Raw genomic sequence first — 57,671 nt, forward strand, 5'->3', positions numbered from 1 at the left:
CGTCCCGCTCGACGGATCGTCGGGTACCGCGTCGACGGAGACCATCGTGGCCGTGTGCACCCACGGCAGGCACGACCGCTGTTGCGCCGTCCGCGGTCGCACGATCCTCGCCCCGGCCGTGTCGGCGTACCCCGGCGAGGTGTGGGAGTGCTCGCACCTCGGTGGCGACCGGTTCGCCGGCACGATGATCGTCCTGCCGCACGGTCTCTACTACGGCAACGTCGACGACGCGGACGTCGTCCGCATCCTGCGCCGCCACCACGACGGACTCGTCACCCCGGAGTTCCTGCGCGGCCGCAGTGCGCTCTCGGGGGCCGTGCAGGTGGCCCAGCACGCCGCACGAACCGTCCTGCAGGACTTCGCCATCGACACCCTGCATCCCCTGTCGGAGGCTCCCGGCCCGGACGGTCGGCGACACGTCCTCCTCGACCACCACGGGGACACCGTCGAGGTGGTCCTCCAGGAGTCTCGGTCGGCGCCGATCCTCACCACGTGCCACGCCCGCGTCGCCGGGCCGGTGCGCACCCACGAGGTGGTGTCCGTCCGCCCGTCTCGGCCCCGCTGAGCGACCACTACTCTGGACCGGAGGCCGGTCGTACATCCGGAAGGGACACGTGTGGAACTCGTAGTACTGCTCGATGAGGACGGCCGTGCCATCGGCACCCACGACAAGGCCACTGTGCATCACGACGCCACACCGCTGCACCTGGCGTTCTCGAGCTACGTGATCAACCGCGAGCGCGAGGTCCTGGTGACACAGCGGGCGCACGACAAGCGCACCTGGCCCGGAATCTGGACCAACACGTGCTGCGGACACCCCGCGCCGGGTGAGCGTCTCGACTCCGCGGTTCTGCGGCGCCTCGATCACGAACTGGGTATCGGTGCGGACAGCGCGGCTCCGGTGCTCCCGTCGTTCCGGTACCGCGCCGTGATGGACAACGGCGTGGTCGAGTACGAGATCTGCCCGGTGTTCCTCGTCCTGCACGACGACAGGACCGTCGATCCGCGACCGGACGAGGTGGCCGACTACCGCTGGGAACCGTGGAACGAGTTCGTCGCGACCGTGTTGGCGGGCGAGAGCGATCTGTCGCCGTGGTGTCAGGACCAGGTCCGTCAGCTGCACGCCCTGGGTTCCGACCCTCTGGCGTGGCCCACCGGCGGCACCGAGTCCCTCCCACCCGCGGCACGCGTCGCGTGACGCACGGGTCGGGACGACGCGCGGTCGAGACGGGTGCACCACCGCGCGCCAACGTGCTGATGACGGCGGTCGACCGCATCTCGAACGCTCTGGGTCGGTCGTCGATCTTCGCCGACATCGACTTCGACGACGAGACGCATCCCTGGTTCCTGTCCGCGGAGGAGCGCGCCAACCCGGACACTCGCATCCGCGCCTGGACGGAGGGCAACCGTTGCGTCGCTCTCGTGCACGGCGACACCTACTTCCGCGTGCTGAACGAGCACCTGGCCGACGCGAAACCGGACGATCTGGTGTTGTTCACCGATTGGCGCGGCGACCCGGAGCAGGTGCTCACCGACCGCGGTCCGACGGTCGAGGACGCGCTGACCGGTGCCGCTTCGCGCGGTGTCGTCGTCCGAGGTCTGCTGTGGCGCTCGCACGCGGAGGGCCTCGGATACACCGGCGGCAAGAACAGTGCCCTCGCGACCGCGCTCGAGGACGCGGGCGGTGAGTGCGTTCTCGATCAGCGCGTTCTGGCCTTCGGGTCCCATCATCAGAAGCTCGTGGTGATGCGCTCCGCGTCGCGGCCCGGCGGCAACGTCGCCTTCGTGGGCGGGATCGATCTGGCCCGGTCGCGACGCGACGATGCGCACCATCACGGCGATGCCCTGAGCCGACCGTTTCCGCCGGAGTACGGGGAGACCCCCGCCTGGCACGACCTGCAACTCGAGATGCGCGGTCCGGCCGTGCGCGACGTCGAGGACACCTTCCGGGAGCGCTGGGAGGATCCGGCGGCGCTGTCGCGGCTGCCGTGGCACGTGGTGAGCGACGTCGTCCGCCGGCACCGGCGCGAGCCGTCCGAGCTGCCCGCTGCCCTCCCCGACCCGGAGGCGACGGGAACGTGCTCGGTGCAGTTGCTCCGCACCTACCCGCGTCGCCGACCGTCCTACCCGTTCGCGCAGGACGGCGAGCGCAGCGCCGCCCGTGCGTACGCCAAAGCCCTCGGTCGCGCCGAGCGCCTGATCTACATCGAGGACCAGTACCTGTGGTCCGTGGACGTCGCGCGGGTCTTCGCGCGTGCGCTGCGGCGCTCGCCCCGGCTCCGCATGATCATCGTGGTACCCCGGCACCTCGACGACGACAGTGCGATGACCATCCCGCCGTCGCTCCTGGGTCACGCCGCCGCGTTGGACCTACTACGCGACGCGGGCGCCGACCGGGTGCTCGTCCTCGACGTGGAAAACGACGACAGCGTGCCGGTCTACGTGCACTCCAAGGTCTGCATCGTCGACGACGTGTGGGCGGCCGTCGGTAGCGACAACTTCAATCGCCGCTCCTGGACGCACGATTCGGAGCTCACGGCGGCCGTGGTCGACGAGGAGCGGGATGCGCGCGAGCCCGTCGATCCCGGTGGCCTGGGTGACGGTGCGCGGGTGTTCGCCCGAGATCTCCGCCTCGAGCTCCTCGCCGAACACCTGTCCCGTGGGAGCGGCGCGGACGCCGACGTCGCCGACCTCCTCGACCCGGACGACTGCTTCGACGCGGTCGCCGAGCAGGTCAGCGAGCTCGACGCGTGGCACGACGGGGGCCGCGACGGTGATCGCCCGCGGGGACGGTTGCGCATGCATGCCATCGAGGTGCCGCCGCTGTGGAAGCAGCGGGTGTTCTCGCTCCTCTACCGGCTGGTGGTCGACCCCGACGGCCGACCACTGCGGCTGCGGTTGACGCGCCGCTTCTGACGGTGCGGCCGCGCAGGATTCGCACGCCCACTCGCGGGTACCTGGGCGTTCGTGAGCCCCGACACCGTCCCACCGCCCGACATCGATGCGGCCGCGCGGGCGCTCGGTCATGCCGAACTGCATCCGCGACAACGTGACTCGATCGATGCCGTCGTGTCCGGACGAGACGTGCTGGCACTGCTGGCGAGCGGTTTCGGCAAGTCGGCCATCTATCAGGTCGCCGCGTCGCTGCTCGACGGGCCGACCGTCGTCCTGAGCCCGCTCATCGCGTTGCAACGCGATCAGGTGGACGGTCTGCGTCGTCGGTCGACACACGTGCGGGCGGTCGCGGTGCACTCCGAGCAGAGCGACACCGAGAACGAGCGTTCGTGGGAGTCCCTCGCTCGCGGTGAGGCGACCATCGTCTACCTGACGCCGGAATCAGCCTCGCGGGATGAGGTGCAGGATCGGCTGCGCGCACTCGGCGTCGCGTGCGTCGCCGTCGACGAGGCCCACTGCATCGCTGCCTGGGGCCACGATTTCCGTCCGGCCTACCTTCGTCTCGGTCACGTGGCCGAGGCGATCGGACGCCCGCCGATCATCGCCGTCACCGCGACGGCTCCCCCGCCGATCCGTGACGAGATCACGACGCGCCTCGGCATGCTCGATCCGTTGACGGTGGTCGGCTCCTTCGATCGGCCCGAGATCCGGCTGTCCGTCGTCCGGCACCACGACGCGGACATGGCACTCCGGGCGGCCGTGGACGATGTCGTCCAGCGCTCGGAGTCGGGCGGGCAGGCCGGAGGCCGGTCGGAGTCCGGCGGGCAGGCCGGAGGCCGGTCGGAATCAGGCGGGCAGGCCGGAGGCCGGTCGGAATCAGGCGGGAAGGCCGGAGGCCGGTCGGAATCAAACGGGCAGGCCGGAACCGGTCTCGTGTACACCGCCACTCGCGCGCAGGCGGAGGAGTTCGCGGCTCTGCTGGCGGAGCGCGGCCTCCGAGCGCTCGCGTACCACGCCGGTCTCGCACGGTCCGCGCGCGACGAGGCGCACGAGGCGTTCGCGGCCGGGACGGTCGACGTCGTCGCGGCCACGTCGGCGTTCGGGATGGGCATCGACAAGCCCGATGTCCGGTTCGTCGTCCACACTGCACCGCCCGATTCGCTGGAGCGGTACTACCAGGAGTTCGGCCGCGCCGGTCGCGACGGTGCGGACGCCGCTGCCGTCCTGCACTTTCGCGCCGAGGACCTGGGGCTGCCGTCGTTCTTCGCCACTCGCCGACCGCGCCGAGATGCGCTCGAGGCGGTGCAGGGGGCGCTGCGGTCCGCCACGGAACCGATGTCGACCGAGTCGCTCACGGGATTGCCCGACCTGTCACCGCGCGCTGTGGAGACCGCCCTGGAGCTGCTCGATCACGTCGACGCCGTGCACCACACGGACGCCGGGTGGGTGCCCGGCAGCCTCTCGACGACCGAGGCCGTCGAGCGCGCACTGGAGGCGGCTCGCCGGCAGGAGACGGCGGCGCGATCGCGGGTGGAGATGGTGCGGACCTACGCCGAGACGCGGCGATGCCGACGACAGGTGCTCCTCGAGTACCTCGGCGAGGTGACGGAGCAACTCTGCGGTCGGTGCGACACTTGCGAGTCCGGCACCGCGGCCGAGTCCGACGTCAACGGCGGTGACACGAGCTACCAGCCCGGCGACACGCTGCATCACCGCGACTGGGGCGCGGGGAACGTGGTGTCGGCCGAGGCGGACCGCGTCACCGTGCACTTTCCCGAACACGGTTACCGCACCCTGGCGACCACGATCCTGGAGGAGCGCGACATCGCCGAGTGACAGCCTCGAAACGGACCTTCGACGACCTGCGGGAGCCGAGAACCGGGACCGACCACGACGGACGCGCGAGACTCGGACCGCAGGTTCGTTTAGCCCGTCGACCTGGCGGTTCCGAGCGCGGATCGACTGGGAAGACCGTAGATTCGCGCATGACAGACATCCCCCGGGGGAGGGTGTGCCGTCGCTCCTTCCTGCCCGTCGAGTGTGAGGTTGCTAGACCACATGACAGACCTGAAGCCCTTCTTCAAGAACGTTCAGTCGCACTACGACCTGTCCGACGACTTCTTCGCGCTCTTCCTCGACCCCACGTGGACGTACAGCTGTGCGTACTTCGAGCGCGAGGACATGACGCTCGAGGAGGCACAGCTCGCGAAGATCGATCTGGCCCTGGACAAGTTGGGCCTCGAGTCGGGCATGCGCCTGCTCGACGTCGGCTGCGGATGGGGAACCGCGATGATCCGCGCCCGCGAGCGGTTCGATGTGGACGTGGTCGGCCTGACGCTCAGCGAGCACCAGTTCGGACGCGTCCAGTCCCGTCTGGACGACCTCACGGGCGACCGCAAGGCCGAGGTACGCCTGCAGGGCTGGGAGGAGTTCGACGAGCCGGTCGATCGAATCGTCAGCATCGGCGCCTTCGAGCACTTCCGTCGCGCGCGCCACGTCCCGTTCTTCGAGAAGGCGCACTCGCTGCTCCCCTCCGACGGAGTCATGTTGCTGCACACCATCGTCGGCTACGGACTGGACGATCTGGAGGAGAAGGGTGTCGCCGTCGACAAGCGCGACGCCGTCTTCATGCGCTTCATCCTCCGGGAGATCTTCCCCGGCGGGGAGCTCGAGCGCCCGGGCACCATCCAGGAACGCGCGACGTCCGTCGGGTTCTCGGTCGACCGGGTGCACTCGTTGCAGCAGCACTACGCCCGCACGCTGGAGATCTGGACGGAGAACCTCGAGGCCCGCAAGGACGAGGCCATCGCGATCGCCGGCGACGAGGTCTACGAGCGCTACATCAAGTACCTCGGCGGATGTGCGAAGCAGTTCCGCCGCGGAACCATCGACATCATGCAGTTCACGCTGTCCAAGTAGAACCAGGTCGTTTGGGACCATGTCGGCAGGGAAGCCGCCGGCATGGTCTCCCACGGCAGCTACACGTTCATCGGTAACGCGACCGGGTTGGTGAGCTACGGCGATATCACGCTGCTCACCGATCCGAACTTCCTGCACGCCGGCGAGCGTGCCTATCTCGGTCACGGTCTGTTCTCCACACGCCGTCTCGATCCGGCCGTCTCGATCGACGAGTTGCCACCGCTGTCCGCGATCGTGTTGTCGCACATGCACGGAGACCACTGGGACCGGCGCGCACAGAGCGGGCTCGACCGGTCGCTGCCGGTGTTCACCACGGGTCACGCTGCCTCGAAACTGACCGGTCGCGGCTTCGAGGCGGCGACCGGACTGTCGACGTGGGAATCACGACGCCTGCGAGTCGGAGAGCAGGTCGTGACGATCACGGCGATGCCCGGTCGGCACGGCCCCGTCTGGGCACAGCGTCTGCGGGTGCTTCCGCCGGTGATGGGCACGATGCTCGAGTTCGGATCCGCGGAGTCCGACACCGTCGACCTGCGCGTGTACGTCTCCGGCGACACCCTGATGGTCGACGAGCTTCGGGAGATCCCCACGCGCTATCCGGACATCGACACCGGTGTCGTGCACCTCGGTGGCACCACCCTGCCGTTCGGGCAGAACCCGCGCTGGGGAGCGATGGTGACGATGGACGGCCGCCAGGGCACCGACGCCATGCAGCTCGTCGACCCGGCGCAGGTACTGCCCGTGCATGTCGACGACTACGGTGTCTTCGCTTCTCCCCTGTCCGACTTCTCCCGCGAGATGCGCGCGCGAGGTCTCGGTGACCGCATCACCTACGTCGGGCGCGGCGAGACGGTGCCGCTGAGACGGTGAGGTCGGCAGGGTTTTCGCGTCTCGGGACGCGGGTAGGCCACCTGGACACGAGACCCGACGTCAGGACCCGAGAGAAGGAGGCAGTCGTGCCCACCACGAACGACGACGGCAAGCCCATCGAGTCGGAGCTGCCCTCCACCCTGCAGAAATCGGACGAGAAGGCGCAGCGCACCTTCGCGAAGACACTCGACTCCGCGGAGGAGGAATACGACGACGAGCAGCGGGCGCACCGAGTCGCCTACTCCTCGCTGAAGCACAGCTACGAGAAGGTGGGCGACCACTGGGAGCCGAAGGACGAGAAAGGCCCCTCCGACGAGCGCGCCGAGAGCGGCGGCCCGAATCCGAAGGGCCGCAGCGCGGGCGGCGTCGACGCGAACGCGTCGAAGAAGCATCTCGAGGAGGTCGCTCGCGACCTCGACGTTCACGGCCGCTCGACGATGACCAAGGACGAGTTGGTCGACGCCATCGACAAGGAGAACAGGAAGCAGACCGCGAAGAAGCGGTGACAGGTCAGCGGAACGCCTGTTGTCCCGTCAGCGCCTTACCGATGGACAGCATGTGCATCTCGCTGGTCCCCTCGTACGTGAGCACGGACTCCAGGTTGTTGGCGTGCCGCAGAGGTGAGTACTCCAGAGTGATGCCGCTACCGCCCAGGATCGTGCGGCACTCGCGGGCTATGGCGATGGCCTCGCGGACGTTGTTGAGCTTGCCCAGACTCACCTGATCCGGCGTGATCTCACCGCGGTCCTTGATCCTGCCGAGGTGGACGGCGAGAAGGAACCCCTTGCCGAGCTCGAGGGTCATGTCGGCCAGCTTCTGTTGCGTCAGCTGGAAACTCGCGAGCGGCCGGTCGAACACCTCGCGAGAATTCGCGTACGCGATGGCGGTCTCGAGGCTGTCCCGCGCTGCGCCGAGAGCGCCGAACACGATGCCGAACCGCGCCTCGTTGAGGCAGGAGAGCGGAGCTCCGAGGCTGGTGGCACCGGGCAGCATCGCCGACGACGGAAGCCGGATGTCGTCGAAGACGAGTTCCGCTGTCACCGAGGCGCGGAGCGACAGCTTCTTACCGATGGCGTGCGCGGCGAATCCCGGTGCGTCCGTGGGCACGACGAACCCACGGAAGCCCTCGTCGGTCCGCGCCCACACCGTCGCCACGTCGGCCAGGGTGCCGTTGGTGATCCACATCTTGGAGCCGGAGAGGATCCAGTCGTCGCCGTCCCGTCGCGCACGGGTGCGCATCCCGGACGGGTTGGAACCGAAGTCGGCCTCGGTCAGTCCGAAACACCCGATGGCCTCCCCGGTGGCGAGACGTGGGAGCCATTCCTGCTTCTGCTCCTCCGACCCGTACCGGTGGATCGAGAACATGGACAGCGAGCCCTGCACGGAGACGAAACTCCGGAACCCGCTGTCACCCGCCTCGAGTTCCATGCACGCGAGGCCGTAGCTCACCGCGTTGGTCCCGGCGCAGCCGTACCCCTCGAGGTGCATGCCCATCAGACCCATGCCGCCGAACTCGCGAGCGATCTCCCGCGGTAGCGTGCCGGCCTCGAACCAGTCCCCCACCTCGGGCTTGAGCCGCTTGTCGACGAACGCGCGGACCGTGGCCGCGATGTCCCGCTCGTCCTCGTCGAGCAGGGAGTCGGCGGCGAAGAGATCGAGTGGTCCGACGGGTGCTGCGGTGGTGCGCGGTGCGGTGGTCGTCATCCTGTCGAACCTACCCGGATCCGGGCCTGTACTCGATGAGTCTCGCGCTGTTTCCGACGACGATGACGGACGACGCGTTGTGCAGGATCGCCGCGAGTACCGGTGACAGCGCTCCGCCGGCACTCACGGCCAGCCCGATCGCGTTGACCGCGATCGACATGGCGTAGTTCTGGCGGATGACGGCCACCGAGCGCCGCCCCAGCGCGCGCACGTCGAGCAGTCGCGCCAGGTCGTCCCCGGCGAGAGCGACGTCCGCGGTCTCCACCGCGACGTCGGTCCCGGCGGCGCCCATCGCGATGCCGATGTCCGCGGCCGCGAGCGCCGGCGCGTCGTTGGTGCCGTCGCCGACGACCGCGACGATGTGGCCCTCGGCCTGCAGGGCGCGGACGACGTCGAGCTTGTCCTCGGGCATGACCTCGGCGCGCCACTCGTCGATACCGAGCTCGGCCGCGACGGCGGCGGCCGTGGCCGGGTTGTCCCCGGTGAGCATCACGATGCGGTGCACACCGTCGGCCCGCAACGCGCGCAGTACCTCGGCGGCGTTGTGGCGGATCTCGTCGCGCAGACTGACCAGCCCGACCAACACGCCGTCGACCGCGAGGAGCAGAGGCGTCTCGGCACGGTGCTGCAGACGGGACACCCAGTCGGACGCCTCCTCGGAGACCTCGACGTTCTCTCTGCGCAGCAGCGACGCACCGCCCAGCAGCAGCGTCCGGCCGTCCGAGACGGTCCGCATGCCCAACCCGACGAGCACCTCGCACTCCTCGTGCGGTGGAATCTCGATGCGACGTTCCTCGGTACTGCGAATCACGGCTTCCGCCAACGGATGCCGAGAGTGGATCTCGGAGCTGGCCGCATAGGCGAGCACCTGCTCCGGCTCCCACGCGTCGTGGAACGCGATCACGTTGGTCACCACCGGGCGCCCGGCCGTCAGCGTTCCCGTCTTGTCGAAGACGACGGCGTCGACACGGCCTGCCTGTTCGAGGTGGGACCCGCCCTTGATGAGGATTCCGCGCCGGGCACCGTTGCCGATGGCAGCGCTGATGGCGGTGGGGGTGGACAGACCGACCGCGCACGGGCACGCGACGAGCAGCATGGTCATGGCCCGGCGGACGTCACGGGTGACGAGCAGCGTGGCGGCCGAGAGCAGGAACGACGCGGGCACGAAGCGACGGGAGAAGTTGTCGCCCACCGTCTGGATGGGCGCGCGATCCTCCTGCGCCTCTTCGACCCGGGCGATGATGCGGCCGATCGCCGTGTCGCGACCCACGGCCGACGCGCGGACGACGACGCGGCCGCGCAACACGACGGATCCGGCCGACAGCCGGGTCCCCACGGTCACAGTGACCGGCAGCGTCTCGCCGGTGATGGCGGACTGGTCGACGACGGCGTCGCCCTCGATCACGGTGCCGTCGACCGGGACTCCGACGTGATCGTGCACCACGACCTCGTCGCCGACCTCGAGCGAGTCGATGTCCACGGAGACCTCGGCACCGTCATCGGTCCGGATCCACGCGGTGTCGTGGGTGCCGCTGAGCAGATCCGAGATGGCACGCCTGGTGCGGCGCAGCGTCAACTCCTGGAGGTACTCGCCGATGTTCAGCAGCCACAGCACGGTGAGGGCGACGACGTTCTCACGCAGGACGAGGCTCGCGACCGTCGCCGCGGACACCAGGGCGTCCGTTCCGGCCGCGCGGCCTCCCGTGAGGGACCGCACGGCGCCCTTCAGGAAGGGATAGCCGGTGAAGACGGTGACCCCGGTGGCGACGAGCCGACTGGTGGGGCCCAGCACGGGAGGTCGGCGCAGCGCGTACCGGCGCAGGCCCAGCAGGACCAGGGCCGCTCCGCCCACCGTCATGCGCAGCAGCTCGCCGGTACCGACGTCTGCCGACCGTGGTGTGCGCACCGCGGCCTGGCCCGGCGTGAGCGCGGTCGCCGCGGGTACGGCCGTCAGCGCGGCCAGCACCGACGCGGCGTCGGTACGGGAGCGGGAGTACCAGACGACGACGGACGCCGTCCGAGGGAAGGCGTGCACGGCGCGGACACCGGGAACGGCGTCGAGAAAGTCCTCGACCGCGACCGCGCGGACGTCACTGCCGGCGATCCAGTCGAGTCGGACGCGCATCCTGCCGGCGCCGTGGGACAGGACCTCGGGTGCTGCGGGTGTCGGCGTCTCGGCGGGATCGGTGTCCGTGCGAGCGGCGACCGCGGTGCTCACGTCGGCGCTCAGTGGTCGTGGCCGTGACCGACGTCGGACGCGGCCGGGGGCCGCACCTCCTCACCCATGCGATCCTTCGCCTCGGCGACCACGTCGGAGACCGCGAGACGGGCGGACTCGGCCTTGACCTCCGCCTTGCGCACCCCCCGCAGGCTCACCTCGGTGACCCGGACGGCAGCCTCGCGCAGCGGTGCACGCTCGACGACCTTCTTCACACCGTTGTAGGCCGCGACGCCCACGACCCCGGTCACGACGGTGGACGCCGCCTTGGCGATGACGGGAAACATCATGGTGGGACTCCCTCTGCACCGCACTGCGAGCAGCTGCGGATCGGTGACGGTGGATCGCCTGCGAGGACGACGTGCAGCGATCATAGCGTTACCGACAACCGTTGTCGGATCGGACGGGCGACGTCGGCCGGTTTGCCCCCATCGTCACGAACCCCTACTGTCTCGACGACAACGATTATCAGTATCGACAGAAGGCGGAGGAACACCACCGTGCTCGAGGTCGAGGACCTGACCGTCCGGGTCGGCGTCACCACGCTCGTGACCGGCATCACGTTCGATGTCGTTGCGGGACACCGTGTCGCACTGGTCGGCGCGTCCGGCTCCGGGAAATCCGTGATCGCGTCCGCCGTCGTCGGCGTCACTCCTCCCGACCTGGTCGTCGCCGGTCACGTGCGCATCGGTGGTCACGACGTGGCGGGCACGCCCGTCCCCCGCCGCCCCCGTGACGCCCGGGCGGCGATGGTCTTCCAGGACGCGTCGTCCGCACTCGCCCCCTTCCTCACAGTCGGACGGCAGCTCGATCTCGCACTGCGCCATCGCGGCGAGGCGAGTCGGCGACGTGCCGACCGAGAGGAACTGTTGCGGGGCATGGCTTTCACCGATCCCGAGCGCATCGCGGCAGCGCGTCCGGCCCAGCTCTCCGGCGGGCAGCGTCAGCGTGTCTGCATCGCGATGGCTCTGGCCTCGAACGCCCCGGTGATCGTGGCCGACGAGCCCACCACGGCACTCGACGTGGTCAGCCAGAGCACCGTCGTCGCGACTCTCGGCGCCGCGACCGGCGGCGATCGAGGACCCGCCCTGCTGTTCGTCACGCACGACCTGGCCGTCGCCGCCTCTCTCTGCGACCGCGTCGTGGTCGCCGACCGGGGAACGATCATCGAGACAGGCACCGTCACAGACATTCTCGCAGCACCGCGCCATCCCGTCACGGCGAGGCTCGTCTCGCGCGCACGGTCCGCCGACGCGGCGCTGCACTCCGCCCCGGTCGCATCGTGACGTCGGGATCTCCCGGTCTGCACGGCCGCGCACTGACGCGCCGGTACGACGGACACACGCTCGCGGTCGACGACGTCACCGTCTCCCTCGCGCCCTCGGAGCGAATCGCACTCGTCGGCGCCTCCGGCTCGGGCAAGTCGACCCTGCTCCGGATGCTGCTGGCGATGGAGACGACCGACTCCGGCGAGGTGACACTCGACGGCGCCGCGATCCGGCCGGGAACGGCCCGCTCGACCCGCTGGTTCCGCCGCGAGGTGCAGTACGTTCCGCAGGATCCCGGTTCCTCACTGGACCCGCGTCGCACCGTGCTCGACTCGGTCGCCGCACCGCTGCGGTGGCTGCGGTGCGAGGGCGATCACCGCGCTCGCGCCCTCGCGGCCCTGGACTCGGTGGAGGTGGCCGCGTCGATGGTCGGCGCCCGCACCGGTGAGCTCTCGGGCGGCCAGAGACAACGGGTGGCCATCGCTCGCGCCCTCGCGTGCCGACCCCGCTACCTCGTCGCCGACGAACCGGTCAGTGGACTCGACCTGCCCCTGCGAGATCTCGTCCTGGACGTCCTCGAGACCGTGTGCGACCGCGACGGCACCGCGTCGCTGCTGGTGACGCACGATCTCGCCGTCGCCGCCCGCACGAGTGACCGTCTTCTGGTCATGGCCGACGGCGTGATCGTCGAGACTGGCTGCACCACCACGGTTCTCGGGTCCCCGCAGCACACCCACACCCGCGCCCTGGTCGATGCGGTACCGCGTCTTCCCGTCCGCGCGCACCTGTAGTTCGTTCCGTCCGACCTTCCCTCGAAAGAATGCCCATGATGCGGTCCCCCCGCCGAATGCTGCCCCTCTCCGCCGTTCTCACCGTGTCGGTGCTCGCGCTGTCCGGCTGTTTCGCGGCATCACCGTCCGCCGACGACGGGAGCGGCCGAGTGCGTGTGGCGATGCTGCAGCCGCCGCGCTCCGGGCTGACCCCGCTGAGCGACGACGCCTTCAAGTTGTCCCGATGGTCGACGGCCGAGACCCTCGTCGTACTGGACGATCTCGGCGAAGCACAGCCTGCCCTCGCCACCGCATGGACTCGCGTGGACGACACGACCTGGAGCATCGACCTGCGGCCCGACGTCCGGTTCCACGACGGGACGCCGCTCGACGCCGCCGCGGTGGTCACCGCACTCACCGCGGCCACCACCGCCTCGCCGAAGCCCCGCATTCTCGACGGTGTCGACATGACCGTCGAGGCGGACGGCACGGACACCGTGACGGTGCGCACCGCGACGGTGGATCCGCTGGTACCGCAACGACTGTCGAGCCCCCAGCTGGCCATCCTCTCGCCGGGCGCGTACGCGGGCGGTGGTCCCGTCGATCCCGTCGGACACGGCACCGGTGCGTTCGTGCTCACCGCCGTCGACGGCACGTCCACGGCGACACTCGATCGCAACGACGACTACTGGGGTGGTCCGGCGAAGGCCATGGGCATCGACGTGAGTTTCGTCCCCGACGGCACGGCCCGGGCCGCGGCGCTGCGGAACGGTACCGCCGACATCGTCGAGGCGGTGCCGGTGTCGCAGGCGGCGCTGGTCGATCCGGCTCTCGTGCACGAGGTGCCCATGCCGCGCACCAACACCCTCTACCTGAACAACAGGACGGGCGCCTTCGCCGACCCGTCGATGCGCGCCGCAGCGCGGGAGGCCGTCGACACCGATCGACTCGTCGACCAGGTCTACGAGAACCGCGCCGACGTGGCCCGCGGACTGCTGGGTCCCGCCCTGCCGTGGACGGCGGACCGGCCCGCACGCACGACCGCCCCGGCCGGCGATCCCGCGGGGCGACGGATCACCCTGGGCACCTTCACCGATCGCGCGGAACTGCCCGAGGTCGCGGTGTTGTTGCAGCAGGAGCTCGAGGCCCGCGGTTTCGTGGTGGAGCAGGTGGTCCGGGAGTACCAGTTCATCGAGGCCGATGCTCTCGCCGGCGCGTTCGACGCGTTCGTCCTGTCGCGGGCGACCGTGCTCGACTCGGGTGACCCCGTCGCCTACCTGTACTCCGACTTCGCCTGCGCCGGTTCCTTCACCATCGCGCAGTTCTGCGACCCCGCCGTCGACGCCGCTCTGTTCACCGCCTCGGCGACCGAGCCGGGAGCAGCGCGCCGAGCCGCCGTCCTCGAGGCGGAGCGGCTGATACTCGAGCGCGATGCGGTGGTGCCGATGCTGCACGAGCGCGTCGTGCAGGGTGAGGCCGCGTCGGTGTCGGGTGCAGCGCGCGATCCGCGGGAACGGATGTTGGTCACCACCGAGACCACGGCCGGATGACGTCCGGCCGCGTCCTCGTCTCCGCCTCTCGCCTGCTGTCCGTCGCGGGCGTGATCGTGGTGGTCGCACTGCTGCCGTGGCTGTCGGGCCGCGACCCGGCGTTGTCGATCCTGCGTGCGCGCTCCGCGGACCAGGAGCCGACACCCGCCGCACTCGCCGCGATCCGCGCCGATCTGGGACTCGATGCGGGTCCGATCACACTGCTGCGCAGGTGGTTCGGCGGAGTTCTGCGGGGCGATCTCGGCACGTCGTGGAACACCGGCAGGCCCGTCCTTCCCGGCGCCCTCGACGCGCTCGCCGTCTCGACGACCCTGATGGGGTTCGCCCTCGCGGTGGCCTGTGCGGTGGGGACGGTGATCGTGGCTCCGGCACTGCGCGCCGGGCTACGGGGGCGTCCCACCCGCTCGTCGGGTGTCGGCGCCTCGGTTCTCACCTCGGTGCCGGAGTTCCTGCTGGCGTCCGTCGCGGTGATCGTCGGCAGCGTGTGGCTGTCGCTCCCGTCCTACGGCTGGACCGGCCCGACCTCGGCGATCCTCCCGGCTCTCGCACTCGGTCTCCCGGCCGGCGGGCTGCTCGGCCGTCTGCTCGCCGATGCCGTGTCGGTGTCGTTCACCGAGGCATGGGTGACCACGTGGACGGTCGCCGACGTGGACCGCGGCACGCTCGCCCGTGCGGTGCTGCGTCGCGCGGCCTCGTCGCTCACGTCCCAGATCGCCCTCGTGATGGTGGGTCTGCTCGGTGGAGCGGTCGCGGTCGAACGCGTCTTCGCCATCCCCGGGATCGGACGATCGATGCTCGGACACGCTCAGTCGCAGGACCTTCCGGCGCTGCAGGCCGACATCCTGCTGCTCATGGGGGTCAGCGTGTTCATCGGTGTGGCCGCGCAGGCCGCCCGCCGGGCACTGCTCGGCCGGTCGGTGCACGATCACGCCGTCCCGGTACCCACCGCTCGAGTCGCCGCGGGTCGGTTCCCGTTCGTCGTGCCCGCCGTCGCCGCGAGTGCGTTGGGCACCATGGTGCTCGTCGGCCTGCCCCGCGACCCGTTCGCCACCACGCGAGGCAAGTTCCTGCCACCGTCCCTCGCGCATCCTTTCGGCACCGACGCGTCGGGACGCGACGTGCTCGCCCGCGTCGCTCATGGTGCGGCGCACACCGTCACCGTGTCCGCGACGGTCGCACTGGGATGTGTGCTGGTGGGTCTGGTTCTCGGTTCGGCGGCGCGGGTGTTCACCGGTCCGATCGAGGTGACCAACGCCGCGCCACCGGTCATCGCCGGCGTGATCGTCGCCTCCGTCGTGGGCCCCGGCGCCGCGGCGGCAGCCGTGGCTGTCCTGCTGGTCTCGTGGGCACCCCTGGCCGCGCACACTGCAGCACTGTCGGCCGAGGTCGCGGCCAGGCCGTACGTCGCCGTCCTGCCCACCCTCGGCGCGGGTCGACTGCGCGTGCTGTTCGGGTCGGTGCTCCCGGCGGTCGGTCCGGCCGTTCTGCGTCACGGGGTGGTGCGGCTGCCGGGTATCGCCCTGGCACTCGCCGCCCTGGGCTTCCTGGGACTCGGACCGCAACCACCCAGTCCCGACTGGGGTCTCGTGCTGGCCGACGGGGTGTCCACGGTGGAGCGGGCGCCCTGGGTGGCCCTCGCGCCCCTGGTGAGCCTCGTTCTGCTGTCGGTCACGGCGGTGTCGCTGTCGAGTGCCGTCCGGTCCCGCCGTGGGCGTCGGTCCACCGACGGTCCCGCCGCGCAGGCCGACCGTCCCACCCCGGTCTCCGCGTGCTGAGGGCGTCTCGCCGCGGTCGAGTGCTCCCCTGGCACGACCTCCGTGCGGCCACGCCCACCGTGAGACTGCTCGTCCTCACGCAGATGGCCTTCAACATCGGCTTCTTCATGGTGCTGCCGTACCTGTCCGTGCACCTGACGTCCGACCTCGGTCTCGGCGCCGCGCTGGTCGGTGTCGTGCTCGGAGTCCGCACGTTCTCGCAGCAGGGACTCTTCGTCGTCGGCGGAACGCTGGCGGACCGCCTCGGCGTCAAACCGGTGGTGCTGACGGGCTGCGTCCTGCGCGTCCTCGGATTCGTGGGACTGGCTCTGGCCCAGAGCCTTCCGGCCGTCCTCGCAGCCACGGCGCTCACCGGCGTGGCCGCGGCGCTGTTCTCGCCGGCCGTCGAGAGCGCGGTGGCGCTGGAAGCGGGCGAGGGTGAACGCGCGGGTGGCCAGTCCCGCCTGGACGCGTTCGCGTTGTTCACCGTGTTCGGCCAGATCGGCGCGTTCACCGGTCCGCTGCTGGGCTCCGCGCTGCTCGCGGTGGACTTCCGACTGACCTGCCTCGTCGCGGCCGGGGTCTTCGTCGTCATCACGCTCGCGCACGTGGTGCTGCTGCCAGCTCGACGCGCCGAGTCGACCACGGACTCCTGGCTCGACGACTGGCGGGAGATCGCCCGCAACCGTCTGTTCCTCGTCTTCGCCGCCGCGATGAGCGCGCAGCTCGTCGCGTACAACCAGCTCTATCTCCTGCTGCCGCTGCGGGTCGAGCAGGTGTGGGGATCGCAGGCACCACTGGGATGGTTCTTCGCCGCGGCGTCGGCACTCGTCGTCGCCGGGCAGATGAGCGTGACCCGAGCACTGCGCCGGTTCCCGCTGGTACGTGTGCTCCCACTGGGTTTCGCCGTCATGGCGACCGCGTTCGCCGCGGCGGCCGTGGCCGCACTGCTCGGCACCGAGGGTGCCGCAGGGCTCGTGGGGCCCGCCGCGTTCGTCGTGCTGCTGACGGCAGGTCAGATGATCGCCATGCCGTTCGCGCGCGACCTGGTCCCGCGGATGGCGCGGGAGCGCAGCACGGGCTCGTACTACGGTCTGCTGGCCTCGCTGGGCGGGGTCGGGGTGCTCGTGGGGTCGGTCGCGCTCGGCGCGATCATCGACGCGATGCCGGACACGCCTGCAGGCGAGGCGGTTCCGTGGGCGGCCGCGGCGGTCCTGCCGCTCGCGGCGGCAGTGACGTTGCGCTCGGTGGCTCGCCGACTGGTACCGGTGACCCCGGCGATCACGCCGCCAGAACCAGATCGCGGCCCGTCAGCACCTCCGTCTCGCGAGTGATGCGTGCCCACACGTCCTCGGTCACGTCGTCCATGATCGAGAACCGGTCCCACCACATCATGCGGGTCCGGTAGCGCTCGTCGGGGTACGCGGCCGGGGCGATGTTCTCGGCCACGCGGCCGCCGCCGGACTCCCACCGTCGCAGCACGTGATCGGCCGCCGTGGCCATGACGTACCGGGCGCCCGTGAAGACCATGGTGGGCAGCGCCGTACGGGACAGCAGTGCGGAGAGCGCACCGGGATGCTCGGCGTCCGCGGAGACGAACGCGGTCTTCATCTCCACGACACCGGCGGGCAGTCGACCGTGGATGAGTTCCGCGACGTCGGGCCGAGCGGCGTTGCCCTCCCACTCCACCAGAGCGTGCGACTGGTCCACGCTGAGGTACGGGCCCTGGCCGCGGACGCCGGCGACGACCTGCCCCGCACGGTCCACGGCCGCGTAGAACACAGCGGTGTCCGCACCGTCGGCGACGCGCTCGACGTCGAGCGCGACGCCCACTCCGTGGCGCTCGTAGGACCGCGTGGCGCAGGCGAGGTACTCGTCCCAGAGCCCACGATCGGCGGACGGGGAACTCATCACCAGAACGGTCCCACTATCACGATCTGCAAGGCGCGTGCTCCCTTGTGTGATCAGGCGGGTGGGGGCGAGCAGAGTCGTCGACATCGGACACCTCTCGGACAGAGTTGTCGGATCGCCGTCCGGCGCCCCGACCAACAGACCACGGACTCGCCGGACGACGAATCCACACACTTATTGTCCCGCTTCCCGAGCAAAAAGTGGATTCCGCCCCGAAATCGGTGACGTGCGACGGATGTGCCCTTTTCGAGGCCCGAGAACGAACCGCAGGTCATTGACCCGTTACGACAACCTATATCCGAGTTACCCGTTCGTATTCCGGGTCGCTTTGGTGACTCCTCGTAGAACTGCACCGACGAAGCAGACTGAATTTCGTGAAAAGCCACGAACGGCGGGTCGGCGATTCGTGGCGAATTCGCGCTCCACCACGACCACTCGGGCGCTCTCACAGCGCCACACCGACACCTCGGAACGCAGTCAGCCCCGGACCACACCTCCCGAGAGGTACGGTCCGGGGCTGCTGGAGACCCGGGAGTGGAGCGCGGGAACGGCTCGCCTATCGGCCGGCGCGGCCGAACAATGGTCGTCTGCCGGCCGTCTCGCGACGCGACGACGTGGCTGCGGACAGGGAGTCCGCGAGCATCAGCTCGACGGTGCGCTCGGCATCGAGCTTGTTGTCGCCGATACCCCCCGTGGCGCCACGCTTGGCCCATCCCACGACGTAGGCCCCGGCCACCGGTCGGTCCTCGGAGTCCACGACGCGCCCCTCGACGTTGCGCACGGTTCCGCGGTCCGCGTCGAAGGGAAGTCCGGGCAGGGCGGACCCGCGATACCCGGTCGCCTGCAGCACCAGATCGGCGGGAATCGAGCTCGCGATCCCCGCGTCGGACGTGCCGGATCCGCGGACGTCGAGCGCTCCCGGGCGTACCGCCACCGGTGCGCGCCCGAACGAGAAGACGATGCGCGTCGCACCGTCACCCGTCTCGGCCTCGTCGGCGCGCGGTGCGGTGGCGAGCGGTGCAGCGGACGCGGACAGCGGCAGCGCCGCCAGGACCGAGGAGAGATCGTCGTCGCCCGCGACCAGAACGGGCACCGATGTGCGATCGACGAGCGCCTGGCACTCGGACCGGGTGAAGGCGGCGACCTCGGGACCGCGTCGACCGAGCACGGTGACCTCCCGCACCGCACTGTCCCGTAGCGCCGCGAGCGCGTGGGCCGAGATGTCCGTGCCCACGAGGTCCTCGACGGGAGCTGTCAGAATCCGCGCCGCGTCGAGCGCCACGTTCCCGTTGCCGATCACGACGACGCGCGTCACGCCGCGCAGATCCACGGCGTCGGCGGGGACGTCGGGGTGACCGGTGTACCAGCCGACGAGGGTGCGGGCACTCATCGGGACGACCTCGGACTCGAGGGGAAGCTGCCTGTCCTGATCGGCACCCACCGCGTAGACCACCGCGTCGAAGGTCCGCGAGAGTTCCTCCACCGTGACGTCGACCCCGACCTCGACGCCGAGGCGCATCGTCACGCGCGAGTGCACGAACAGCGACCGAAAGTGTTCACCGATGCGCCGGGTACTCGTATGATCCGGTGCCACACCGTATCTCGCGAGACCACCCGGCACGGGCAGCTTGTCGAAGAAGGTCACCGCGGCATCGGTCTGCCGCAGGAGCGCCGTCGCGGTGTAGCAGGCGGCCGGCCCGGTTCCCACCACGGCGACCCGTTTCAGCGACACGGAGCCGATGTCCGCCGGCGGGAACGTCGGTGCGCCCCATGCATGATCGACCGGCCGGTCCCGGTAGTAGTCGGCGTTCAATTCCGCGTAGATCGCCTGCGACGGCGACAGCCGCGACACCCGCGTGATCGCGTCCACCGGGCACGCGTCCGCGCAGGCGCCGCAGTCGATGCAGGACCGCGGATCGATGTACAGCAGGTCGGTCTTGCCGAAGTCCGGCTCGTCCGGCGTCGGGTGGATGCAGTTGACCGGACAGACCGACAGACACGATGCGTCGTTGCAACAGTTCTGGGTGATCGCGAAGGCCATGGGAGCGTCAGACCATGTGGATGGTGCGGTAGACGGCCGCAGCGGGCTTGGTCAGCAGTCCACAGTCGCTGAGGAACGCCATCAGGTGCTGGCTGCTCGTGCGCATCATGACGTGGTGGTGCGTGTTGTTCTTCGCCTCGCGCACGGCGCGGTCCCGGTCGAGACCGGCCGCGGCGTAGACGTCCTTGTTCACCATGTTGGACACGATGACTCGGGCGGCGATGGCGATGAGCAGGGCCGCGGACTTACGGCGGGCGGTGGAGATTCCCGCCATGTTCTCGCGCATCTGCTGACGCGCGAACGTCATGTGCCGCGACTCCTCGACGACGTGGATCTTGCTGGTGGTGCGTACCAACGGGAGCACGTTCTCGCCGCGCATCCAGTCGCGCTGCATGACGTCGAGCACCTCCTCGGCGACGAGGATGCCGCCGTAGGCGGCCTCGGACACGGCGAGGGTCTTGAAGCCACGACCGAGCTCGATGCTGAGCCGGCGCGGGACATACGCCTTGATGCCCATGGTGCGGCACGCCTTGGCGAACATCAGGGAGTGGCGGCACTCGTCGGCGATCTCGGTGAGCGCGAACTGGAAGTCCGAGGACGACGAGTCGCTGCAGTACTGATCACGCAGGACCATCTGCTGCAGGATCATCTCGAACCAGATGCCGGTGCTCATGATCGAGCAGACCTCGTGGCGGGTGAGGGTGACGCGCTGTTCGGGCGTCATCTCCTTCCACAGATCAGTGCCGTAGAGGGTGCTCCACTCAGGATTGAGGCCGAACTGCTCCGGGTCGAGGGGAGCCTCCCAGTCGACCTCCTGCATGGGGTCGTACGAGAGCGCTGCGACGGAATCGAGCAGCCGAGCAGACACGTCCTCGGCGTCCGAGACGGTGAGTTCCGGGTCGAGTGTGCTGGTCATGGCGTCGTCCTTCCGTGGGCGGGTACATCTCCGTGACTAACTGTGACAGAGGTTATCAGGTACTCGCCGTCACGGGAAGACGTCGCCGGGTCGGGACGGTCCCGAATCGTCAGGAGATCTGCGGCATCTCCAGGTCCGTGTGCGCCACTACCCGAGCGGTGTCGGGGTCCGTTCCGAGCATCACCAGCAGCCGCTCCGCTGCGTCGTCGATCCGGCGATCGTCGACGGAGCCCGGGTCCTCCAGCCATCGGTGTACCAGGGCGAACAGCACACCCGCCGTCATCGCCGTCGCGAGAGACAGGTCCTCGATCTCGAGTCGTCCGGCGTCCACCGCCGCCGCGAGATCCCGGCGGGCCCGCGGCCCGAGACCACCGGGCGCGTCGAGCAACGCGAACCCCGACCGGTCGACGATCTCCGCGGCCTGACGATGCGAGACGGCGGCACGACCGGTCCGCCTGACGGCGTCGCAGAAGATCTGCACCGGATCGTCCGAGCGCGGCGAGACTCCGTCGAGCGTCTCCCCCATCTGCTCGAGAACCTGCTCCACGGCGGCGGCGAAGAGTGCGGGCTTGTCCTCGAAGTGGTTGTAGAAGCTCCCGAACCCGACGTCGGCGGCGGCCGTGATGTCGGCGATGCTCGCGGTGGAGGAACGCCCGTCGGCGATCATCTCGCGCGCGGCGTCCACGAGAGCCTGGCGCGTGCGCGCCTTCCGTCGCTCGAGCCTGTTCCCGGCAGTCTGCATCCGGAAAGTCTAGGTCGACGGGTGCCCGGTCGTCGGCGCGGCGAGCCCGCTGACGACGCGTCGCGACGTCAGCGGGAGACAGGAGCGGACCAGATCCCCACGATGGCGTCGACGAGGTCGATGCCGCACGCGGTCCAGTACGCCGTCGGATCGGCGCCCGACGCGGCGAACTCCGCCTCTCGTTCGGCCATCACGTGCGTCAGCAGAGTGCGCGCCATGGCCCCTCTGGCCGAGCGGACGTCGGCAGGAATCGGGGGCAGACACGAGATGACGCCGGCCACCGTCTCTCTCAGCGTCGCCGAGGACAGTGCCTCGTCCACCAGGATCGGCCGCAGCACCGGGTCCGTCATGACCTGGGAGGCGAAGCGCGCGTACCAGGTGGGGGCGCCGAGCTCGGCGAAGTACTGCGTCGACGGCAGGACCAGTGCCGACACCCACGCTCGCAGGTCGGCACCCTCTCCGATCGCCGCGACGTGGCCGGAGCGGATCCGTTCGACGTCGCCCGTCCGGCGGACGACGATCGCGCGGACGAGATCCTCCTTGCTGCCGAAGTGGTAACCGACCACGGCGCTGTTGCTCTGCCCCGCCGCGTCGCCGACCTGACGGTTCGACACCGACACGACACCGTTCTCCGCGTACAGCCGCTCGGCGGCACCCAGAATCGCCTCGCGCGTCGCCTCGGAGCGCGCGGACGGGGCTCGCGTCGACCGGGCCTGGCTCATTCCACCGTCTCGGTGGCCCGGTCGGTGACGGCACCTCCGACGACCTCCGACGCCTCGCCCTCGCCGTCCTGGTGACGCGGAAGGAAGGAGGCGAGTACGACCGAGAGGATCGCCGCGCCGGCGGCGATGGCCATGGTGATCCGGAAGGCGGCCTCGGACGGCACCGCGGTGGATCCGAACGACACGGTCATCGACGCGAGAACGACCCCCGCGACCGCACTGGCGAACGACGTTCCGAGGGACCGCATCAGCGTGTTGAAGCTGTTGGCCGCCGCTGTCTCGGAGGCGGGCACCGCCGACATGATCAGGGCGGGCATCGCTCCGTACGCCAGTCCGATGCCCGCACCGATGACGAGCGAGACCACGATCAGCTGCCACACCGCGCCCATCATCACGATGCCCAGCAGGTAGCCGACGGCAACCGTCGCCGCGCCGGCCATGAGCGTGATCTTCGGTCCGCGCGTGGTGGTGATGCGCGAGGACACCGGCGCGACGGCCATCATGATCAGTCCGGACGGCGCCATCACCAGGCCCGCGACGAGGATCGACTGTCCCAGGCCGACACCGGTCGCGGCGGGCAACTGAAGGATCTGCGGCAGAACGAGACTGAGTGCGAACATCGCGAAACCGAGCATGATCGACGCGGCGTTGGTGAACAGCACCTGCCGCCGCAGCGAGACCCGCAGGTCCACCAGTGGCTGGGGAGTGCGCAGTTCCCACACGATCCACGCCGCGAACGCGAGGACGGACACCAGCAGCAGGCCGAGGATCGACGCGCTGCTCCACCCCCAGTCGGAACCCTTCGAGATCCCGAGCAGCAGGGTCACCAGGGCGACCGACAGCGTGAGCGCTCCACCGATGTCGAACGTGCCGCCGGTGCGCACCGTCGACTCGGGAACGACGACGACCACGGCGACCGCCACCAGTGCGCCGAGCGCAGCCGCCGTCCAGAACAGGAAATGCCAGTCCGCGTACTCGGCGATGATCGCCGCGGCCGGAAGACCCAGGGCGCCGCCCACTCCGAGCGACGCACTCATCAGCGCGATCGAACCGGGAAGCTTGTGGCGAGGCAACACGTCCCGCATCACGCTGATGCCGAGGGGAATCACACCGGCGGCGAGACCCTGCAGTGCCCGCCCCACGACGAGGGGCACGAGGCTGTTCGCAAGGGCACCGACCACCGATCCGGCGACGAGCAGCGCCAGGCTGACCAGCAGCATGCGCCGCTTGCCCACCATGTCGCCGAGTCGGCCGGTCACGGGAACGGCGACCGCACCCGCCAGCAGGGTGGCCGTGATGGCCCACGCGGTGTTCGCGGCCGAGGCGTTCACCAGAGCGGGGAGCTGGGGAACCAGCGGGATGATCAGTGTCTGCATCAGGGCGACCGTGATGCCGGCGAAGGCCAGTACCGCGACGATGCGTCCGGTTCCGGTCTCCTCCGTCTCGGCCGTGGCAGCGATGGGTGAGGACATGGGTCGAGTCTCTTCTCAGCTAGTTTGAAACAGCTGTTTTAAATTAGGCACCGATCCTTACCCACGTCAACGTTCTCGCCGCTCCTGTGGCCCGCATCACCACGTCACCGGACGAATCGGTCGAGGAAGGCATTGCCGAACACGCGGTGCGGGTCCAGTTGGTCGACGGTGCCGACGACGGAGTCCCAGTCCCGCTCGCCCGAGTACCCGTCGCGGAACGAGTCGGGGATGGTGGCCGTGAGCGCCTGCACGTCTCGGTAGGGGCGGTCCTCGTCGAACGCCCACCCCTTGGACCACTCCGGCCGGAACACCGCATCGGCACCGTCGAAACGTTCTCGCATCCACTGCTCCATCTCGCGATAGAACGCGAACATCCCGGGCGTTCCCGGAATGCCCAGCACGTTGAGCCACACCGCCGTGTCCCACTCGGGACGATCGGGTACCGGACGCATGGCCGAGATCGTCGGCGGGCCGGCCGAGTCGACGAGGACGTCCGAGCCCTGGTCGAGACCACAGCACCGGATCTCGACTGGGCCGTTGATCGGGAACTGCCCCAGGGACGCGTAGTGCTCGGTGCGCTCTCGGAACCAGCGGGTGAAGTCGTGCAGGACCGCAGCCACGTTCGCGCGAGCCGTGATCACCGCACCGCCGCCCTCCGTCAGGAGCAGTGTGCTCGGACGGATGTAGAACTGCGTGTTCTTCGGCGCTCCCCAGATGTCCGACGACCCCGTGGCCGCGAGCCCCGCCACCGTCGTCGCGAGGAACACCTGACCCAACGCGGGCGTCAGTTCCGTCCGCCCGGACACGACAGCACCGATCGCGTCGGACACCGCTTCCGGGAGGGTGTCGGAGAACGAGTAGTTGTACGGTCCGTCGACCTCGCGGGAGGACGGCGGTCGGACGGGAGTCGGCGTCCACACCTTGAGCCACGGAGTGTCGGTGAACGGGTACCAGATCGCCTCCGCGCGGCCGGACCGGTCCAGGAAATCGACGTACGTACGCCCCGGTGCCCCCGGCGCTCCGAACAACTCCGCCCAGCCGATGTCGGTGATGCTCTCGCATCGCAGAGGAGTCGCCGGATGCGCCTGCATCGTCACCTCGGTGACGAACGCTCGGCCGAGATGGACCGCGAGATCCGGCGCGTCGGCCTCCGACCGGGCGACGGTCCGCAGTGCGTACCCGGTCCCGTTCCACGCGACCACCGTCATCGAGGTCACCAGATTGCTCAAGGATCCCGACGACGAACCGATCGGAACCTGTTCTCTTACTGCGCGTACCACGGCGCCGTGCGCCCCGACAGCCAGAGCGCCCGCGATGGACAGAACCCCCGGCGCGGGCACACTCGACCATCCGAGACCGTGGTCCTCCAGCGCCTGGAGGACGTCGGACAGAGTCGCGCCGGCACCGGCGGTGACGGTGGACGACGCGGTGTCCACCGTGACACCGGTCAGCCCGGTCATGGTGTCCACGAGCACGACCCGGTCCAGGTTCTCGCCGTTCTCGATGGTGAATGGGGTCCACCCGTGCATCGCGCCGCGCGGCCGCAGCCGGTGACCGGAGGCGTGAGCCCAGTCCGCGAGCGTCACCACGTCGTCGGCGGATCGCGGCGAACACGTCCACACCGCGTCGACCACGATCTCCTTCGACCAGTTCTGGTACCGCTGCCGGAACAGCGGGATTCCCGGTGGGAAGTCGGGTGGCGCGGCGACGCCTTCCCCGACACCCGCCGGAACGGCTCCCGCCGGCACGGGCCGGCACACCCCCGCGAGCGTGGCGGCCACGGCCGAGGCGGCGGATGCGGACAGGAAGGATCGACGGTCGAACGATGGCATGAGTCCCCGATGCGCGAGATGCGGATGATGTGAGCCCCACGCCTCGTGAGCGCGCTGCTGGGCAGTCCGGATCTGCTTGTCCCCCCGGAGGGTTTACACCTTTGACACACCCGTAAAGATTGTCAAGTCCAGGAGGGTCTCGGCCGGGTGGGTCACGCACCGGGCAGGTCGAGGACCGGCACGAGGCGGCGGCGCAGATAGCCCCGGAGCGCGTCGTCGGAGCGGGTCGCCTCGCTGTCGAACTGCACCACGGACAGGAACATGCGGATGCAGAGGTCGGCGACTTCGTCGAGGTCGCCGCCGGCCTCGGCGGGCGCTCCCACCAGAGGCGTGAGGAAGGACCGGGTCAGGCTCAGCGCGTCGATCCCGAAGGCGGATCCGTCGTAGATCACCGTTCCACGGCCGGGATGCACCAGCGGCGCCAACGCCGGCGACGACCGGAACGCCGCACGCGCGGCGACCATGGCCTCGACGACGAACTCGGACACCGACTCCCGCTCGCCGACCGCGGACACGACGGACCCGATGACACGCGAACTCACGTCCTGCAACGCGTCCGACACCAGGGCGTCGCGGGTACCGAAGTGCGCGTACACCGTCGGGCGGGAGACACCGGCCTCGTCGGCCACGGAACTGATGGTCACGCCGTCGAAACCACCGAGCTCGAGGCGTCGCACCGCCGCCGCGAGGATGCGTTCCCTCACGCGGGCGGGGGCTGCCATGCGGCGATGTCCACACCCATGGCGGTGCTCGGCGGTTCGTCGTACAACCACTCGCGCGCGATCCGCCCCCAGTTCGCGGTGGCACGAAGTTGCCCGAGGATGCCGAACGTCAGGAAGTCCGCGCGACGGGAGAAGACGTGCTCGGGCGGCAACCACTGCTTGGTCATGGTGCCGAAACTGCCCGATCGCGGGTCGACGGCGAGGACGAAACACGCCCCCGCCATCTCTGGCGTCACGGTGACCGACCCGTCGTTCAGACTGAGTTCCGCTGCTGCGCAGACGTAGTCGAGACAATCGCTCGCCGTCACGGCGGCGCCGGGGTCGAGAATCCCCCGCGCGGACATGGCGATGAGCAGATCGTCTCCGCGCCCCTCGATCGCCGCTCGCAGGCACTCTCTCTCGAAACGGACGTCCGCCGGACTCATCCGCAGGTACAGACCGAAGTCGACGAAGGTGACGCGCCCGTCCCGAGCCAGCAGGACATTGCCCGGATGAGGGTCACCGCAGAACTCGCCGAGCGTGTGCAGAGACCCGATGTAGAAGCGGAACGCCGTCTCACCCACCCGGTCTCGCACCTCCGCCGACATCGCACGGATCTCGTCGAACGGCACCGCGTCGACGAACTCGGTCGTCAGGACCGCCGCGCCGCACCGCTCCGGCACGGTGTCCGGGATGAAGAAGTGCGGGTGCTCCCGATACAGCGCCGCGACGCGGCGCTGCGTCCGCTCCTCCGCCGGGTAGTCGAGTTCCGCCTCGAGGTTTCGGCGCAACTCGTCGACGACGGCACGGGAAGACAGCATCGGGATCGACGCCGGCAACAGCTTGACGTAGAACGACAGATTCTTCAGGTCGGCCCGCACCGCGTCGTCGATACCGGGGTACTTCACCTTGACGGCCACCTCCCGGCCGTCGTGCAAGCGGGCACGATGCACCTGACCGATCGACGCGGCGGCGAACGGGCTCTCGTCGAACTCGGCGTAGAGCGACTCGATCGACTCGCCCAGATCCGCCTCGATCACGGTGCGCACGTCGTCGAACGAGACGGTGGGTGCGCGGCTCTGCAACTCGGCGAGCTTGCGGTGGAACTCGTCGCGGTGCTCGTCGGGGACGAACGACAGGTCCAGCATCGACAGCATCTGGCCCAGCTTCATCGCCGCTCCGCGGAGACCGCCCAGGACGGTCACCAGCCGTTCGGCCGAGCGGACCGCCTCCTTCGCCGTGAGGGCGGCACGCAGTTCCTCGGTGCGACCCGCCATGCGTACTCGCATGGTGGCGTTACGCGCCGTGCGACCCGCGACGAGGCGACCCACCTCGGCGCCCCGGGCCACCCTGGACGTCGGCATCTTCTCCGGCACTTCCCCAGTATCCCGCACCGTGCCTGCGCTCGATCGATCGCGGCACCGCGGACCCGGAAGTTTCTGGCGCACCGGACATCTCGGGCACGCTATGTCGCACATCACGTTTCCGGAGGTCCGCGAGGGCTTACTCTTACTTCGAGTAACGATATACCGCGCGACGGGGACCGCGCGACGTCGATCAGAGGGGGAAACACAGCATGACCAGCACCATCACATCAGGAGACACACGGACCGACGCTGTCGCCGCCCGCGCGGCACACCTGTTCGACACCGACGCCGAGGTGCGCGCCGCGGCCGCCGATCCCGCGGTGTCGGCACAGGTGGCGGACCTGACGCCCGATCTGCACGCCATGGTCGAGTTGGTCATGGACCGCTACGCAGACCGGCCCGCGCTGGGTCGCCGGGCGTACGACGTCGAGCCCGCGGACGACGGTCGCCGGGTGCGTCGGCTCCAGCAGCGCATGGACACCATCACCTATGAATCGCTGTGGTCCGATGCCCTCGATCTCGCGACCGCACTCGGCGACGTCGCCACTCCGGACACCTTCGTCGCGACCCTGGGATTCGCCGGTGCCGACTACGTCGTCGCCGAACTGGCGACGGTCCGGACCGGTGCCGTTGCCGTTCCCCTCCAGTCCGGCGCCGCTCCCGAACGCCTCGCCGACATCGCCGCCGAGGTCGAGCCTGTCGCACTCGTCGTCGACAACGAACAGTTGTCCACCGCCACGGCTGTGGCCGCCGCGTGCCCGAGCATCCGCCGCATCGTCGTCCTCGACCACGACGACCGTGTGGACGACGACGAGGACCGCCTCGCCGAGGCTCGACGATCCGCACCGGGCACGGTGCTCGCGATCGAGACGCTGCGGGAGGCGATCGCACGCGGTCGCACTCTCCCCGGGCTCGCCGGCCCCGAGGCCGTCGATCCCGACCGGATCGCCACGTTGATCTACACCTCCGGCAGTACCGGGACCCCGAAGGGCGCCATCCACACCCAGCGCATCGTCTCGCGCCTGTGGTCGACGTCCCACTGGTACGACCAGAGCGCGGAGTCCGACGAGGCCGGGCGACCCGGTGCGATCACGCTGGACTACCTGCCCATGAGCCATCTCGCCGGGCGCGCGGTGGTGTTCACGACCCTGGCAGCCGGCGGCATCGTGTACTTCGCGAGTTCGAGCGATCTGTCCACGCTTCTCGACGACTACGCACTCGCCCGGCCGACCGTGGCCATGCTGGTTCCCCGCGTGTGCGATCTACTGCGTCAGACAGCCCTCGGACGCATCGAGACCCGAGCGCACCGCACCGGCGAGAGCGTGGACGCCGTCCGCGCCGAGGTCCTCGAGGACATGCGATCCACCACTCTCGGTGGCCGCATCCTCTCCGCAGTGGTGGGTACCGCGCCGACCTCCCCCGAGGTCATCGACTTCGTCTCCGAACTCCTGGACACGACGGTGCAGAACAATTACGGCTCCACCGAGGCCGGCATGGTGTTGTTCGACGGCGTCGTCCAGCGGCCGCCGGTGCTCGAGTACCGCCTCGACGACGTTCCGGAGCTCGGGTACGCGGTGACCGACCGCCCCTACCCGCGCGGTGAGCTTCTCCTCAAGACCGATTCCCTCGTGCCCGGCTACTACAAGCGGCCGGACGTGACGGCCGAGATGTTCAGTGCGGACGGCTTCTACCGCACCGGCGACGTGGTCGCGGAGACGGAGCCGGACCATCTCGTGTACGTCGATCGCCGCAAGAACGTGCTGAAACTGGCGCAGGGCGAGTTCGTCGCCCTCTCGCGCCTGGAGTCGATCTACGCGTCCGCCGACGCCGTCGACCAGATCCATCTGCACGGCAGCGGCGAGCGGTCCTACCTCCTCGCCGTGGTCGTGCCCGCCGACGGAGCCGACACCGCCACCGTGCTCGACTCCCTGCAGGCGCTCGCGCGCGAGGAGCAGCTCGAGTCCTACGAGGTCCCGCGCGACATCGTCCTGGCCGCGGAGCCCTTCACGCAGGAGAACGGTCTGCTCTCGGGAGCGAACAAGCAGCTGCGTCCCGCTCTGACGGCGCGCTACGGCGAGGCGCTCGAGGACAGGTACCGCGAGATCGACGAGGGCCAGACGGCGAAGATGAGCGAACTACGCCGCCGCGGCGCCGACGCACCCGTCCTGGAGACCGTCGGCGAGGCCGCCGCGGCGTTGCTGGGATGCGCCGGCACGGAGGTCTCACCCGATGCGCACTTCACCGACCTCGGCGGTGACTCGTTGTCCGCGTTGACGTTCGCCACCCTGCTGCAGGACATCTTCGAGGTGGACGTCCCCGTCACGGTCGTCATCGCGCCGTCGTCCGACCTCGCGGCGATCGCGACCCACATCGAGCGGCGACGCGGCGACGCGGATGCCACGGGAGCCGCGACCTTCGCCTCGGTGCACGGAGCGCACGCGACGCAGGCCCGTGCCGATCAGCTGACGCTGAGCGCCGTCCTCGGCGACGAGTTCCTCTCGTCCGCGGCTGACGTGGGACCGGTGCGCACCGACACCCGGACCGTGTTGCTCACGGGCGCCAACGGATACCTCGGGCGCTTCCTGTGCCTGGAGTGGCTCGAACGCCAGGCCGCGGTCGGCGGCACCGTCGTGTGCCTCGTGCGCGGACGCACCGCGGCGGACGCTCGTGCCCGTCTCGACACCGCGTTCGACACCGGCGACCCGGCCCTGTGGTCGCGGTGGACGACGCTGGCCGACACCGCGCTCGAGGTCGTCGTCGGCGACGTGGGCGAGGCGAACCTGGGCGTGAGCGACGAGGAGTACGCGTCGCTGGCCGAGCGGGTCGACCGCATCGTGCATCCCGCGGCGCTCGTCAATCACGCGCTGCCGTACGAGCAGTTGTTCGGCCCCAATGTGATCGGCACCGCCGAGATCGCCCGGCTCGCCCTGACGCATCACCTCAAGCCGGTGACCTACCTGTCCACCGTGGCCGTCGCGGCGGGCGTCGAGGCCTTCTCCGAGGACGGCGACATCCGCGAGATCAGTCCGGTCCGCGCCCTCGACGAGTCGTACGCCAACGGATACGGCACCTCCAAGTGGGCGGGTGAAGTGGTGCTGCGCAACGCCTCCGACGCCTTCGGACTCCCCGTGACCGTCTTCCGTTCGGACATGATCCTGGCACACCCCCGGTGGACCGGTCAGCTCAACGTCCCGGACATCTTCACCCGCACGGTGCTGTCGCTGATCGCCACCGGAATCGCCCCGGAGACGTTCTACCGGCAGGACACGGGCGCACCCGTCGACGATGCAGGGCGGCCGCGCGCACACTACGACGGACTCCCCGCCGATTTCACCGCAGCGGCGATCACCGAGCTCGGTGGCAGCGCGACGTCGGGACACCGGACTTTCGACGTGCTCAATCCGCACGACGACGGCATCTCTCTCGACACCGTCGTCGACTGGATCATCCAGTCCGGCAGAACGATTCGGCGTATCGCTGACTACGACACGTGGTTCGCCGAGTTCTCCGACGCGCTCGAGTCCCTGCCGTCGGCGCAGCGGTCCGCCTCGGTGCTGCCGCTGCGGCACGCCTACGCGCGGCCGGACCTGCCGACCGCCGGGTCACCCCTGCCGGCCGAGGTGTTCCGTGCCGCGGTCCGCGACACGTCGACACCGGGGTCGGCACTGGCGGACATCGACGACATCCCGCACCTGTCGCGCGATCTCGTCGCGAAGTACGTGCGTGATCTCGAGGCGCTGGGGTTGATCCCGACGCTCTGACAGCCGATCAGCGTCCGGTGCGTGACCGAACGAGCCGGACGGCGGGATCGAGGATCCGATGGCGTGCGAGCGCGAACACTGTCCCCACGGGGGAGCTCGCACCGCCACCGGATCCTCGCCGCGCCGCGGTGAAAGCGTCGATCCCGTTGCGCTGCAACGACGACAGCATCGTCTTCGCCACGGGCCGAGCCGGATCCGGATCCTTGCCGGCTCCCATCAGATGCAACTGATCGGTGTGCCACTGCAGATCGAGCAGTCCCCCCAGCGACCGGACCGAGCGGTGGGTCGCGAAGCGGGCCGGCACCGGAACGGAGATGGACGGGCTGGGCAGTACGCTGACGGTGCCGTCGAGAACGTCCCGTGCCGCTCCGGGCAGGACGGCGGTCGGGCGGCCGAGTCCCACCATCTGACACGCACCGGACCGCACCGCGTCCGACATTCCGTCGCGCGTGCGGAACCCACCGGTCACGGCGAGCGGGATGTGGGGAGCGAGGTCGCGCACCGTGACGGCGTAGTCGAGGAAGTACGCCTCGCGCGACGCCGTACTGGCCGACACCGCGGTGCCCATCATCGCGGGCGACTCGTAGCTGCCGCCGCTGATCTCGATGAGATCGACCGGCAGATCACCGATCATCGAGACCACCTCACGGGACTCGTCCTCGCTGAAACCGCCGCGCTGGAAGTCGGCCGAGTTGAGTTTGATGCCGACGGCGAAGCCCGGGGAGACGGCGGCCCGTACTCGTCGCACCACCTCGAGCAGGAAACGCGCACGGCCCTCGATGTCGCCGCCCCACTCGTCGGTCCGTAGGTTCGTCAGGGGCGAGAGGAACTGGCTGACGAGATAACCGTGGGCGGCGTGGATCTGCACTCCGTCGAACCCCGCCTCCTCGGCCACCGCGGCCGTCGTCGCGAACCGCGACAGGATGTCCTCGATCTCCGCGCCGCTGGCCGCGCGGGGCGCCGGGATCCCGGGGATGTCCAGGCCCACCGCGGACGGCGCCAGGGTGCCGCCGACCGTCGTCACCGGGTTGCCCTGACGGCCGGGGTGGTTGATCTGCATCCAGATCGGACTGCCACCGTCCTGCGCCGTCTTCGCCCAGCGGGAGAGGGCGTCCAGGTCGCGTCCGTCCGCGACCGCGACGTTGCCGGGCTCGCCCAGATGCCGGTGGTCGACCATGACGTTCCCGGTGACGAGGAGCCCGTAGCCACCATCGCCCCAGCGGCGGTAGAGACGCGACAGTCTCTCGTCCGGGGCGTTGTCACGGGTACCCAGCGCTTCGCTGAGCGCGGACTTCATGATCCGGTTCGGCAGGACCTGCCCGTTGGGCAACGTCAGCGGTGCGGACAGCGACACGTCAGGCATGGAACCCCTCGTCGGGTGAATGGGTGGGTGGATCCGTTCCCCGGAGTACACCAGATGTGGTGTGATGATAGCTGTCATCACTTGCCGCGGTGTCCGTGAACGGGCGCCCCACCACTCGGGAGCGCGATGCGCAGCGTCACGGTCGTCATCATCGGCAGCGGGTTCGGTGGGCAGTGCGCCGCCATCGAACTGCTGCGTCGCGGCATCGACGACATCGTCGTCCTGGAACGACGCGAGTTCGCCGGCGGAACCTGGCGGCAGAACTCCTACCCCGGAGCGGCCGTCGACGTGCAGAGCCCGCTCTACTCGATCGCGTCCGAGCCGTACGACTGGTCGCAGATGTTCGCGGTGCAGAGCGAGCTCGAGGACTACACCCGCCACGTCTTGGACAAGCACGGTCTCGACGATCTCACCGTGCTCGGCGCCGAGGTGCAGCGCATCGAGTGGGTCGACGACTCCTGGCACGTCACGACCACAGCGGGTGACTATCGTGCGCAGTTCGTGGTCAACGCGACCGGGCCGCTCAGCACGCCTGTCGTTCCGCCCTTCCCGGGTCGCGAGAGTTTCGCGGGCGCCCAGTTCCACACCAACGCGTGGGACCACGACGTCCCCCTCGCCGGCGCGCGTGTCGCCATCGTCGGCAGTGGCGCGAGCGCGGCGCAGATCATCCCGGCCGTTCAGCCCGAGGTGGGTGAGCTCCACGTCTTCCAGCGGTCCCCGCACTGGGTGATGCCCCGACCCGATCGGAAGTTTCGACCCTGGGAACGCCGTGCCCTGCGGGTGGGCTTCGCGCGTCGAGCACTGCGCGCGGCCATCTACTGGAAGCTCGAGGCCCGGATCATCGGCTTCAAGTACTCGAAGGTCGGCCTCTGGCTGTTCGCCGAGCGTCACGCACGGAATCTGCTCCGCGACCAGGTGGCGGACCCCGATCTCCGGGCCAGGCTGACACCGGACTACACGATCGGGTGCAAGCGGATCATCCTGTCCAACACGCTGTATCCCGCCATCAGCTCCGCGAACACGACGCTCCACGACCGTGACGACGGCATCGCCGAAGTCACCCCCACCGGCATCACCACCGCGACGGGGCGCGAGATCCCCCTCGACGTGATCGTGTGGTCCACCGGATACGACGCCACCGACGGCGTCATCTCCTACCCGGTCATCGGCCGGAACGACACCGCGCTCCGCGACGTGTGGTCCGACTACCCGAGGGCCTATCTGGGCACGACCGTCCCCGACTTCCCGAACCTGTTCATCGTCACCGGACCGAACACCGGGATCGGCCACACGAGCGCCATCTTCGTCATCGAGGCCCAGATGCGGTACATCATGTCGGCCATCGAGCACGCTCGGCGGACGTCGTCGCGCACGGTGGAGGTCACCCGCGCCGCCGAGGAGCGCTACACCGCGATGATCCACGACGAGATGACACGCACAGTGTGGCAGAACGGTGGCTGCACGAGCTGGTACAAGTCCGCGTCCGGACGCGTGATCGCCATGTTCCCCGGCTTCAGCTTCACCTACCGCAGACTGGCCGGCTCGTTCCGGGACGACGACCACGTCCTGCGGCCCGCGTCGACCGACACCGAGGCAGTGGCAGCGTCATGACCTCCGGCACCACGGGCATGTTCCGGAGATCCCCGCGGCTCCGCCTCGACGGGCGCGTGGCCGTCGTGACGGGGGCCGGCGGCGGCATCGGATCCGCCGTCGCACGCGAACTCGTCTCCCGCGGCGCCGCGGTCGCGCTGCTCGACGTCGCTCCGTCCGTCGACGACGTCGCTCGTGCCCTGGGCGACCGGGCGATCGCCCTCCGCGTGGACGTGACGTCTCCCGACGAACTCCGTGCGGCCGTCGCCACCGTCCACGACCGGTTCGGCGGGATCGACGTGGTGCACGCCAACGCGGGCATCTCGAGCGGCGACACCGCGTACACCGTGGCTACCGTTCCCGACGGTGTCTTCGAGCGTGTCGTCTCGGTCAACCTGAACGGCGTGTGGAACACGATCCGGGCGACACTGCCGGACATCGTCGCCGCCCGCGGCCACGTGCTGATCACATCGTCGACCTACGCCTATCTCAACGGCCTGGCGAACGCTCCGTACGCCGCGACCAAGGCCGCGGTGGAGCAGATCGGTCGCGCCCTGCGTGCAGAGCTCGCTCACACGGGCGCGACCGCGGGGATTCTGTACCCGGGGTGGGTCGCGACCCCCATCGCTGACGTGGCTTTCGGCGCCGACGACATCGCGACCGCTCTGGTGGCGCGAGCCTTCCCCGCACCCCTTCTCACGCCCATCTCCCCCGAGGCTCTCGCGGCGGGAGCGGTGGACGGTATCGAGCGACGAGCAGCACGGATCCAGCTTCCGGGACGGTGGCGGGCCTATTCGGCGATGCGCGGGACAGCGAACCCGCTGTCCGATCTCGTGCTGGAGAAGGACCGGACGATCCGGACGCTCGTCGCGCGGCTCGAACGTCGAGAGCCCTGATTCGGCTATTTCCCCGTTTGTGACCCCCACACTGGTCATCAGCACCACCAGTGTCCGTTGTCACGGGTATCGTTCCGACGCATGACGCTCGCCGCGCTGCTCCGGGAATGCTGGACCGCCCAGCGTGACACGCAGCAGTTGCGGCTGTTCGTGGAGTCGCGCGGTCTCGCGCGATGGATGCGCGGTCTGATCTCCTGCCTCACCCTCGTCGTCACGGCCATCGCGATCCTGTCGCTCGGATCGCCGTCCGGGGCGCAGGGTCTCGTCGACCGCGCGGTCGTCGTCGTGACCATCGTGGGCGGAATCGGCTGGGCCGTGCGCTGGAACGTCGCGCACTGGCCGTCCTTCCGCGAGTCCGTCGTCTTCTTCGCCTACGCCGACATCGCCATCGCCGTGGTCTGCTTCCTCGACTCGAGTTCGCTCGCGGGTCTGAGCGGCGCCGGACTCCTGGTGCTCCTCGGGACCTACGCGACCTTCCTGCTGGGGCCACGAGTGTTACTCGTGCACGTCCTGTGGTGCGCGTTCTCCATCACGGTCCTCGCCGTGAAGGTCGCGCTCGATCCCGAGTACGACCTCACCATCGCCGTCGCGAAGGCGATCATGCTGACCGTCGTCGGCGTGGTGGTCCCCCTCGTGATCGAGCTGGGTGTCCATCTCATCCGCGTCGACGCGGACAAGTCGTTGACCGATCCGCTCACAGGCCTCAGCAACCGCCGGGGGCTCGAGTCCCGACTGATGCTCCTCGCCGACGACATGCGTTCCACGACCACCCGCGCCGCCGCTGCCCACCCGGTGGCTGCCGTGATCGTGCTCGACCTCGACAAGTTCAAGGCGATCAACGACGAACTCGGGCACAACGTCGGCGACGAGGTGCTGGTGCGCGTCGGACACAGCCTGGTGCGCGCAGCGGGACCCACCGCCGTGGTCACACGCCACGGCGGCGAGGAATTCCTCGTCTTCGATCTGTACGACGACGCGCTCGCGGCGTTGCGGGCCGCCCGCGCCGTCCGCGACGCGGTGGCGGAGAGGATCCCGGGGCCGGCGGTCACCGCCAGTGTCGGACTCGCGATGGCGAGCACGACCGCCCTGCTGCACGATCGCCGGCGCCTGTCGGCCACACTCACCGAGCTCGTCGATCGGGGCGACACCGCGATGTACCGGGCGAAGCGATCGGGTGGGCACTGCGTCGCCGTGGACGGGGGAACGGCGCGCGGTCTCGCGTCGACCGGTTGAATGGTGGCGTGACCGATCCATCGCCCGCACGTACCTACGGCGGGGAGAGCGCCGAGGAGCGCACGGCTCGTCGCCGGCGCCAACTGCTCGACGCGGGGCGCGCGTCCTTCGGATCGGTGGGTTTCCGAGCGTCGACGGTGCGCGGCATCTGTCGTGACGCGCATGTCGCCGATCGCTACTTCTACGAGCTGTTCCCCACTCTCGAGGACCTCCTGGTCGAGGTGTACAGCGAGTGCATCGCCACACTGACGCGATCCACCACGGCGGCGGTCGACGACCTGCCCGCCGGGACGGACCCGCTGACGCTCTCACGTCACGGCCTCGACGGCTTCTTCCGCGCCGTGGAGGACCGTGAGCTCGCACGGATCGTGTGGCTCGAGGTGCTCGGGGTGAGCCCACGGGTGGACCGCACGTATCTCGACACGATGCACGGATTCGGTGAGCTGATGGTGGGGCTCCTCGGCCGCCACACGCCGGACATTGCCGTCGGTAGTTCCCTCGACAGGTTGGCCACCGCCGCTGTCGGCGGCATCAGCCACACCGCCATGACCTGGCTCATGGACGGGTACCGAGCGGACAGAACCGATCTCGTTCACGGGACCGCCCGGTTCCTCGCCGCGGTGGTCGGTGCGGCAGAGCCCGAGTAATTCGGTCGACGCGGTCCCCTCTCGGGTGTTTCAGTGGTGCGAACCGACCACCGGGAAGGCCGGAGGCAGGCCGACATCGAACCGACCACGACACGAGGACGCACGCATGTATCCCACCGATCCCGACGTGTTCCTGCTCGTCCGACGGCAGGAACACGCGACCTTCACCCGCGACGCCGAGCACCGGCGCGTGGCTCGCGCCCGCGCACGCCTCGCCCACGACGAACTCCGCGTCCAGCGCGCATGGGAGGAACTGACGGCGGCACTGGCCGAGTCCGCGCAGTCGCGGCAGTCCCTGGCCGACCTGGTGCACAGCAGCCGCTGAGTCAGCGTTCGTTGCCCCGAAGTTCGATGCCCCGAAGGAGGATGTCGACGGCGGCCTCGATGGTGGCGTCGTCGGGCAGCGTCCCGTACATCAGCGTCGGGCAGACCACGGAGCCGGACAGCATGGACACCGCCGCCTCGAGCTCCGGGCCCTGGATCACCGCACCGAGCATCTGCCGAGTGTGCTTCTCGCCGTCGTCGACGATGCGGCGGCGCACCCGGCCGATCTCGGCGACGGTGGCCCCCCACTGCGCCATGGCCATGAGCACGCGATCGAGGCGCTGCGTGGCGATGGCGTCGCGGAGCATCCGCAGCTCACCGATCAGGTCCGTGCGGACGTCGCCGACCAGGTCGTGATGCGGCATGTCGCCGATCGCCTCGAGAGCCATGGTGAGCAGGTCGGAACGGGACGGCCAGTGCGTGTACAGCGTGGTCTTGGAGTAACCGGCCACCCGTGCGACGTGCGCGTGGGTCACCGCCTCCCACCCCTCGCCTGTCAGCACCTCGAGCGCGGCGCGCGAGACGTCCGCGCGTGTGCGAGCGACGCGGGCGTCCTCTGCCACGGCGTCGGGCTCTGTTCCGATTCCGTTCTCGTCCGACGGGGTATCACTCATCACGTCACTCACCTCCTCGGTCGCTGTGCTTCGAAATTCGGGCATCGAAGTTCGAGGGTTGAAGTTACGCGAATTTCGGGTGCAGACCTATTGAACTAAATGTTCATTACTGTACTGTTGGACCAGCTTCGTGCACGGCATTTCGACCGCGAACTCCCCCACCATCATTCGCGACGGGTCATCCGTCGCCTCGGGCCTCGGCGCAGCACAGCGTCGGGCCGGTCCACGGAAGGACACCGATGTCTGCCATCCTCTTCGGCTCCATCAGCACTCTCGCCGACACGTCCGAGCTCCAGCGACGCGCCTTCAACGAGGCGTTCTCCTCGCACGGGCTCGACTGGAACTGGTCACGCGACGACTACCGGTCCATGCTCGGTTCCAACGGCGGCGCGAACCGGATCGAGGACTTCGCGGCGTCCGAGGGCGTCGAGGTCGACGCCTCCGCGGTGCACGCGACCAAGTCGGAGATCTTCCGGTCCCTCCTCTCCTCGGCCGGTGTGAGCCCGCGACCCGGCGTCGTGGACACCATCGCCGCGGCGAAGAAGTCGGGCGCCAAGCTCGGCTTCGTCACGACCACGTCGAAGGAGAACGTCGACGCCGTGCTCGAGGCGCTGTCCCCCGAGGTCACTCGCGACTCCTTCGACGTCCTCGTCGACGCGGACGACGTCGAGCAGGGCAAGCCCGACCCCGCGTCCTACGCCTTCGCCCTCGACAAGCTGGGCGAACAGCCCTCCGCCTGCGTCGCGATCGAGGACAACGCCGGTGGTGTGGCCGCCGCAGCCGCAGCCGACATCACCTGCGTCGCGTTCCCGAACGAGAACACGGCCGGCAGCGACTTCTCCTCGGCATCGGAGACAGTCGAATCCCTCGACCCCGCTCGCATCGAATCTCTGGTGACGGCTCGACAGTGACCTTCACCGGTCGACTCCACACCCTGTCGAGTCACATCCACGCCAACCCCGGTTCACCCGTCGAGCGCGATGCTCGCGAACCGTTTTCCTCGGGAGAGAAGTAGTGAGCAACCTCCAGGCACGTGTCACCGCAGACGATCGCACCTTCCACGTCGAGGGATACGAGAAGATCGAGTACGACCTCGTGTACGTCGACGGCGTCTTCGACACCGCGAACACCGAGCTCGCGGACAGCTACCGGCCGTACGGCCGCTGCCTGATGGTGGTGGACGACAGCGTCCTCGCGCTGTACGGCGACGCGATCCACACCTATTTCCGCCATCACGACATCGCGCTGACCATCGTCCCGGTGCAGATCCGCGAGACGGCGAAGTCGATCGAGACCTTCGAGCGGATCGTGGGCGAGTTCGATCGCTTCGGCCTGGTGCGCACCGAGCCCGTCCTGGTCGTCGGCGGCGGACTCACGACGGACGTCGCCGGCTTCGCGTGCGCCAGCTACCGCCGGAACACGCCGTACATCCGCATCCCCACGACGCTGATCGGTCTCATCGACGCCAGCGTCAGCATCAAGGTCGCCGTCAACTACGGCAAGCACAAGAACCGTCTGGGCGCGTACCACGCCTCGCAGAAGGTGTTGCTGGACTTCAGTTTCCTGGGCACCCTGCCGGAGGACCAGGTCCGCAACGGCATGGCGGAACTCATCAAGATCTCCGTCGTGGGCAATCTCGAGATCTTCGAGATGCTCGAGAAGCACGGCCCGGAGCTGCTCGCGACGCGTTTCGGTCACCTCGACGGCACCGCGGAACTGCGCGAGATCGCCGACCGCCTCACCTACAAGGCCATCGCGACCATGCTGGACCTGGAAGCGCCCAACCTCCACGAGATCGACCTCGATCGCGTGATCGCTTTCGGCCACACCTGGAGTCCGACGCTCGAGCTCACCCCGCCCGCGCCGTTCTTCCACGGACACGCCATCAACATCGACATGGCGCTGTCCACCACCCTCGCGGAGCAGCGCGGCCACATCACGGCCGACGACCGCGACCGCGTGCTCGGCGTCATGAGCGGGATCGGGCTCGCGCTCGACAGCTCGTACCTGACGGCCGACCTGCTCGCCGAGGCCACGTCGTCCATCCTCAAGACCCGAGACGGGATTCTCCGCGCGGCGGTGCCGGCGCCCATCGGGTCCTGCGAATTCCTGAACGACGTGACCGTCGACGAGCTGTCGGACACGCTCACCCTGCACAAGAAGATCTGCCTCGAGCACGACCGCGACGGCGACGGCGTGGACATGTTCACCGCGCCGCAACCGGAGGTCGCGGTCGGTTCGTCCCACGATGAGTGATGCACGGCCGGTCACACCGACCACCATCGCCGCGGCCGAGCTGACGGAGCTGTGCCGGGACCTCGACGACCTCGGGGTCCCGGCAGCCGTTCTCGGCCGCGCTCGGCGTGCGCGTGACGTGATCGCGGGCCTCGACCCGTACCTGGACGAGTGCACCACCCCGGAATCACCCGCTCTCGCGGATCTGGCCGCACGCACCCGATCCGCGGAATGGTCCGGCAGCGCGCTCGAGCAGGAGATGCTGTCCGGCCACGTCGAGGGCCGTTTCCTCGACTTCCTCGTGCGGATGACCCGCGCCACGTCGGTCCTCGAGATCGGCATGTTCACGGGGTACTCCGCTCTCGCCATGGCCGAGGCACTTCCACCCGGCGGAAGCATCGTCGCCTGTGAACTGGACGAACCCGTCGCGGCGTTCGCCCGACAGTGCTTCGACGCGTCGTCGGCAGGCGACGCGATCGAGATTCTCGTCGGTCCTGCGGCGGAGTCCCTCACCCGTCTCGCCGACGAGGGACGCCGGTTCGACCTGGTGTTCATCGATGCCGACAAGGCCGGGTACCTCGGATACCTGACGGCGCTTCTCGACTCCGAGCTGCTGACGCCGGACGCCGTGGTCGCCGTCGACAACACACTCCTGCAGGCCGAGCCGTACCTCGGTACGGCCATGTCGGACAACGGTTCCGCCATCGCGGAGTTCAATCGCGCCGTGGCGGCGGACCCCCGCGTCGAGCAGGTCCTGGTCCCGATGCGGGACGGACTGACGCTCATCCGTCGATCGAGTGCGTCGTGACGAGCGTCGGCCGGTCCGTGGCGGTCCTCGTCGGCTCGCTCGTCACCGCCCCGCTCGACCTCGTGCCCGTCCTGGCGGCGCTAGCCCGACCGCGCACGGCACCCGGTTCGCCTGCCGCACAACGTAGGACGGTCGTGATCAACGGCGGCAAGATGACCAAGGCGCTACAACTCGCGAGATCGTTCCACGGCGCCGGCCACCGGGTGGTACTGGTCGAATCGGCCAAGTACCGGTACACCGCGCATCGGTTCTCCCGAGCGGTGGACGTGTTCCACACCGTCCCCGAGGCGTCGGAACCCGGATATGCGCGCGCGATCGCCGACATCGTGCTGAGCGAGAGAGCGGACGTGTTCGTGCCGGTGTCGAGTCCGGCGTCCAGCGTGCCGGACGCTGAGGTCGGTCGTCTGCTCGACGGGCGGTGCGACGTCGTCCACGTCGACTCGGCCACCGTGCGCATGCTCGACGACAAGGTGCAGTTCTCGAAGGTCGCGGAGTCGCTCGGTCTGCGCGTGCCGGAATCACACCTCGTCACCGACCGTCGGCAGGTCGAGGACTTCGACTTCCCCGACGGCCGTACCTACATCCTCAAGCGCATCGCGTACAACCCGGTGGGTCGTATGGACCTCACGCCGTTGACGGGACGGGACCGCGCGGCGAATGCCGCGTTCGTCTCCGGGCTCGACATCTCGGACGAGGATCCGTGGATCATGCAGGAGTTCGTCACCGGTCAGGAGTACTGCACCCACTCGACTGTCCGCAACGGGCGCGTGCAGGTGTACGGGTGCTGCGAGTCGTCGGCGTTCCAGATCAACTACGCCATGGTGGACAAGCCCGAGATCCGTTCGTGGGTGGAGCATTTCGTCGGCGAGCTCGGGCTCACGGGCCAGGTGTCCTTCGACTTCATCGAGGCGGCGGACGGCCACGCCTACGCCATCGAGTGCAATCCGCGAACGCATTCGGCCATCACCATGTTCCACGATCACCCGGACGTGGCGGCTGCGTACCTCGACGACGGGCACCCCGTCATCACGCCGCTCCCGTCCGCCCGGCCGACCTACTGGATCTACCACGAGATCTGGCGGCTGCTCACCCAGCCTGGCCGCCTCGCCCGCGCACGCACCATCGCCACCGGGAAGGACGCGGTGTTCACGCGGTGGGATCCGTTGCCCTACTTCATGCTTCACCACCTCCACATGCCGTCGCTGATCTGGGCGAACCTTCGCGCCGGTCGCTCGTGGAGCCGCATCGACTTCAACATCGGCAAACTCGTGGAGGCCGGCGGTGACTGACGACACGGCTTTCGTCCACCCGACCGCACGGGTGACCGTGCTGCACCTCGCGGGGTCCGCCGAGGACGAGTTCCACTCGGACCTGTCGCGGGTGTACGCCTCGGACGCGCTGTCCGCGCTCGCCGATCCCGCACGGTACGAGTTCCACGTCGCACTGGTCTCGCCCGACCGCACGTGGCGCTTCCCGGTCGATCTCACCGACGACGCGGTGGCGGGGGCTCCGCCTCTGTCGCTCGCGGACGCGCTGCGTCACATCGAGGCTCTGGGTGTCGACGTCGTCGTGCCGCAGATGTTCTGCCTGCCCGGCATGACGTCCTACCGGGCGCTGGTCGACGTCGTGGGTCTCGCTCTGCTGGGCAACACCGCCGACGTGATGGCACTCGCGGCGGACAAGGCGCTGACCCGAGCGGTGGTCGCTGCGGCGGGCGTTCCGGTGCCGGAGGGCCACGTCGTCGTCGTGCCCCCGGACGCACCACGGTCAGGCACGCGGTCGCCCGTCCCGTTACCAGTGGTCGTCAAGCCGGTGGACTCCGACAACTCGGTGGGGGTGTCGCTCGCGCGCACTCCTGACGAGTACACCGACGCGCTCGCGGACGCTGCGCGGTTCTCCCGCCGGGTGCTGGTGGAGCGCTACGTCGAGTTGGGACGTGAGGTGCGCTGCGGCATCGTCGTGGTGGACGGTGAACCGGTGTGCCTGCCGCTCGAGGAGTACGCCGTGGACGCGGACGATCGTCCGATCCGCACACGCGAGGACAAGTTGTCCCGCGACGAGGACGGGGCGCTGTACCTGGTGGCCAAGAACGCCACGAAGGCGTGGATCGTCCCCGAGGACGATCCGATCACCGAGCGGATCCACGCGGTGGCCCTCGAGTGCCACCGAGCGCTGGGGTGTCGGCACTACAGCCTCTTCGACTTCCGGGTGGACCCCGACGGTCGACCGTGGTTTCTCGAGGCAGGCCTGTACTGCTCCTACGCGCGGGGCAGCGTGGTCGCGGTGATGGCCGCGGCCGCGGGAATACCTCTCGAGGACCTGTTCGCCGCAGGACTGCGCGAACTCTCGATCGAAGGAGCACGATGATGCGACACACCACCCTCGAACCCGTCGGCGCACTCGTCGAGGACGTCCGGGTGGAGGACCTCGACGCGGCGGGAATCGACGAGACACGCCGCCTCGCAGCAGATCACGGCGTCGTCGTCTTCCGGGGGCAGTCGCTCGACGACGACCGTTTCACCGAGTTCCTCCGTGCGTTCGGCGACCTCGTGTTCACCGAGGGCGAGACACCGGTCCCCGGACACCCGGATCTCAACGTCATCAGCAATGTCGGTCGCACGACGACGCCGCGCTCCACCTTCCACGTGGACACGAGCTATGTGGCACACCCACCGGCGTACACCTCGCTCCGTGCGGTCACCGTGCCGTCGGAGGGAGGACAGACCGTCTTCAGCAACCAGTACCGCGCGTGGGACACACTGCCCGACGACCTTCGCGACGAACTCGTCGACCGCACGCTCACGCACGTCGTGACCGGTCTCGATCTCGCCGACGATGCCGAGTCGTCCGCAGTGCATCCGCTCGTGGCGACCCATCCGATCAGTGGACGGCGCTCGCTCTACCTGTCGACTCCCGCGCGATGCGCGTCGATCAGCGGGATGTCGCCCGACGAGACCGCCGAGACCGTCCGGTTCCTCTACGACCACTCCACTGCGGAGGACAACGTGCACCGGCACACGTGGCAGCCGGGCGACGTCGTCTTGTGGGACAACCGGTGCGTCATGCACCGGGCCGACCACAGCGGAGTGGTGGGCGACCGGGTGATGCACCGCGGGATGGCAACCGACGGTCGCGCTCGCTCCTGACGCCGATCGTCAGCGCGCCAGGACAGCGGCCCCTCGCCGCACCACCATGTCGCGGAAGGCGAGGGCCTGCGCCGGCAGGGTGCGTGCGGGCCACACCACGCCGATGCGCCGCCGCGCCGCGGGGTCGTTCACCGCAATGTCGACCGTGGGAAGCGGGCCGGCGGGAGCGGTCGTGCGAGGGAGGACGCTGACGCCGAGGCCCGCCCCGACCAGCCCGCGCACGGTGTGGATGTCCTGCCCCTCGAAGGCGATGGTCGGGGCCATTCCCGCAGCGGCCCACAGTGTCTCGCAGAGAGAACGCATGCCGTACCCGTGTTCCATCGCCACGTACGGGTCGTCCGCCGTCTCCACGAGGTCCACCGATCGGCGGCCCGCCAGTCGGTGATCGGACGGGACGACCAACACGAGCCTCTCGTCGTACAGCCCGAAGGACGTGTCGGTGCCGTGTTCGGTGCCGAGCGCCACGAATGCGAGGTCCGCGCTCCCGTCCTCCAGTCTGTCGAGGCACCGGGCCCGCGCGCCCTGGTCGAGGGTGAACGTGACGGCGGGATGATCGGCGAGGAAGCGCTTGATGAGCAGCGGGAGCACGCCCTCGCCGACCGTGTTCTGGAAGCTGACCGAGATGCGGCCACGAGTGCGGGCGTCCTGCTCGGTCATGGCGTCGAGCCCGGCCTCGAGTTCGCGGACCGCCCGGTCGAGGAAGGGCATCAGTGCACGTCCCGCAGGCGTGAGGGCGATGCCCCGACCACGACGCTCGACGACCGCCACTCCCAACGCGGCCGAGGCGCGGGCGAGTTGCCGGCTCACCGTCGGCTGCGGGAGGCCGAGGACGTGCGCCGCCTCGGTGATGTGTTCGGTCTCCGCCACGGCGAGCAGTGTCGGGATCAGAGGCAGGAGTGCCTCGGCTTCCTCACGCATGAATCGAACGATACGTCACGATCATGATTGTGCGAGATGCAATGCATTGGACGAATAGGTCGCGTCCGGCCTACCGTCGGATCCCGTGACCATCGACGAGGCGACCGACACCGACTGGGACGGACACACCCGTGGGTCCCGCGAGTACCGCAGGCTCGTCGCCGGGCTGCTTCTCGCCGGTGTCGCCACTTTCGCCCAGCTGTACTCCGTCCAGGGCATCCTCCCGCTCATCGCCTCGAACCTCTCGATCACGCCGTCGCAGTCCTCGCTCGCGGTGGGCTGCGCCACGGTCGGCGTCGCGGTCGCCGTACTGCCGTGGTCCGTGGTGGCCGACCGCGTCGGCCGGGTGCGTGCCATGAGCATCTCGATCGTCACGGCCACCGTCCTGGGCCTCGTCGTCCCGCTCTCCACGTCGTTGCCGATGCTGCTGACGGTGCGGTTCGTGGAGGGCGCCGCCCTCGGCGGGCTGCCGGCCATCGCGATCGCCTACCTCAGCGAGGAGGTGCACCGCCGGAACACCGCGGTGGCCGCGGCCACCTACGTCTCGGGCACCACGCTGGGCGGGCTGCTCGGCCGCATCGTCGCCGGACCCGTCGCCGAGTACACGAACTGGCGCATCGGAACACTGACGGTCTCGATCATCGCCGCCGTGGCCGCGATCGCCTTCCTGCGCCTCGCCCCCGCACCGCGGCGCGCGCTCCCTGCGCGGGATGGCGGCCCGGGGCTGGGGAAACGCGTCACCACACACCTCCGGGACCCCGGCATGCGCGCGCTGTTCGGGCAGGCGTTCCTGCTCATGGGCGGCTTCGTCACCGTCTACAACTATCTGGGCTTCCGCCTCGAGGCAGCCCCGTTCGGACTCCCCCAGTCGCTGATCAGCCTCATCTTCATCGCCTATCTCAGCGGAACCGTCTCGTCTCGCGTCGCCGGACAGCTGGCCGGCCGGTTCGGACGCTCCGCGGTGCTCGCCGGGTCGACGGGCGTCATGATCGCCGGGGTCGCCCTGACGATCGCGCACTCGCTGATCGTCGTACTCCTCGGCCTGGTGGTGTTCACGATGGGATTCTTCGCCGCGCACGCCATCGCGTCCGGATGGACCGGGCATCGCGCGACGGACGGTCGCGCTCAGGCGGCGTCGCTCTACAACCTCTTCTACTACGGCGGTTCGAGCATCGTCGGCTGGACGGGCGGCGTCGTGTATCAGGCCTACGGCTGGTCGGCCATGGCCGCGTTCGTCATCGCACTGGCCGTCGTCGCCGCTCTGTGGGCACTGGTCCTGCGGTCGCCCGGCGCCGAGGCTCAGTCGGCGTAGTCGCCGGGGTCCAGGATGTCGTTCATGTCGCGACGGACGAGCCGGACCATGAGCGGGAGCGGCAGGAACCGGGCCCCGAAGGCGACCTGGCGCGACCGGTGTCCGGTGACGATGCGCATCCGTCCGGACTCGACGTCCCGCACCACGCGCTCGGCCACCGCCTCGGGCGAGGTGGCGTAGTACTTCGCTGCGAACTGCTGGGATCCCTCGGCCCGCGAGATGTTGGTCGCCACGCCGCCCGGATGGACCAGGTGGACCGAGACGGTGGACCCGGCGAGTTCGGTCGCGAGGGCCTCGGTGAATCCCCGCACCGCGAACTTGCTGGCGCAGTAGTCGGTGTGGTTCGGCGTCCCCTGCAGTCCGAAGATGGAGGACACGTTCACCAGCGCAGCCGCCGGCCGCGACATCAGCTGCGGCAGGAAGGCGCGCGTCCCGTGCACCACCCCACCGAGATCGACCGCCATCACCCGGTCGTAGGACGCGTCGTCGAGATGCCAGGCGGGCCGGAAACCGCCCTCGATGCCGGCGTTGTTGACGACGTCGGTCGCCGGGCCCACCTCCCGGGCGACGCGGGCGGCGAAGGCCGCCGCGTACGCGCGGCCCATGCCGGATCCGGCTCCGGTGATCACCACCACCTTGCCTGCGAGGTCCGCCAACGGTCTCCGTCGTCCCACCATCATCTGATGATAGCTGTCATCACATCGCGTCGGAGTGTCGATGTGCCCGGGTACTGTGCGTGTCATGCCCGACGTCGTCGTACCCGCTGCCGATCGAATCCACTGGCGCAACGAGTGGCTGGACTCCTGGCAGTCCTTCCCCGTGGCGGGCAACTTCGATCTCGCCGCGAATGCGCACGGGTTGCTGCTCGTCCACAACGACGACACCGTCGACGCGGGCGAGGGATTCGACAGCCACCAGCACGCCGACGTCGAGATCGTGACCTGGGTGCTGGACGGATCACTGGTGCACCGTGACTCGCTCGGGAACGAGGGGACCATCACGCCCGGGTTGGCGCAGCGGATGAGTGCGGGCTCCGGCGTCGTCCACTCCGAGCGGAACGGGGCCGGATATTCCGCCGGGACACCGCTGCGGGTCGTCCAGATGTGGCTTCCGCCGGACGAGAACGGGCGGCCGCCCGGGTACGAGGAGTACGCGGCGGCAGGCGAACTGGCCTCCGGCCGCCTGGTCACGGTCGCGTCGGGACTCGACCGTGACCGCGGTGGCACGGCCGTCGGACTGGGCCAGAGCAAGGCGGCGCTCCACGTGGCGCGGCTGCGGCCGGGCACGCCCGTCACCCTCCCCACCGCGCCGTTCCTCCACCTCTTCGTCGCGCGCGGCACCGTCGAGATCGACGGCATCGGAACACTCGGTCCCGGTGACGCGCTCCGCGGTACCGACACCGGCGGACATGTCGTCCACACGACGTCGTCGGCCGAGATCCTGGTGTGGGAGATGCACGCTCATGCGTGAGTGTTTGCGGTCACACGGCCGGGGGTAGAGATCTGTCCACACGGGTCGCGATGTGGACGTACCCGCCCGGAAGACGGAGAACGAGATGGCCAACGTCGTCATGCTGCTGATGTTCATGGTGGTCGGTGTCGGTTCGGGCGCTGCCCTCCTGCTGCGACCGCCCGTCCGCTAGGGCATTCCGGCGCCACCGGTCGGCGCCGGGCGCCGGTAGTGTTCGCCCATGGCCACTCTCGATCACGGCGACCCCGGCGACGCCCCGTCGATGCCGACGCCCATCGCTCCCGTCACCCACCCTCGCCGGCCGTCCGCGGCGGAGGAGGCGCGCACGGTGGCCGCGTCGACCAACACGGCCACGCTCGCGAGCCTCTCGGCCGACGGACATCCGTGGGCGTCCTACGTGACGTACGGCCTCCTGGGCGGGAACCCCGTGCTCTGTGTCTCCCACATGGCGGAGCACGGTCGCAATCTCGCGGCGGATCCACGGGTGAGTCTGTCCGTCGTCGCTCCGGGCGAGAACAGTGATCCGCTCGCGAGCGGACGTATCACGCTGGCGGGCACCGTGCTTCGGCCGTCGGGCTCGGACGTCGAGGCTGCACGGGAGGCGCACCTGACGGCCGTCCCGGCGGCGCGGTACTACATCGACTACAGCGACTTCACCGTCTGGATCCTGTCGGTGGACCGAGTCAGATGGGTGGGCGGCTACGGCCGCATGGACTCGGCCACGGCGGCGGACTACGCAGCCGCCGTACCGGATCCGGTACGGCCGGTGAGCGGGCCTGCGGTGGAGCACCTGAACGACGACCACGCGGACGCACTCACCGCGATGACCGCGGCATTCGGCGGATTCCCCGATGCGACGTCCGCTGTGTGCACCGGCGCCGACCGCTACGGACTCGACATCACGGTCACCACTCCGAGAGGCGTGTCCTACACGCGAGTCGGCTACACGTCGCCGTTGGCGTCACTCGACGATCTCCGTGCCGCGACGATCGAGCTGACGAGAAACGCCCGCCGCCCCTGAGGGGACGACGGGCGTCGACTGTCGAACGGCTCAGCTGACCGCAGCGTTCCGGCGCGGCAACTTCCAGTCGGGGCGGACCCAGTGGCAGGTGTATCCGTTGGGGATCCGCTGCAGGTAGTCCTGATGTTCGGGCTCGGCCTCCCAGAACTCGCTCGCCGCGGTGACCTCGGTGACCACCTTTCCGGGCCAGATACCGGACGCGTCGACGTCGGCGATCGTGTCCAGCGCGACGCGCTTCTGCTCGTCGGAGGTGTAGAAGATCGCCGAGCGGTAGCTCACTCCGCGGTCGTTGCCCTGACGGTTCTTCGTCGACGGGTCGTGAATCTGGAAGAAGAACTCCAGGATGTCGCGGTAGGTCGTCCGGGTCGGGTCGAACACGATCTCGACCGCCTCGGCGTGCGTGCCGTGGTTCCGGTACGTCGCGTTCGGCACGTCTCCGCCCGAGTACCCGACGCGCGTGGAGAGCACGCCTGGCTGCTTGCGGATCAGTTCCTCGACACCCCAGAAGCATCCACCCGCCAGGATGGCCGTCTCGGTCGTGGAACCTGCCTGTGTGCTGTCCGCCATGGTGTCTCCTCTTGTCGCAGTAACACTCTGTTCCGACAACGTCCGCGCGCACCGCGTTGTTCCGACGGGCAGTTCCGGCGGGCCGTCACGCGACGGGCGGAACCTCGACGGACCTCGTGGGATGCGACTCCTCGATCAGAGACAGCGCGACCTCCCGCAGCGGGCGGTTCTCGGACTGGGAGATGTGGGCAAGCATCGTGAAGGCCTGCACGGCATCGACGTCGAATCGCTCCATGAGGATCCCCTTGGCCTGGCCGATGATGTCGCGACTCGCGAGGCCGTCCCGGAAGTTCTGGTCGTCGCGGGCACTGAGCAGCGCCACCGCGCCGTGGGCGGCGAGCGCGGATCCGACCATCTGAGCATCGGCGTCGAAGGCGTCGGCAGTCCTGCTGAACAGCAGCAACACGCCGAGATCACGCGCCGACGGATCGGTGTAGAGGCGGAACGCCGCCATCGACTCGATTCCCCTGTCGCGTGCGGCCGCGGCGAAGGAGGGCCACCGCCGCTCGCTGCCGAGATTCTCGGCCACGACGGTGTCGATCTGCCAGATCTCGTTCTCGGTGGGCCCCTCACCCAGTTCGAACTGCACACGGCAGAGATCGGCGGCGACGTCGTCGGTGCGGGCGTGGATGGTGCGCCGCGCACCGGTCATCACGGTGACGCACGCATGGTCGACGCCGGGCATGAGCTGCGTGGCCGACCGCACCAGGGCTGTCAGCGTGTCGTCCACCGATCGACGGGTTCCGCGGAGAGTGCGGGCCATCTCGGCGATGCTGCCGAGCGCAGACGCCTGCTGATCGACGGAGGTGTCCTCGTCGATGGTGCGGACGAGATCGCCGCGATCGCCGTACGGCACCGTCATGTGTTCCCCACTCTCGACGCCCATGACAACCGACCGTGTCGCGGACCTGTGTTTCCGACCCGGTCCAGAATAGAGCGAGGCCAGGGGGCCGTCGCGCGACCGCCCCCCTTCACCTCGCGCCGGGTGTCGCCGTCACCTGATCGGCTCGAGCAACCGACGAGGTGCGCGGAGCGCGCGGGACACGGTGTTCGGCCGCGGGGTCGCGGTCACACCCGGCCCCGGCGACATGACGACCCGACCGGCAGCGGGCACGGTCCCGCACTGCGGGCAGCTGCCGTGATCGTCGAGCTCACCGCCGCACGGTTCGTGTCGGAACACCCGACGGGGGCCGTCCTGCGCGGGCACTGCTCGTTCACCCCACACCGTCAGCGCGTGCAGCGCGGGCCACAGGTCGACGAGGATCTCGGTGGGACGATATTCCTCACGCCCACCGACACGTTCCCTGCTCAGCAACCCGTGGTCCACCAGGGCCGACAGGCGCTGCGACAGCACTGCCTTCGACATGCCGAGGTGGTGCTGGAAGTCGGAGAACCGGCGTACACCGAACAGGGAGTCCCGCACGACGAGCAGTGTCCACCGCTCCCCCACGATCTCCAGGGCGCGAGCGAGCGAGCAGTCCTGCGCGGCGTAATCCGTTCCCATCGCCATGGCCCGAGCCTACCTCGAACGGTCTGTTGACCGAACCATATCGGCGGGTTACGGTCCGCTCACCGAACCGAAGGACGGGCATGACTCAGCAGCGATCCGCACCACCTCTCGCCCGTCCCCTGCCCGTCGCGGCGTTCGGGACCCTCCTCGCCCTGGCTGCGTTCACGTTTCCCCTGGCGACCATCGGCAGCACCGCCGCGACGCTCGGGAGCGACGCGTCGGGCAGAACCTGGATCCTGAGCTCGATGAGCATCGGCCTCAGTGCCGCGTTGCTGGTGTCCGGCGCACTCGCCGACGACATCGGCCGTCGGCGCACCTTCGTTCTCGGTCTCGTCGTCCTCGCCCTCGCGTCCGCTGTGTGCGCGGCCGCTCCGTCCACGCTCGTGTTCGTCCTCGCCCGCGTGGTCCAGGGCGTCGGGGCGGGCGCGGTGCTGGCGTCGAGTCTCGGCGTCATCGCGCACGCCTTCGAACCCGGCCCGCTGCGCGCCCGTGCCAGCGGCATCTGGGGCGCGGCCGTCGGCGCGGGCATCACCCTCGGGCCCCTGCTGTCCGCGACCTCGGATCGTCTCGCCACGTGGCGCGAGGGGTACTGGCTGCTCACCGCGCTGACACTCGTCGCCGCGGTCGTCGCAGGGCGCCTCCTCGCCGAATCCCGCACGGAGACACCGCGCGGGCTGGACCTGATCGGCGCCGTCGCCCTGTCCGGGGGTCTGTCGGCCCTCCTCGCCGCGCTCGTCGAGGGCCGTGCCGGGTGGACGCGACCCCTACCCCTCGTCCTGCTCGCCGTGGCCGCGCTGTTGCTCGCGGGTTTCGTTCTGCACGAACGCCGGACCGCCTCGCCCATGCTCGATCTCACGCTGCTGCGCCAACCCGCCTTCCTCGCCGCCACCGTCGCCGCACTCGCCACCGGAGCCGGGGTGATCGCGCTGATGTCGTACATGGCCGGATTCGTCAGCGCGGCATTCGGTCTGGACGCACTCCACAGCGCCCTCCTGCTCTTCGGCTGGTCCGCGACGAGCGTGATCACCGCCCTGCTCGCGCGGCGCATACCCGCGTCCGTCTCCGGCCGAACGCAACTGGCCCTGGGCCTCGTCGGTGTCGCCGTCGGGACGGGGCTGTTACTCGGACTGTCCGAGACGTCGTCGCCCCTGCGCCTCGTGCCGGGTCTCGTCCTGGCCGGTGCCGCGACAGGAATAGTCAACGCCGCCCTCGGCCGCGAGGCCGTCGCGAGCGTCCCTGCCGGGCGCGCCGCCATGGGAAGCGGGGCGAACAACACCGCGCGCTACCTCGGCTCGGCGATCGGCGTGACCGTGGTGTCGGTGGTGGTCCTGTCGGCCGGCACCGCGCCGTCCGCGGTGTTCGACGGCTGGAACCACGCCGTGATCATCGTCATCGCGATCACCGCGCTGGGGGCCGCGGTCGTCGCGGCGACCCGGCCGAGAGCCGTACGCTGACCGCGTCGTCGCGCGCCCTCAGAACGAGGTGCGCACCGCAGCCTCGACGCAGCCGGCGGCAGACTCGTCGCTCCAGTCGGACACCCAGTGACGGATCGAATCGATGATCGAGTTCCAGGTCATGGCCCGACGCTAGAGCCGCGCGGCGCGCGGAGACACAGTTCTGCTCGGCGTGATCGGAAAGGTCACGACGGTCGTGCGTCGACTCCCGTTCCCGGAACGGCGTTGCGCAGTTCCCTGGTGTACTCGTGCTGCGGTCGATCGAACACGTCCTCCGCCGACCCGGACTCGACCACTCGCCCGTTGCGCATCACCAGCACCGTGTCGCTGATCTGCCGCACGACCGCGAGATCGTGGGAGATGAACAGATAGCTCAGATCCAGCTCGTCCTGCAGCCGAGTGAGGAGTTCGAGAATCTGCGCCTGCACCGAGACGTCCAGTGCGGACACCGGTTCGTCGAGCACGAGCAACTCCGGGTGGAGAGCCAGCGCGCGGGCGATGGCGACCCGCTGGCGCTGCCCACCGGACAGCTCGGCGGGGCGCCTGTCGAGGTACTCCGGCGCCAGGGCGACCTGCTCGAGCAGTTCGGCCACCCGGGCGGGACGCGTGGAGCGTGATCCGAGCCCGAACGCGACGAGCGGTTCCGCCACGATGTCCCGCACGCGCAGTGCGGGATTCAGCGATGCGTACGGGTTCTGATACACGATCTGGAAGCGTCGCCTGAGGGTGCGCAACTCCCTGCCGCGTGCGGACGTGATGTCGTCGCCGTCGAAGACGACCGACCCCGCCGACGGGTTCTCGAGCCGCAGGGCGATGCGAGCGGTGGTGGACTTTCCCGAGCCGCTCTCCCCGACGATCGACACCGTCCGTCCGCGCTCGACGTCGAGCGACACCCCGTCCACCGCCGTCAGGTTCTGCCCACGACCGATGCGGAACGTCTTGGACACGTGTCTCAGCGACAACAGGACCGGCTGCGCCTCGCGCGTCGCACGCGGCAGCCGTACCGACGTCAGAGACGGCGCGGACGCGATCAGGCTTCTCGTGTAGTCGGCGGTCGGGTTCTCCAACACCTCTCGCGCCGGCCCGATCTCGACGATCTCACCGTCACGCATGACGGCGATCCGATCGGCGCGGTCGGCCGCGACCCCGAGGTCGTGCGTGATCAGCAGTACCGAGGTGCCGTGCTCGGCGATCCGATCCGCGAGGTGGTCGAGAATGCGGCGGTGCACGGTCACGTCCAGAGCGCTGGTCGGCTCGTCGGCGATCACCAGCTCAGGCTCGCACGCCAGCGCGACACCGATGAGCACGCGCTGACGCTGCCCGCCGGACAGGTCTTGCGGATACTGCCGAGCACGGAGGTCCGGATTGTCGATCCCCGCCTCGTCGAGTATCCGCACGACCGCCGCCGCGGCGCTGCGCCGGTCGGCCCGGCCGTGGATGCGGAGCACCTCTGCGACCTGCTCCCCCACTCGCTTCACGGGATTGAGCGACGTGGTCGGGTCCTGCGGCACCAGACCGATGTGCGCACCGCGAAGCTTCTCCCACCGACGGTGTCCCGCGTCGTCGACACGGTCACCGTCGAACGTGACGGTGCCCCCGGTGACGGTGCCCGATCCGGCGAGGAGACCGATGATCGCCTGGGCCGTGGTCGTCTTGCCGCTGCCGGACTCGCCGACCAGGGCGAGCACCTCACCCCGCGCGATCTCGAAGTCGACACCCCGCACTGCCTCTGTCGCCCCGTACGACACGCGCAGACCGTCGACCCTGAGCAGGCTCGTCCGGGTCGTTCCGCCGGCTCCACTCCTGCTGCTCACGCTCGATCACCCCGATCCAGCGCGTGGCCCACTCTGTGCGCCGACAGCACGACCGCCACGATGACGAGACCGGGCAGCGTGGTGAGCCACCAGGAGGTGGCGAGGAAGTTGCGCCCCTCCGACACGAGCGAACCCCACTCCGGTGTGGGCGGTACCGCTCCGAAACCAAGGAAACTGAGCGACGACACCGCGAGCACGGCCATGCCGAACTGCACTGCCGCCAGGGCGATCACGGGTGGATACGCGTTCCGGAGAATGTGGGTCCACAGCACGGTGTGCCACCGCGAACCCGACGCGAAGGCGGCCTCCACGTACAGCGACCGCCGTACCCGCAGCACCTCGGACCGCATCACGCGCGCGAAGCTCGCGACGAGGGTGACACCGACCGCGATCGCGACGTTCACGGTTCCGAAACCGAGAGCGGTGACCAGGGCCAGGGCCAGTAGCAGAGTCGGGATGGACAACAGCACGTCGACGAGACGCATGAGCACCGCGTCGACGGTTCCGCCGACAGCGCCTCCGATCAGGCCGAGAAGCGATCCCGCCACGAGCGCGATGGCCACGGCCATCAGCGTCGCGCTGAGCGACAACCCGGCGCCGTGCACGACCCGGGTCCAGACGTCGCGGCCGATGTTGTCGGTGCCGAACCAGTGAGCGGCGCTGGGTCCCTGCAACTTCTCCGCCGGGACGCCGCGCAAGGGATCCCCACTGGCGAACAGAGACGGGACGACGGCGAACCCGACGGCGACGATCAGGACGGCCACCGACACCGCCACGCCGATCCTGCCGCCGACGGCCCGCGGGGTCACTCGCCGTCGACGGGACGTCGGTTCGGGCGAGACGTTCGCGTGGACCGTCTCTCGTACCAGGACGTCAGACATGGGCCGGCTCCTTCGTGGGTCGGGTGGTGCGCTGGACGATCCGGGGATCGATCAGGGGGTACACGATGTCCACGGCCAGCGTGACGACCACGAACACCAGCGACGTGAGGACCACGATTCCCTGCACCACCGGGATGTCCTGCGCGAGAACCGATGTCTGCGTCAGTCGGCCTACGCCGGCCCGGGAGAACACGGTCTCGACGACCACCGAACCGGCCAACAGTTCGCCGACGAGGACGCCGGCGATGGTGAACGCCGGCACGCTGGCCAGGCGCAGCACGTGGCGAGTCTGGATCCGCCACCGGGACGCACCCTTCGCCTCGGCCGCGGTGGTGAACGGTTGCCGCCACGTCGTGGTCAGGCTGGTCGCGAGCACCTGCGCGATGACGGCCCCGGTCGGTACCGCCAGCGTGATCGCCGGCAGCACCAGCGATCCGAACCCGCGGTCGCCGAACGCCGGGAAGATCGGCAGCCCGAACGAGAACACCTGCAGGAGCAGAAGTCCCACCCAGAACGTCGGCACCGCGACGCCCAGCGGAGGGAGGGAGAGCAGCGCGGTACGCAACCATCGTGCGCGGGTGTAGGTAGCGAGGAAGGCGAGCCCCCCACCGACACCGACGGCGAGCATCAGCGCGAGACCGGCCAGGGCGAGGGTGCTCGGAACGGCGTCCAGGATCGCGGTGGTCACCGGCTGACCCGTGGAGATGGACGTGCCGAAGTCACCGCGGATCGCGCTGGTGAGCGATGTCCAGTACTGCTCGAGGACAGGCTTGTCCAGTCCGTACCGGGCCTGCAGCTCGGCGACCGCGGCCGCGTCCACCGGGGTGCCACTGCCGCCGCCGGAATCGACCGCGATGCTCACCGGATCGGAGGGCAGCAGGAACAGCACCACGAAGGAGATGGTGAACGCGGCCCACAGGACACCGATCGCCTGCAGGACGCGCAGGCCGAGGTAGCGAAGCATGTCAGCTCCTGCTCAACCAGGTGTCGAAGAACTGCAGCCGAGCAGACGCGTCGAACCTCTGGTCCTGCACCGCCGAGCTCGCGCCGACCGCCTGCGACAGTTCGACGGTCGGGATCCACAGTCCGTTGTCGAGCACCTGCTGCTGTGCGTTCGCCAGGTACTCGCCGCGCTGCGTCGTGTCCGTCGTGCGCAGCTGATCGGTCAACGAGGCATCCAGATCGGCGATCGGGCCACGCTGGTTGAGATTTCGGCCGTCCGCCGCGAACGACGTCCGCAGGATGTCGCCGTCGGCACGCGTGCTGTTGTAGTACGTCGCGTCGAAGTCACCGGCGTTCTGTCGTGCGATCGACTCGGGCACGGACGTCAGCTCGAGCCGGGCATCGACACCGACGTCCCGCAACTGCTGCTGCAGCAACTCGAGAATTGCCTGGTTGCCCGCGAACACGGCGCTGAACAGGATCGAGAAGCTGAGCCGCTGACCGTCCTTCTCGCGGATCCCGTCCGCGGCCGGTACCCAACCCGCACGGTCGAGCACGGTCCGCGCCGCGTCGGCGTCGAAGGTCACGTCGGGCAACGACACGTAGCCGGGCGTCCTGCTCGCGAGAGTGCTGGTCGCCGGCAGGAAGTTCGGGCCGAGGACGGTGTCGACCAACTGCTGACGGTCGATCGCGGGGACGAGTGCGCGGCGCACGTCCGGGTCGGCCAGTACGCCTCGCGAGACATTGGGCGCGATACCGAAGGGTGTTCCGGGATTCGACGTCGTCAGCACTCGACCGCCGGTCGCCTCGATGGTCGGTGCGTCCTGCGGGAGCGCGTCGCTGACGGCGTCGAGCTGACCCGACGACAGGCTTCCGGTCCGGACGCCCGATTCCGGCACCACCGTGAACTCGATGCCGTCCAGGTAGGCCTCACCGGTGTGACCGAACGCCGGCGAACCCCAGGAGTAGCCGGCTCGCCTGGCCACACTCACCGATCGATCCTGCTGGTAGTCGGTGTACGTGAACGGGCCACTGCCGATGTTTCCGCCCTGGCAGCGCTCCTCGGCGGACAGCGACGTGGTGGCATCGGCCTGCAGTCCCAGCTGTGAGGTCGCCGATGCCTGCAGGAACTGCGCATTGGGCGACGAGAAGGTCACCTGCGCGGTCCGCGGGTCGACCACGGTCGTCCCGACGTATCCCGCGAGATAGCTGGCGGCGAGCGGCGCCTTCGCCGCCCCGAGCGTGCCCACGATGGCGTCGAAGTTGTTCTTGACCGACTGCGCGGTGACCGGTGTGCCGTCGCTGAACGACACCCCGTCCTTCAGTGTGAACGTGAACGACGTCGCATCCGCATCGGTCTCCCACTTCTCGGCGAGCCACGGCACGATCTCGCCAGTGTCGGGATCCTGATCGGTGAGTGAGTCGACCACGGCGCGCGTGACGTAGATCGTCTGGTTGGTCCCTGCCTGCGCGGGATCCGAGCACGTCGGCGCTGTGGAGAGTCCGTAGTTCA

Annotated in this window: 51 protein-coding genes (2 of these 51 only partly in view); 28 read left to right on the forward strand and 23 right to left on the reverse strand. The window is 69.5% G+C overall.

The genetic code is table 11. The features are described 5' to 3' along the window. The 7 genes from HQ308_RS08045 to HQ308_RS08075 all read left to right on the forward strand — a co-directional run. On the forward strand, window positions 1-565 hold the 3' portion of the coding sequence (locus HQ308_RS08045) for a sucrase ferredoxin (protein ID WP_222646098.1). The gene continues 338 nt to the left of window position 1, outside the view; only the last 565 of its 903 coding nucleotides appear in the window; the start codon falls outside the window, past its left edge; the stop codon is at window positions 563-565. A 51-nt stretch (window positions 566-616) separates the two neighbouring features. After that, entirely contained in the window at window positions 617-1,198 is a 582-nt protein-coding gene (gene idi, locus HQ308_RS08050; RefSeq protein ID WP_027503978.1) for an isopentenyl-diphosphate Delta-isomerase, read from the forward strand. A gap of 59 nt (window positions 1,199-1,257) precedes the next feature. Continuing rightward, on the forward strand, window positions 1,258-2,916 hold the full coding sequence (locus tag HQ308_RS08055; protein WP_222646214.1) for a phospholipase D family protein: 1,659 nt from the start codon (window positions 1,258-1,260) through the stop codon (window positions 2,914-2,916). Window positions 2,917-2,967: 51 nt separating this feature from the next. Next, window positions 2,968-4,731: a DUF3553 domain-containing protein gene (locus HQ308_RS08060; RefSeq protein WP_222646099.1), complete on the forward strand. Its 1,764-nt coding sequence runs from the start codon at window positions 2,968-2,970 to the stop codon at window positions 4,729-4,731. Between the two features lie 222 nt (window positions 4,732-4,953). Further along, window positions 4,954-5,814: a cyclopropane mycolic acid synthase family methyltransferase gene (locus HQ308_RS08065; RefSeq protein ID WP_222646100.1), complete on the forward strand. Its 861-nt coding sequence runs from the start codon at window positions 4,954-4,956 to the stop codon at window positions 5,812-5,814. Window positions 5,815-5,856: 42 nt separating this feature from the next. Beyond that, window positions 5,857-6,684, forward strand: a complete 828-nt coding sequence (locus HQ308_RS08070; protein ID WP_222646101.1) for an MBL fold metallo-hydrolase — start codon at window positions 5,857-5,859, stop codon at window positions 6,682-6,684. Window positions 6,685-6,770: 86 nt separating this feature from the next. After that, the gene (locus tag HQ308_RS08075; protein WP_222638235.1) at window positions 6,771-7,190 is read left to right on the forward strand and encodes a ChaB family protein; all 420 of its coding nucleotides are present in this window, start codon (window positions 6,771-6,773) and stop codon (window positions 7,188-7,190) included. A 4-nt stretch (window positions 7,191-7,194) separates the two neighbouring features. Here the strand turns inward: HQ308_RS08075 and HQ308_RS08080 are convergent, their stop codons facing one another. The 3 genes from HQ308_RS08080 to HQ308_RS08090 form a co-directional block, all read right to left on the reverse strand. Continuing rightward, complete coding sequence (locus tag HQ308_RS08080; protein ID WP_027503983.1) at window positions 7,195-8,388, reverse strand: acyl-CoA dehydrogenase family protein; 1,194 nt, start codon at window positions 8,386-8,388, stop codon at window positions 7,195-7,197. Between the two features lie 10 nt (window positions 8,389-8,398). Next, entirely contained in the window at window positions 8,399-10,513 is a 2,115-nt protein-coding gene (locus HQ308_RS08085) for a cation-translocating P-type ATPase (protein WP_222646215.1), read from the reverse strand. A 101-nt stretch (window positions 10,514-10,614) separates the two neighbouring features. Beyond that, a complete protein-coding gene (locus HQ308_RS08090; RefSeq protein ID WP_056447595.1) occupies window positions 10,615-10,896 on the reverse strand; it encodes a DUF1490 family protein in 282 nt (93 codons plus the stop codon). Between the two features lie 210 nt (window positions 10,897-11,106). On the opposite strand from HQ308_RS08090, the gene HQ308_RS08095 reads away from it, so the two are divergent. The 5 genes from HQ308_RS08095 to HQ308_RS08115 are packed head-to-tail and all read left to right on the forward strand — an operon-like array spanning window position 11,107 to window position 17,282. Continuing rightward, window positions 11,107-11,892, forward strand: a complete 786-nt coding sequence (locus tag HQ308_RS08095; RefSeq protein WP_222646102.1) for an ABC transporter ATP-binding protein — start codon at window positions 11,107-11,109, stop codon at window positions 11,890-11,892. Beyond that, window positions 11,889-12,665, forward strand: a complete 777-nt coding sequence (locus HQ308_RS08100; RefSeq protein ID WP_307095153.1) for an ABC transporter ATP-binding protein — start codon at window positions 11,889-11,891, stop codon at window positions 12,663-12,665. The genes HQ308_RS08095 and HQ308_RS08100 overlap by 4 nt, the downstream gene beginning before the upstream one ends. 35 nt (window positions 12,666-12,700) lie before the next feature. Continuing rightward, window positions 12,701-14,194: an ABC transporter substrate-binding protein gene (locus tag HQ308_RS08105; protein WP_261775849.1), complete on the forward strand. Its 1,494-nt coding sequence runs from the start codon at window positions 12,701-12,703 to the stop codon at window positions 14,192-14,194. Beyond that, window positions 14,191-15,969, forward strand: a complete 1,779-nt coding sequence (locus HQ308_RS08110; protein ID WP_222646103.1) for an ABC transporter permease subunit — start codon at window positions 14,191-14,193, stop codon at window positions 15,967-15,969. The genes HQ308_RS08105 and HQ308_RS08110 overlap by 4 nt, the downstream gene beginning before the upstream one ends. Continuing rightward, window positions 15,963-17,282: an MFS transporter gene (locus HQ308_RS08115; RefSeq protein ID WP_308115718.1), complete on the forward strand. Its 1,320-nt coding sequence runs from the start codon at window positions 15,963-15,965 to the stop codon at window positions 17,280-17,282. The genes HQ308_RS08110 and HQ308_RS08115 overlap by 7 nt, the downstream gene beginning before the upstream one ends. Here the strand turns inward: HQ308_RS08115 and HQ308_RS08120 are convergent. From HQ308_RS08120 to HQ308_RS08160, 9 genes are all read right to left on the reverse strand, one after another. Continuing rightward, the gene (locus HQ308_RS08120; RefSeq protein ID WP_037183902.1) at window positions 17,230-17,859 is read right to left on the reverse strand and encodes a hypothetical protein; all 630 of its coding nucleotides are present in this window, start codon (window positions 17,857-17,859) and stop codon (window positions 17,230-17,232) included. The genes HQ308_RS08115 and HQ308_RS08120 overlap by 53 nt on opposite strands. 556 nt (window positions 17,860-18,415) lie before the next feature. Continuing rightward, a complete protein-coding gene (locus tag HQ308_RS08125) occupies window positions 18,416-19,900 on the reverse strand; it encodes a 4Fe-4S binding protein (RefSeq protein WP_222646104.1) in 1,485 nt (494 codons plus the stop codon). A 7-nt stretch (window positions 19,901-19,907) separates the two neighbouring features. Beyond that, the gene (locus HQ308_RS08130; protein WP_056447281.1) at window positions 19,908-20,816 is read right to left on the reverse strand and encodes a diiron oxygenase; all 909 of its coding nucleotides are present in this window, start codon (window positions 20,814-20,816) and stop codon (window positions 19,908-19,910) included. 109 nt (window positions 20,817-20,925) lie between these two features. Continuing rightward, entirely contained in the window at window positions 20,926-21,558 is a 633-nt protein-coding gene (locus HQ308_RS08135) for a TetR/AcrR family transcriptional regulator (RefSeq protein WP_222646105.1), read from the reverse strand. A 68-nt stretch (window positions 21,559-21,626) separates the two neighbouring features. Next, entirely contained in the window at window positions 21,627-22,280 is a 654-nt protein-coding gene (locus tag HQ308_RS08140) for a TetR/AcrR family transcriptional regulator (protein ID WP_222638239.1), read from the reverse strand. Further along, the gene (locus HQ308_RS08145) at window positions 22,277-23,752 is read right to left on the reverse strand and encodes an MFS transporter (protein ID WP_051612940.1); all 1,476 of its coding nucleotides are present in this window, start codon (window positions 23,750-23,752) and stop codon (window positions 22,277-22,279) included. The genes HQ308_RS08140 and HQ308_RS08145 overlap by 4 nt, the downstream gene beginning before the upstream one ends. Before the next feature lie 104 nt (window positions 23,753-23,856). Further along, window positions 23,857-25,584, reverse strand: a complete 1,728-nt coding sequence (locus tag HQ308_RS08150) for a cholesterol oxidase substrate-binding domain-containing protein (RefSeq protein ID WP_222646106.1) — start codon at window positions 25,582-25,584, stop codon at window positions 23,857-23,859. A 152-nt stretch (window positions 25,585-25,736) separates the two neighbouring features. After that, the gene (locus tag HQ308_RS08155) at window positions 25,737-26,306 is read right to left on the reverse strand and encodes a TetR/AcrR family transcriptional regulator (protein WP_037183905.1); all 570 of its coding nucleotides are present in this window, start codon (window positions 26,304-26,306) and stop codon (window positions 25,737-25,739) included. Further along, window positions 26,285-27,661: an AarF/ABC1/UbiB kinase family protein gene (locus HQ308_RS08160; protein WP_222646107.1), complete on the reverse strand. Its 1,377-nt coding sequence runs from the start codon at window positions 27,659-27,661 to the stop codon at window positions 26,285-26,287. The genes HQ308_RS08155 and HQ308_RS08160 overlap by 22 nt, the downstream gene beginning before the upstream one ends. Before the next feature lie 200 nt (window positions 27,662-27,861). Between HQ308_RS08160 and car the strand changes: the two genes are divergently transcribed. After that, window positions 27,862-31,413, forward strand: coding sequence for a carboxylic acid reductase (gene car / locus HQ308_RS08165; protein ID WP_222646108.1), 3,552 nt, complete (start codon window positions 27,862-27,864; stop codon window positions 31,411-31,413). 7 nt (window positions 31,414-31,420) lie between these two features. Here the strand turns inward: car and HQ308_RS08170 are convergent, their stop codons facing one another. Beyond that, window positions 31,421-32,776, reverse strand: a complete 1,356-nt coding sequence (locus HQ308_RS08170) for an NADH:flavin oxidoreductase/NADH oxidase family protein (protein ID WP_222646109.1) — start codon at window positions 32,774-32,776, stop codon at window positions 31,421-31,423. Between the two features lie 126 nt (window positions 32,777-32,902). Here HQ308_RS08170 and HQ308_RS08175 point away from each other — a divergent pair, with 126 nt between their 5' ends. From HQ308_RS08175 to HQ308_RS08195, 5 genes are all read left to right on the forward strand, one after another. Then, window positions 32,903-34,387: an NAD(P)/FAD-dependent oxidoreductase gene (locus tag HQ308_RS08175; protein WP_222646110.1), complete on the forward strand. Its 1,485-nt coding sequence runs from the start codon at window positions 32,903-32,905 to the stop codon at window positions 34,385-34,387. Beyond that, complete coding sequence (locus HQ308_RS08180) at window positions 34,384-35,262, forward strand: SDR family NAD(P)-dependent oxidoreductase (protein WP_261775851.1); 879 nt, start codon at window positions 34,384-34,386, stop codon at window positions 35,260-35,262. The genes HQ308_RS08175 and HQ308_RS08180 overlap by 4 nt, the downstream gene beginning before the upstream one ends. An 81-nt stretch (window positions 35,263-35,343) precedes the next feature. Then, a complete protein-coding gene (locus HQ308_RS08185) occupies window positions 35,344-36,495 on the forward strand; it encodes a diguanylate cyclase (RefSeq protein WP_222638245.1) in 1,152 nt (383 codons plus the stop codon). Between the two features lie 8 nt (window positions 36,496-36,503). Further along, window positions 36,504-37,142, forward strand: a complete 639-nt coding sequence (locus HQ308_RS08190; protein WP_222646111.1) for a TetR/AcrR family transcriptional regulator — start codon at window positions 36,504-36,506, stop codon at window positions 37,140-37,142. Between the two features lie 106 nt (window positions 37,143-37,248). Next, on the forward strand, window positions 37,249-37,467 hold the full coding sequence (locus tag HQ308_RS08195) for a hypothetical protein (RefSeq protein WP_027503999.1): 219 nt from the start codon (window positions 37,249-37,251) through the stop codon (window positions 37,465-37,467). Window position 37,468: 1 nt separating this feature from the next. Here the strand turns inward: HQ308_RS08195 and HQ308_RS08200 are convergent, their stop codons facing one another. Further along, window positions 37,469-38,080 (reverse strand): TetR/AcrR family transcriptional regulator, encoded by a 612-nt coding sequence (locus HQ308_RS08200; protein WP_222646112.1) that lies wholly within the window; start codon window positions 38,078-38,080, stop codon window positions 37,469-37,471. Between the two features lie 239 nt (window positions 38,081-38,319). Here HQ308_RS08200 and HQ308_RS08205 point away from each other — a divergent pair, with 239 nt between their 5' ends. The 6 genes from HQ308_RS08205 (at window position 38,320) to HQ308_RS08230 (ending at window position 44,269) form a co-directional block, all read left to right on the forward strand. Further along, window positions 38,320-38,991, forward strand: a complete 672-nt coding sequence (locus HQ308_RS08205; RefSeq protein ID WP_027504000.1) for an HAD-IA family hydrolase — start codon at window positions 38,320-38,322, stop codon at window positions 38,989-38,991. A 103-nt stretch (window positions 38,992-39,094) separates the two neighbouring features. After that, complete coding sequence (locus HQ308_RS08210) at window positions 39,095-40,336, forward strand: sedoheptulose 7-phosphate cyclase (protein ID WP_027504001.1); 1,242 nt, start codon at window positions 39,095-39,097, stop codon at window positions 40,334-40,336. Beyond that, window positions 40,329-41,123 carry an O-methyltransferase gene (locus tag HQ308_RS08215; protein WP_222646113.1) on the forward strand — a complete coding sequence of 265 codons (795 nt, stop codon included), beginning with the start codon at window positions 40,329-40,331 and terminating at the stop codon, window positions 41,121-41,123. Before HQ308_RS08210 ends, HQ308_RS08215 begins: the two co-directional genes overlap by 8 nt. Next, window positions 41,120-42,412 carry an ATP-grasp enzyme gene (locus HQ308_RS08220; protein ID WP_056447245.1) on the forward strand — a complete coding sequence of 431 codons (1,293 nt, stop codon included), beginning with the start codon at window positions 41,120-41,122 and terminating at the stop codon, window positions 42,410-42,412. The genes HQ308_RS08215 and HQ308_RS08220 overlap by 4 nt, the downstream gene beginning before the upstream one ends. Further along, window positions 42,405-43,490 carry a D-alanine--D-alanine ligase gene (locus HQ308_RS08225; protein ID WP_308115719.1) on the forward strand — a complete coding sequence of 362 codons (1,086 nt, stop codon included), beginning with the start codon at window positions 42,405-42,407 and terminating at the stop codon, window positions 43,488-43,490. The genes HQ308_RS08220 and HQ308_RS08225 overlap by 8 nt, the downstream gene beginning before the upstream one ends. Continuing rightward, window positions 43,487-44,269, forward strand: coding sequence for a TauD/TfdA family dioxygenase (locus HQ308_RS08230; RefSeq protein WP_261775854.1), 783 nt, complete (start codon window positions 43,487-43,489; stop codon window positions 44,267-44,269). The genes HQ308_RS08225 and HQ308_RS08230 overlap by 4 nt, the downstream gene beginning before the upstream one ends. Window positions 44,270-44,278: 9 nt before the next feature. On the opposite strand, the gene HQ308_RS08235 is transcribed toward HQ308_RS08230, so the two are convergent. Beyond that, complete coding sequence (locus HQ308_RS08235; protein WP_222646114.1) at window positions 44,279-45,187, reverse strand: LysR family transcriptional regulator; 909 nt, start codon at window positions 45,185-45,187, stop codon at window positions 44,279-44,281. An 85-nt stretch (window positions 45,188-45,272) separates the two neighbouring features. Between HQ308_RS08235 and HQ308_RS08240 the strand changes: the two genes are divergently transcribed. After that, entirely contained in the window at window positions 45,273-46,499 is a 1,227-nt protein-coding gene (locus HQ308_RS08240; RefSeq protein WP_222638250.1) for an MFS transporter, read from the forward strand. Here the strand turns inward: HQ308_RS08240 and HQ308_RS08245 are convergent. Next, window positions 46,487-47,155, reverse strand: coding sequence for an SDR family oxidoreductase (locus HQ308_RS08245; protein WP_222646115.1), 669 nt, complete (start codon window positions 47,153-47,155; stop codon window positions 46,487-46,489). The two genes, HQ308_RS08240 and HQ308_RS08245, sit on opposite strands and share 13 nt — an antisense overlap. 85 nt (window positions 47,156-47,240) lie before the next feature. On the opposite strand from HQ308_RS08245, the gene HQ308_RS08250 reads away from it, so the two are divergent. Together HQ308_RS08250 and HQ308_RS08255 are read left to right on the forward strand one after the other, a co-directional pair. Then, window positions 47,241-47,969 carry a pirin family protein gene (locus HQ308_RS08250; RefSeq protein ID WP_027504008.1) on the forward strand — a complete coding sequence of 243 codons (729 nt, stop codon included), beginning with the start codon at window positions 47,241-47,243 and terminating at the stop codon, window positions 47,967-47,969. Window positions 47,970-48,189: 220 nt separating this feature from the next. Then, complete coding sequence (locus HQ308_RS08255; RefSeq protein ID WP_222646116.1) at window positions 48,190-48,990, forward strand: HugZ family protein; 801 nt, start codon at window positions 48,190-48,192, stop codon at window positions 48,988-48,990. A 30-nt stretch (window positions 48,991-49,020) separates the two neighbouring features. Here HQ308_RS08255 and msrA read toward each other — a convergent pair whose 3' ends face one another. The 3 genes from msrA to HQ308_RS08270 all read right to left on the reverse strand — a co-directional run bounded on the left by msrA (window position 49,021) and on the right by HQ308_RS08270 (window position 51,067). Then, a complete protein-coding gene (msrA, locus tag HQ308_RS08260) occupies window positions 49,021-49,557 on the reverse strand; it encodes a peptide-methionine (S)-S-oxide reductase MsrA (RefSeq protein ID WP_056447231.1) in 537 nt (178 codons plus the stop codon). A gap of 85 nt (window positions 49,558-49,642) precedes the next feature. Further along, window positions 49,643-50,443, reverse strand: coding sequence for a GAF and ANTAR domain-containing protein (locus tag HQ308_RS08265; protein ID WP_261775855.1), 801 nt, complete (start codon window positions 50,441-50,443; stop codon window positions 49,643-49,645). 108 nt (window positions 50,444-50,551) lie between these two features. Beyond that, window positions 50,552-51,067 carry a helix-turn-helix domain-containing protein gene (locus HQ308_RS08270; RefSeq protein ID WP_056447228.1) on the reverse strand — a complete coding sequence of 172 codons (516 nt, stop codon included), beginning with the start codon at window positions 51,065-51,067 and terminating at the stop codon, window positions 50,552-50,554. A gap of 80 nt (window positions 51,068-51,147) precedes the next feature. Here HQ308_RS08270 and HQ308_RS08275 point away from each other — a divergent pair, with 80 nt between their 5' ends. Continuing rightward, window positions 51,148-52,521 carry an MFS transporter gene (locus tag HQ308_RS08275; RefSeq protein WP_222646117.1) on the forward strand — a complete coding sequence of 458 codons (1,374 nt, stop codon included), beginning with the start codon at window positions 51,148-51,150 and terminating at the stop codon, window positions 52,519-52,521. Between the two features lie 185 nt (window positions 52,522-52,706). On the opposite strand, the gene HQ308_RS08280 is transcribed toward HQ308_RS08275, so the two are convergent. The 4 genes in view from HQ308_RS08280 to HQ308_RS08295 are tightly spaced (at most 1 nt apart) and all read right to left on the reverse strand, a layout consistent with a single transcriptional unit that may run on beyond the window. Beyond that, complete coding sequence (locus tag HQ308_RS08280; protein ID WP_222646118.1) at window positions 52,707-54,335, reverse strand: ABC transporter ATP-binding protein; 1,629 nt, start codon at window positions 54,333-54,335, stop codon at window positions 52,707-52,709. Continuing rightward, window positions 54,332-55,216 (reverse strand): ABC transporter permease, encoded by an 885-nt coding sequence (locus HQ308_RS08285; RefSeq protein WP_222646119.1) that lies wholly within the window; start codon window positions 55,214-55,216, stop codon window positions 54,332-54,334. Before HQ308_RS08285 ends, HQ308_RS08280 begins: the two co-directional genes overlap by 4 nt. After that, window positions 55,209-56,180 carry an ABC transporter permease gene (locus HQ308_RS08290; protein WP_056447215.1) on the reverse strand — a complete coding sequence of 324 codons (972 nt, stop codon included), beginning with the start codon at window positions 56,178-56,180 and terminating at the stop codon, window positions 55,209-55,211. The genes HQ308_RS08285 and HQ308_RS08290 overlap by 8 nt, the downstream gene beginning before the upstream one ends. A gap of 1 nt (window position 56,181) precedes the next feature. Further along, a protein-coding gene (locus tag HQ308_RS08295) for an ABC transporter substrate-binding protein (protein WP_222646120.1) crosses the window boundary here: on the reverse strand, window positions 56,182-57,671 show its 3' portion. It continues 139 nt past the right edge of the window; 1,490 of the gene's 1,629 nt are visible here — the last part of the coding sequence; the start codon falls outside the window, past its right edge; the stop codon is at window positions 56,182-56,184.

It is taken from the genome of Rhodococcus sp. BP-241 (genome assembly GCF_019836145.1).
In the GTDB taxonomy this organism is placed as follows: domain Bacteria; phylum Actinomycetota; class Actinomycetes; order Mycobacteriales; family Mycobacteriaceae; genus Rhodococcoides.

What these genes read in the sequence shown, in the direction of transcription:
- HQ308_RS08250 (WP_027504008.1), top strand. Translation starts at nt 47,241, where the DNA reads ATGCCCGACGTCGTCGTACCCGCTGCCGATCGAATCCACTGGCGCAAC.
- HQ308_RS08265 (WP_261775855.1), bottom strand. Translation starts at nt 50,443, where the DNA reads ATGGGCGTCGAGAGTGGGGAACACATGACGGTGCCGTACGGCGATCGC.
- HQ308_RS08230 (WP_261775854.1), top strand. Translation starts at nt 43,487, where the DNA reads ATGATGCGACACACCACCCTCGAACCCGTCGGCGCACTCGTCGAGGAC.
- HQ308_RS08125 (WP_222646104.1), bottom strand. Translation starts at nt 19,900, where the DNA reads ATGGCCTTCGCGATCACCCAGAACTGTTGCAACGACGCATCGTGTCTG.
- HQ308_RS08120 (WP_037183902.1), bottom strand. Translation starts at nt 17,859, where the DNA reads ATGAGTTCCCCGTCCGCCGATCGTGGGCTCTGGGACGAGTACCTCGCC.
- HQ308_RS08085 (WP_222646215.1), bottom strand. Translation starts at nt 10,513, where the DNA reads ATGCGCGTCCGACTCGACTGGATCGCCGGCAGTGACGTCCGCGCGGTC.
- HQ308_RS08290 (WP_056447215.1), bottom strand. Translation starts at nt 56,180, where the DNA reads ATGCTTCGCTACCTCGGCCTGCGCGTCCTGCAGGCGATCGGTGTCCTG.
- HQ308_RS08130 (WP_056447281.1), bottom strand. Translation starts at nt 20,816, where the DNA reads ATGACCAGCACACTCGACCCGGAACTCACCGTCTCGGACGCCGAGGAC.
- msrA (WP_056447231.1), bottom strand. Translation starts at nt 49,557, where the DNA reads ATGGCGGACAGCACACAGGCAGGTTCCACGACCGAGACGGCCATCCTG.
- HQ308_RS08175 (WP_222646110.1), top strand. Translation starts at nt 32,903, where the DNA reads ATGCGCAGCGTCACGGTCGTCATCATCGGCAGCGGGTTCGGTGGGCAG.
- HQ308_RS08180 (WP_261775851.1), top strand. Translation starts at nt 34,384, where the DNA reads ATGACCTCCGGCACCACGGGCATGTTCCGGAGATCCCCGCGGCTCCGC.
- HQ308_RS08145 (WP_051612940.1), bottom strand. Translation starts at nt 23,752, where the DNA reads ATGTCCTCACCCATCGCTGCCACGGCCGAGACGGAGGAGACCGGAACC.
- HQ308_RS08065 (WP_222646100.1), top strand. Translation starts at nt 4,954, where the DNA reads ATGACAGACCTGAAGCCCTTCTTCAAGAACGTTCAGTCGCACTACGAC.
- HQ308_RS08185 (WP_222638245.1), top strand. Translation starts at nt 35,344, where the DNA reads ATGACGCTCGCCGCGCTGCTCCGGGAATGCTGGACCGCCCAGCGTGAC.
- HQ308_RS08090 (WP_056447595.1), bottom strand. Translation starts at nt 10,896, where the DNA reads ATGATGTTTCCCGTCATCGCCAAGGCGGCGTCCACCGTCGTGACCGGG.
- HQ308_RS08170 (WP_222646109.1), bottom strand. Translation starts at nt 32,776, where the DNA reads ATGCCTGACGTGTCGCTGTCCGCACCGCTGACGTTGCCCAACGGGCAG.
- HQ308_RS08110 (WP_222646103.1), top strand. Translation starts at nt 14,191, where the DNA reads ATGACGTCCGGCCGCGTCCTCGTCTCCGCCTCTCGCCTGCTGTCCGTC.
- HQ308_RS08215 (WP_222646113.1), top strand. Translation starts at nt 40,329, where the DNA reads ATGAGTGATGCACGGCCGGTCACACCGACCACCATCGCCGCGGCCGAG.
- HQ308_RS08070 (WP_222646101.1), top strand. Translation starts at nt 5,857, where the DNA reads ATGGTCTCCCACGGCAGCTACACGTTCATCGGTAACGCGACCGGGTTG.
- HQ308_RS08055 (WP_222646214.1), top strand. Translation starts at nt 1,258, where the DNA reads ATGACGGCGGTCGACCGCATCTCGAACGCTCTGGGTCGGTCGTCGATC.
- HQ308_RS08200 (WP_222646112.1), bottom strand. Translation starts at nt 38,080, where the DNA reads ATGAGTGATACCCCGTCGGACGAGAACGGAATCGGAACAGAGCCCGAC.
- HQ308_RS08155 (WP_037183905.1), bottom strand. Translation starts at nt 26,306, where the DNA reads ATGGCAGCCCCCGCCCGCGTGAGGGAACGCATCCTCGCGGCGGCGGTG.
- HQ308_RS08255 (WP_222646116.1), top strand. Translation starts at nt 48,190, where the DNA reads ATGGCCACTCTCGATCACGGCGACCCCGGCGACGCCCCGTCGATGCCG.
- HQ308_RS08205 (WP_027504000.1), top strand. Translation starts at nt 38,320, where the DNA reads ATGTCTGCCATCCTCTTCGGCTCCATCAGCACTCTCGCCGACACGTCC.
- car (WP_222646108.1), top strand. Translation starts at nt 27,862, where the DNA reads ATGACCAGCACCATCACATCAGGAGACACACGGACCGACGCTGTCGCC.
- HQ308_RS08080 (WP_027503983.1), bottom strand. Translation starts at nt 8,388, where the DNA reads ATGACGACCACCGCACCGCGCACCACCGCAGCACCCGTCGGACCACTC.
- HQ308_RS08105 (WP_261775849.1), top strand. Translation starts at nt 12,701, where the DNA reads ATGATGCGGTCCCCCCGCCGAATGCTGCCCCTCTCCGCCGTTCTCACC.
- HQ308_RS08270 (WP_056447228.1), bottom strand. Translation starts at nt 51,067, where the DNA reads ATGGCGATGGGAACGGATTACGCCGCGCAGGACTGCTCGCTCGCTCGC.
- HQ308_RS08235 (WP_222646114.1), bottom strand. Translation starts at nt 45,187, where the DNA reads ATGCGTGAGGAAGCCGAGGCACTCCTGCCTCTGATCCCGACACTGCTC.
- HQ308_RS08275 (WP_222646117.1), top strand. Translation starts at nt 51,148, where the DNA reads ATGACTCAGCAGCGATCCGCACCACCTCTCGCCCGTCCCCTGCCCGTC.
- HQ308_RS08195 (WP_027503999.1), top strand. Translation starts at nt 37,249, where the DNA reads ATGTATCCCACCGATCCCGACGTGTTCCTGCTCGTCCGACGGCAGGAA.
- HQ308_RS08140 (WP_222638239.1), bottom strand. Translation starts at nt 22,280, where the DNA reads ATGAGCCAGGCCCGGTCGACGCGAGCCCCGTCCGCGCGCTCCGAGGCG.
- HQ308_RS08135 (WP_222646105.1), bottom strand. Translation starts at nt 21,558, where the DNA reads ATGCAGACTGCCGGGAACAGGCTCGAGCGACGGAAGGCGCGCACGCGC.
- HQ308_RS08150 (WP_222646106.1), bottom strand. Translation starts at nt 25,584, where the DNA reads ATGCCATCGTTCGACCGTCGATCCTTCCTGTCCGCATCCGCCGCCTCG.
- HQ308_RS08285 (WP_222646119.1), bottom strand. Translation starts at nt 55,216, where the DNA reads ATGTCTGACGTCCTGGTACGAGAGACGGTCCACGCGAACGTCTCGCCC.